At 72.2% G+C, this 56883-nt stretch carries 47 protein-coding genes (2 of these 47 only partly in view); 23 read left to right on the top strand and 24 right to left on the bottom strand.

Features of this window, described 5'->3' with window-relative positions; genetic code table 11:
* Window positions 1–766: the 5' portion of an acyl-CoA dehydrogenase family protein gene (locus ACFYUV_RS18045; protein ID WP_358292788.1), read on the bottom strand. It extends 443 nt beyond the left edge of the window; only the first 766 of its 1209 coding nucleotides appear in the window; the start codon lies at window positions 764–766; its stop codon lies beyond the left edge, outside the window.
* A 140-nt stretch (window positions 767–906) separates the two neighbouring features.
* On the opposite strand from ACFYUV_RS18045, the gene ACFYUV_RS18050 reads away from it, so the two are divergent.
* Window positions 907–2118 (top strand): MCE family protein, encoded by a 1212-nt coding sequence (locus ACFYUV_RS18050; RefSeq protein ID WP_387669724.1) that lies wholly within the window; start codon window positions 907–909, stop codon window positions 2116–2118.
* Window positions 2119–2195: 77 nt separating this feature from the next.
* Here ACFYUV_RS18050 and ACFYUV_RS18055 read toward each other — a convergent pair whose 3' ends face one another.
* On the bottom strand, window positions 2196–3401 hold the full coding sequence (locus ACFYUV_RS18055) for an MFS transporter (protein WP_387669725.1): 1206 nt from the start codon (window positions 3399–3401) through the stop codon (window positions 2196–2198).
* An 87-nt stretch (window positions 3402–3488) separates the two neighbouring features.
* On the opposite strand from ACFYUV_RS18055, the gene ACFYUV_RS18060 reads away from it, so the two are divergent.
* Complete coding sequence (locus ACFYUV_RS18060) at window positions 3489–4061, top strand: TetR family transcriptional regulator (RefSeq protein WP_358292797.1); 573 nt, start codon at window positions 3489–3491, stop codon at window positions 4059–4061.
* Between the two features lie 230 nt (window positions 4062–4291).
* Here the strand turns inward: ACFYUV_RS18060 and ACFYUV_RS18065 are convergent, their stop codons facing one another.
* Together ACFYUV_RS18065 and ACFYUV_RS18070 are read right to left on the bottom strand one after the other, a co-directional pair.
* A complete protein-coding gene (locus ACFYUV_RS18065) occupies window positions 4292–5236 on the bottom strand; it encodes a glucosyl-3-phosphoglycerate synthase (protein ID WP_387669727.1) in 945 nt (314 codons plus the stop codon).
* Window positions 5237–5270: 34 nt separating this feature from the next.
* A complete protein-coding gene (locus ACFYUV_RS18070; protein ID WP_387669728.1) occupies window positions 5271–6743 on the bottom strand; it encodes a helix-turn-helix domain-containing protein in 1473 nt (490 codons plus the stop codon).
* A 267-nt stretch (window positions 6744–7010) separates the two neighbouring features.
* On the opposite strand from ACFYUV_RS18070, the gene aceA reads away from it, so the two are divergent.
* The gene (gene aceA, locus ACFYUV_RS18075; RefSeq protein ID WP_352351543.1) at window positions 7011–8297 is read left to right on the top strand and encodes an isocitrate lyase; all 1287 of its coding nucleotides are present in this window, start codon (window positions 7011–7013) and stop codon (window positions 8295–8297) included.
* Window positions 8298–8458: 161 nt separating this feature from the next.
* Here the strand turns inward: aceA and ACFYUV_RS18080 are convergent, their stop codons facing one another.
* From ACFYUV_RS18080 to ACFYUV_RS18095, 4 genes are all read right to left on the bottom strand, one after another.
* Window positions 8459–8812, bottom strand: a complete 354-nt coding sequence (locus tag ACFYUV_RS18080) for a hypothetical protein (RefSeq protein WP_352351545.1) — start codon at window positions 8810–8812, stop codon at window positions 8459–8461.
* A 73-nt stretch (window positions 8813–8885) separates the two neighbouring features.
* A complete protein-coding gene (locus ACFYUV_RS18085; protein ID WP_387669730.1) occupies window positions 8886–10454 on the bottom strand; it encodes a serine/threonine-protein kinase in 1569 nt (522 codons plus the stop codon).
* 220 nt (window positions 10455–10674) lie between these two features.
* Window positions 10675–11511, bottom strand: coding sequence for a siderophore-interacting protein (locus ACFYUV_RS18090; RefSeq protein WP_387669731.1), 837 nt, complete (start codon window positions 11509–11511; stop codon window positions 10675–10677).
* Window positions 11512–11659: 148 nt separating this feature from the next.
* Complete coding sequence (locus ACFYUV_RS18095; protein WP_387669732.1) at window positions 11660–12634, bottom strand: alpha/beta hydrolase; 975 nt, start codon at window positions 12632–12634, stop codon at window positions 11660–11662.
* 103 nt (window positions 12635–12737) lie between these two features.
* Between ACFYUV_RS18095 and ACFYUV_RS18100 the strand changes: the two genes are divergently transcribed.
* From ACFYUV_RS18100 to ACFYUV_RS18115, 4 genes are all read left to right on the top strand, one after another.
* A complete protein-coding gene (locus ACFYUV_RS18100) occupies window positions 12738–12884 on the top strand; it encodes a hypothetical protein (protein ID WP_387669733.1) in 147 nt (48 codons plus the stop codon).
* A 189-nt stretch (window positions 12885–13073) separates the two neighbouring features.
* Complete coding sequence (locus ACFYUV_RS18105) at window positions 13074–13769, top strand: ABC transporter permease (RefSeq protein ID WP_387669734.1); 696 nt, start codon at window positions 13074–13076, stop codon at window positions 13767–13769.
* Window positions 13762–14550 carry an ABC transporter permease gene (locus tag ACFYUV_RS18110; RefSeq protein ID WP_387669736.1) on the top strand — a complete coding sequence of 263 codons (789 nt, stop codon included), beginning with the start codon at window positions 13762–13764 and terminating at the stop codon, window positions 14548–14550. The genes ACFYUV_RS18105 and ACFYUV_RS18110 overlap by 8 nt, the downstream gene beginning before the upstream one ends.
* A 2-nt stretch (window positions 14551–14552) precedes the next feature.
* On the top strand, window positions 14553–15296 hold the full coding sequence (locus ACFYUV_RS18115; protein ID WP_387669738.1) for an ATP-binding cassette domain-containing protein: 744 nt from the start codon (window positions 14553–14555) through the stop codon (window positions 15294–15296).
* On the opposite strand, the gene ACFYUV_RS18120 is transcribed toward ACFYUV_RS18115, so the two are convergent.
* Window positions 15290–15772: a hypothetical protein gene (locus tag ACFYUV_RS18120; protein WP_358292826.1), complete on the bottom strand. Its 483-nt coding sequence runs from the start codon at window positions 15770–15772 to the stop codon at window positions 15290–15292. The genes ACFYUV_RS18115 and ACFYUV_RS18120 overlap by 7 nt on opposite strands.
* A 141-nt stretch (window positions 15773–15913) precedes the next feature.
* Here ACFYUV_RS18120 and ACFYUV_RS18125 point away from each other — a divergent pair, with 141 nt between their 5' ends.
* Both ACFYUV_RS18125 and ACFYUV_RS18130 read left to right on the top strand, forming a co-directional pair.
* A complete protein-coding gene (locus ACFYUV_RS18125) occupies window positions 15914–16450 on the top strand; it encodes an MFS transporter (protein WP_387669739.1) in 537 nt (178 codons plus the stop codon).
* Window positions 16451–16500: 50 nt separating this feature from the next.
* Window positions 16501–17235, top strand: coding sequence for a YcnI family protein (locus ACFYUV_RS18130; RefSeq protein WP_387669740.1), 735 nt, complete (start codon window positions 16501–16503; stop codon window positions 17233–17235).
* 88 nt (window positions 17236–17323) lie between these two features.
* On the opposite strand, the gene ACFYUV_RS18135 is transcribed toward ACFYUV_RS18130, so the two are convergent.
* The 3 genes from ACFYUV_RS18135 to ACFYUV_RS18145 are packed head-to-tail and all read right to left on the bottom strand — an operon-like array spanning window position 17324 to window position 20500.
* Entirely contained in the window at window positions 17324–18376 is a 1053-nt protein-coding gene (locus ACFYUV_RS18135) for an ABC transporter permease (RefSeq protein ID WP_387669742.1), read from the bottom strand.
* Complete coding sequence (locus ACFYUV_RS18140; protein ID WP_358292838.1) at window positions 18363–19340, bottom strand: ABC transporter ATP-binding protein; 978 nt, start codon at window positions 19338–19340, stop codon at window positions 18363–18365. The genes ACFYUV_RS18135 and ACFYUV_RS18140 overlap by 14 nt, the downstream gene beginning before the upstream one ends.
* Window positions 19337–20500 carry an outer membrane lipoprotein carrier protein LolA gene (locus ACFYUV_RS18145; protein WP_387669744.1) on the bottom strand — a complete coding sequence of 388 codons (1164 nt, stop codon included), beginning with the start codon at window positions 20498–20500 and terminating at the stop codon, window positions 19337–19339. The genes ACFYUV_RS18140 and ACFYUV_RS18145 overlap by 4 nt, the downstream gene beginning before the upstream one ends.
* A gap of 127 nt (window positions 20501–20627) precedes the next feature.
* On the opposite strand from ACFYUV_RS18145, the gene ACFYUV_RS18150 reads away from it, so the two are divergent.
* Window positions 20628–21302 (top strand): response regulator transcription factor, encoded by a 675-nt coding sequence (locus tag ACFYUV_RS18150; RefSeq protein ID WP_352328085.1) that lies wholly within the window; start codon window positions 20628–20630, stop codon window positions 21300–21302.
* Window positions 21295–22641: a sensor histidine kinase gene (locus ACFYUV_RS18155; RefSeq protein ID WP_387669746.1), complete on the top strand. Its 1347-nt coding sequence runs from the start codon at window positions 21295–21297 to the stop codon at window positions 22639–22641. Before ACFYUV_RS18150 ends, ACFYUV_RS18155 begins: the two co-directional genes overlap by 8 nt.
* A 153-nt stretch (window positions 22642–22794) precedes the next feature.
* Here the strand turns inward: ACFYUV_RS18155 and ACFYUV_RS18160 are convergent, their stop codons facing one another.
* Window positions 22795–23664: a LysR family transcriptional regulator gene (locus tag ACFYUV_RS18160; RefSeq protein ID WP_387669748.1), complete on the bottom strand. Its 870-nt coding sequence runs from the start codon at window positions 23662–23664 to the stop codon at window positions 22795–22797.
* A 477-nt stretch (window positions 23665–24141) separates the two neighbouring features.
* Window positions 24142–24318, bottom strand: coding sequence for a hypothetical protein (locus tag ACFYUV_RS18165; protein WP_387669750.1), 177 nt, complete (start codon window positions 24316–24318; stop codon window positions 24142–24144).
* Here ACFYUV_RS18165 and ACFYUV_RS18170 point away from each other — a divergent pair.
* Both ACFYUV_RS18170 and ACFYUV_RS18175 read left to right on the top strand, forming a co-directional pair.
* On the top strand, window positions 24317–25363 hold the full coding sequence (locus tag ACFYUV_RS18170; RefSeq protein WP_387669751.1) for a neutral zinc metallopeptidase: 1047 nt from the start codon (window positions 24317–24319) through the stop codon (window positions 25361–25363). The two genes, ACFYUV_RS18165 and ACFYUV_RS18170, sit on opposite strands and share 2 nt — an antisense overlap.
* Before the next feature lie 133 nt (window positions 25364–25496).
* On the top strand, window positions 25497–27050 hold the full coding sequence (locus ACFYUV_RS18175; protein WP_387669753.1) for an LCP family protein: 1554 nt from the start codon (window positions 25497–25499) through the stop codon (window positions 27048–27050).
* Window positions 27051–27115: 65 nt separating this feature from the next.
* Here ACFYUV_RS18175 and ACFYUV_RS18180 read toward each other — a convergent pair whose 3' ends face one another.
* Both ACFYUV_RS18180 and ACFYUV_RS18185 read right to left on the bottom strand, forming a co-directional pair.
* Entirely contained in the window at window positions 27116–28453 is a 1338-nt protein-coding gene (locus ACFYUV_RS18180; protein WP_387669755.1) for a hypothetical protein, read from the bottom strand.
* A gap of 204 nt (window positions 28454–28657) precedes the next feature.
* Entirely contained in the window at window positions 28658–30484 is a 1827-nt protein-coding gene (locus tag ACFYUV_RS18185) for a spermidine synthase (protein ID WP_387669757.1), read from the bottom strand.
* 395 nt (window positions 30485–30879) lie between these two features.
* Here ACFYUV_RS18185 and ACFYUV_RS18190 point away from each other — a divergent pair, with 395 nt between their 5' ends.
* On the top strand, window positions 30880–32238 hold the full coding sequence (locus tag ACFYUV_RS18190; RefSeq protein WP_387669759.1) for a S8 family serine peptidase: 1359 nt from the start codon (window positions 30880–30882) through the stop codon (window positions 32236–32238).
* A gap of 58 nt (window positions 32239–32296) precedes the next feature.
* On the opposite strand, the gene ACFYUV_RS18195 is transcribed toward ACFYUV_RS18190, so the two are convergent.
* Together ACFYUV_RS18195 and ACFYUV_RS18200 are read right to left on the bottom strand one after the other, a co-directional pair.
* Complete coding sequence (locus ACFYUV_RS18195) at window positions 32297–33022, bottom strand: ABC transporter permease (protein ID WP_358292861.1); 726 nt, start codon at window positions 33020–33022, stop codon at window positions 32297–32299.
* Entirely contained in the window at window positions 33022–33759 is a 738-nt protein-coding gene (locus ACFYUV_RS18200; protein WP_387669761.1) for an ABC transporter ATP-binding protein, read from the bottom strand. The genes ACFYUV_RS18195 and ACFYUV_RS18200 overlap by 1 nt, the downstream gene beginning before the upstream one ends.
* A gap of 66 nt (window positions 33760–33825) precedes the next feature.
* Here ACFYUV_RS18200 and ACFYUV_RS18205 point away from each other — a divergent pair, with 66 nt between their 5' ends.
* Window positions 33826–34530: a TetR/AcrR family transcriptional regulator gene (locus ACFYUV_RS18205; RefSeq protein ID WP_387669763.1), complete on the top strand. Its 705-nt coding sequence runs from the start codon at window positions 33826–33828 to the stop codon at window positions 34528–34530.
* Here the strand turns inward: ACFYUV_RS18205 and ACFYUV_RS18210 are convergent.
* On the bottom strand, window positions 34459–34767 hold the full coding sequence (locus ACFYUV_RS18210) for a DUF4190 domain-containing protein (RefSeq protein WP_387669764.1): 309 nt from the start codon (window positions 34765–34767) through the stop codon (window positions 34459–34461). The genes ACFYUV_RS18205 and ACFYUV_RS18210 overlap by 72 nt on opposite strands.
* 118 nt (window positions 34768–34885) lie before the next feature.
* Here ACFYUV_RS18210 and ACFYUV_RS18215 point away from each other — a divergent pair, with 118 nt between their 5' ends.
* Entirely contained in the window at window positions 34886–35677 is a 792-nt protein-coding gene (locus ACFYUV_RS18215) for an ion transporter (RefSeq protein WP_387669765.1), read from the top strand.
* Here ACFYUV_RS18215 and ACFYUV_RS18220 read toward each other — a convergent pair.
* Genes ACFYUV_RS18220 through rpsD form a run of 3 tightly spaced genes read right to left on the bottom strand, consistent with a single transcriptional unit; the run spans window position 35651 to window position 37361 of the window.
* Window positions 35651–36517: a low temperature requirement protein A gene (locus tag ACFYUV_RS18220; RefSeq protein ID WP_387669766.1), complete on the bottom strand. Its 867-nt coding sequence runs from the start codon at window positions 36515–36517 to the stop codon at window positions 35651–35653. The two genes, ACFYUV_RS18215 and ACFYUV_RS18220, sit on opposite strands and share 27 nt — an antisense overlap.
* Window positions 36514–36744, bottom strand: a complete 231-nt coding sequence (locus ACFYUV_RS18225) for a low temperature requirement protein A (RefSeq protein ID WP_387669767.1) — start codon at window positions 36742–36744, stop codon at window positions 36514–36516. The genes ACFYUV_RS18220 and ACFYUV_RS18225 overlap by 4 nt, the downstream gene beginning before the upstream one ends.
* A gap of 2 nt (window positions 36745–36746) precedes the next feature.
* Window positions 36747–37361 (bottom strand): 30S ribosomal protein S4, encoded by a 615-nt coding sequence (gene rpsD, locus ACFYUV_RS18230; protein WP_387670371.1) that lies wholly within the window; start codon window positions 37359–37361, stop codon window positions 36747–36749.
* A gap of 67 nt (window positions 37362–37428) precedes the next feature.
* Here rpsD and ACFYUV_RS18235 point away from each other — a divergent pair, with 67 nt between their 5' ends.
* Together ACFYUV_RS18235 and ACFYUV_RS18240 are read left to right on the top strand one after the other, a co-directional pair.
* Window positions 37429–38130 (top strand): DUF2470 domain-containing protein, encoded by a 702-nt coding sequence (locus tag ACFYUV_RS18235; protein ID WP_387670373.1) that lies wholly within the window; start codon window positions 37429–37431, stop codon window positions 38128–38130.
* Window positions 38131–38209: 79 nt separating this feature from the next.
* A complete protein-coding gene (locus ACFYUV_RS18240) occupies window positions 38210–38806 on the top strand; it encodes a hypothetical protein (RefSeq protein ID WP_387669768.1) in 597 nt (198 codons plus the stop codon).
* A 65-nt stretch (window positions 38807–38871) separates the two neighbouring features.
* Here ACFYUV_RS18240 and ACFYUV_RS18245 read toward each other — a convergent pair whose 3' ends face one another.
* The gene (locus ACFYUV_RS18245) at window positions 38872–40530 is read right to left on the bottom strand and encodes a PHA/PHB synthase family protein (protein WP_387669769.1); all 1659 of its coding nucleotides are present in this window, start codon (window positions 40528–40530) and stop codon (window positions 38872–38874) included.
* Window positions 40531–40925: 395 nt separating this feature from the next.
* On the opposite strand from ACFYUV_RS18245, the gene ACFYUV_RS18250 reads away from it, so the two are divergent.
* Window positions 40926–42545, top strand: coding sequence for a PfaD family polyunsaturated fatty acid/polyketide biosynthesis protein (locus ACFYUV_RS18250; protein WP_387669771.1), 1620 nt, complete (start codon window positions 40926–40928; stop codon window positions 42543–42545).
* Between the two features lie 17 nt (window positions 42546–42562).
* On the opposite strand, the gene ACFYUV_RS18255 is transcribed toward ACFYUV_RS18250, so the two are convergent.
* Window positions 42563–42931 (bottom strand): response regulator transcription factor, encoded by a 369-nt coding sequence (locus tag ACFYUV_RS18255; protein WP_387669773.1) that lies wholly within the window; start codon window positions 42929–42931, stop codon window positions 42563–42565.
* Window positions 42932–43500: 569 nt separating this feature from the next.
* Here ACFYUV_RS18255 and ACFYUV_RS18260 point away from each other — a divergent pair.
* The 4 genes in view from ACFYUV_RS18260 to ACFYUV_RS18275 are tightly spaced (at most 54 nt apart) and all read left to right on the top strand, a layout consistent with a single transcriptional unit that may run on beyond the window.
* A complete protein-coding gene (locus tag ACFYUV_RS18260; RefSeq protein WP_387669775.1) occupies window positions 43501–49437 on the top strand; it encodes an SDR family NAD(P)-dependent oxidoreductase in 5937 nt (1978 codons plus the stop codon).
* A gap of 54 nt (window positions 49438–49491) precedes the next feature.
* Window positions 49492–55905, top strand: a complete 6414-nt coding sequence (locus tag ACFYUV_RS18265; protein WP_387669777.1) for a beta-ketoacyl synthase N-terminal-like domain-containing protein — start codon at window positions 49492–49494, stop codon at window positions 55903–55905.
* Complete coding sequence (locus ACFYUV_RS18270; protein WP_387669779.1) at window positions 55902–56807, top strand: alpha/beta fold hydrolase; 906 nt, start codon at window positions 55902–55904, stop codon at window positions 56805–56807. Before ACFYUV_RS18265 ends, ACFYUV_RS18270 begins: the two co-directional genes overlap by 4 nt.
* Window positions 56794–56883 carry the 5' portion of a GMC family oxidoreductase N-terminal domain-containing protein gene (locus ACFYUV_RS18275; protein ID WP_387669780.1) on the top strand. It continues 1431 nt past the right edge of the window, so the window shows 90 of its 1521 coding nt (coding positions 1–90); the start codon lies at window positions 56794–56796; the stop codon falls past the right edge of the window. Before ACFYUV_RS18270 ends, ACFYUV_RS18275 begins: the two co-directional genes overlap by 14 nt.

The raw sequence follows: 56883 nt of genomic DNA on the forward strand, positions 1-56883 counted from the left end.
TGCGCATCGCGGCCTGCTCGCCGGCGCGTTCGCCGTTGCGGACCCTGGCCAGGCGGGCGTCCAGCTTCTCCTTGCCGCCCAGCAGGCACGAGCCCGGCACGCGCACGTCCTCAAGGATCACCTCGGCGGTGTGCGAGGCGCGGATGCCGTGCTTGCGGAACTTCTGCCCCATCGACAGGCCCGGCGTGCCGGGCGGGACGACGAAGCTGGCCTGCCCGCGGGTGCCCAGGGACGGGTCCACCGAGGCGACGACCACGTGCACATCGGCGATGCCGCCGTTCGTGGCCCAGGTCTTGACGCCGTTCAGCACCCAGTCGCCGTTGTCGTGCACGGCGCGGGTGCGGATGGCGCCGATGTCGGAGCCGGCGTCGGGCTCGGAGGCGCAGAAGGCGCCCAGCTTGACGTCGTTCTCCGTGCCGAACATCTGCGGCAGCCACTCCCCCAGCTGCTCCGGGGTGCCGTTCGCGGACAGCGCGGCGGCGGCCAGGCCGGTGCCGACGATGGACAGGCCGATGCCGGCGTCCCCCCAGAAGATCTCCTCGAACGCCACCGGCAGGGCCAGGCCGCTCTGCTCGAACCATTGGGTGGCGAAGAAGTCCAGTGAGTACAGGCCGATCTTGGCGGCTTCCTGGATCACGGGCCAGGGAGTCTGCTCGCGTTCGTCCCATTCGGCGCCCGCGGGGCGGATCACGTCGCGGGCGAACGCGTGGACCCAGTCACGCACCTCGATCACGTCGTCACTGAGCTCCGGACAGAACCCGGTCATCGTGTCCACTCCCTGGCCGTTCCGTTGTTACCGCGGGTAACACCCTACCGGCGAGTAGGGCTCGACCGGAAGGTGCGACGGTCCGGCGACTCACGGTAATGTTCTGGTCACCGTACGCCCATGTCGATCGAGGAAGGCCGATGGACCGCCGGCTCGCCGCACTTCTCGTCGTCCTCGTGCTGGGGGCGGCGTATCTGCTGCTCAGGCCGGTCGCGGGCGTCCGTGCCGTCGCCTACTTCGACGCCGCCGTGGGGCTGTATCCGGGGTCCGACGTGCGGGTCCTCGGGGTGCGGGTCGGGCGGGTCACCGCGGTCAGCCCGGCGGGCGCGCAGGTCCGGGTGGAGCTGGCGCTCGACGCCGGGCGCAAGGTCCCGGCCGCCGCGCAGGCGGTCATCGTGGCACGGTCGCTGATCGCCGACCGGTTCGTGCAGCTCACACCGCCGTACCGGGGCGGGCCCGTACTCCAGGACGACGGCACGCTGGGCCGGACCCGCTCGCCGGTCGAGATCGACGAGGCGTTACGCGGCTACGACCAGCTCGCCGCAGCCCTCGCCCCACCGGTCTCGCCCGAACCCGATTCACCTCAGCCCGATTCCCCTCGGTCCAACTCCCCGCGGCCCGGTTCGCCTCGGCCGGGGGCGGATGGTGTGGCGGCGGAGGAGCGTGGGGCGCTGGCGCGGTTGTTGCGGGTCTCGGCGGGCACGTTCGGCGGGCAGGGCGAGACGGTGGGGGCCACCGTGCGGGGCCTGTCCGACGCGGCCTCCGTGCTGGCCGGCGACGGCGACGACCTGGCTCAGACCGTCCGCGACCTGGCCACGATCACCGGGGCGATGGCCCGCGACGACGCGCGGATCCGGGCGTTCATGAAGGACCTGGCGGGCGTGTCGGCGCAGCTCGACGGCGAGCGCGAAGAGCTGCGCGCGGTGCTGGGCCAGCTGTCCTCCACGCTCACGCAGGTCGCCGACTTCGTCGAGGACAACAGGGGCGAGATCGCCGCCAACACCCGCGATCTCGCCCACCTCACCACCCTGCTGGTGCGTCAGCGCGCGTCCATCGGCACGTTCCTCGACACCGCGCCGCTCGCCCTGAACAACGCGAACAACGCCTACGACCCCGTGAGCGCGACGTTCCGGGCCCGGTTCAACCTCAACGGCCAGACCGACGACGTCGCGATGTGGTTGTGCTCGCTGGCCCATTCCATGGACGGCGGCTGCGAGTCGGTGCTCGGCGCGCTCAACCCCCTGGCACGGGCGCTCAACGACACGGTGGCGATCGACACGTCGTGGCTGCTGCCCGATGTGCGGATCGACCGCCCCGACCTGTCGCTCGGCGGGCTCGTCACGATCCGCTGACCGCCTCACGCAGCCCGGCCCCCATCAGGCGCCGGGTCGGCGTCCGGTGGGGGCCTGGAGGGACAGGTTGGGGCGGGTCAGTGGGCAGCGGTACGGGTGGAGCGGTGGGCGGAGGCGAGGACGGCCAGGGCGGCCACGCCCATGCCGATCGCCAGGCCGTACACCAGCGGCGTGAACCCGCCGAAGGCGGCCGCGAGCTGCGGGCCGACGCTGCCGCCGACGGCGAGGGCGAAGGAGAACAGCGCGAGCGCCGTGCCGCGGGCCGGTCCGGCCTGGGCGGAGATGGCCTCGTTCATGCTGGGCAGGCCGCCGGTGATGGCGGCGACGTAGACGGCCAGCAGGAGCACCAGGCCGAGGGCGCCGGCCCCGCTGAACGCGACGGCCGCCAGGGCGAGCGCGCCCACGGCCAGGAACGCGGCGGCCCTGGCCGTGGTGGGGATCCGGGCCAGCCACGGCATGAGCACCGGCATCAGCACGATCGAGGGCAGCCCGGAGGCGCGCAACGTGAGCAGGTCGGCGGCGGACGTGCCGCCGTAGATCTGCAACCCGGTGTAGACGGCGACGAACCCGGCCATCAACATGACCGTCGCCAGGTAACGCAGCGCGAGCACCCGGTCGAACAGCAGGCCGGGCACCGCGCGATAGGCCGACAGCAGCGACCCGGCCGCCTCACGCGGCAGGTCGGGCAGCATGACGGCGCGCAGGCCGAGCCCGGCGAGGGCGAAACCGGCGGCCGACAGCAGGAACAGCCCCCGCCAGCCGATCGTCTCGACCAGCACCTGCGCGGCGACCTGCAACAACACGGCCGAGGCCAGGAAAGCGCCGGTCACCGCGGCGATGGCGATCACACGGCGCCGCGGCTCTAGCCGTTCGGCCAGATAGGCCATGCCGGCGGGCGGGAACATCGCCACGGCCACCCCCTGCAGGGCACGCAACACCAGGGCCACCTCGACGTTCGGGCTCAACGCCACCAACGCGCTGGTCAACGCGGCAAGCGGCAGACCGGCCATCAGCAGGCGGCGGCGGCCGTACCGGTCGGAAAGGGGGCCGAACACCAGGAACCCGATGCCGTAGCCGGCGCCGAACGCGGTGACCAGCCAGGTCAGGCCGCCGGGTGAGGCGTGCCAGCCGGTCGCCATGTCGTGCAGCAGGGGGATCACGATGTACAACTGGCCGCTGCACAGGACCGCGGTGAGGGTGAACGCCAACAGGGTGCGGCCGAAGCGGGCGTAATCGGTACGGACTGCCGGAGCGGCCGCCGTACGGGGAAGCGTGAGTGCCATGGGAGAGGACGGTAGCCAACCAACCAGTTGGACGTCAACTGAATAGTTGGTTTTCAACCAACTAGTTGTTGGTGGCAGAATGGTGGCATGTCACCCAAGGTCTCGACCGCCGCCACCCGGGCCGCCCTGCTCGAAGCCGCCCGCGAGGAGTTCGCCGCGTACGGCGTGGCGGGGGCGCGCGTGGATCGCATCGCGGAGCGTGCCGGCGTCAACAAAGAGCGCATCTACGGGCATTTCGGCAACAAGGAGAAGTTGTTCGACGCCGTCATCAACGAGGCGCTCGACGACCTGACGTCGCAGATCGCCCTGCCCGGCGCCGACCCCGTCGACTACGTGGCCCGGCTGACCGACTACTACCGGCGCCATCCCGACCTGGTCCGGCTGCTCATGTGGGAGGCGCTCAACTACCGCGGCCAGGAGCTGCTGCCCGGCCAGGAGGCCAGGGTCGAGCGGTGTGCGCGCAAGGCGGCCTCGCTGGCCGAGGGGCGCGGCGAGGAGCCGTCGAAGGCGACGGCGCGCACGCTGTTCATGCTGACCGGGCTCGCGCTGTTCCCGTCGATGATGCCGCAGCTCGGGCGGATCATGCTGGGCGACGACGCCGACGACCACGACGCCATCCGCGACCAGATCAGCGCCTTCGTGACAGCGGCCCTCAAGTAGCGCCTCACGGGGTGCCCGCCCGCTGACGCCGCAGGCCGGTCAAGGAGCAGGTACGGCAAACCAGCCATCCCGGGCCCACCCTAAGGACAAGCCAAGAGCGACGGAACCGCCCTCTAAGGGGGCCGGGCGCGGTGGCGGGTCATCCCCCGAAGGCAGGCCAGGGGTGGCTGAGCCGGCCGCGTCGGCGGGCCGATGGCGTTACCGGAGGCACGCCGTGTGCGGCGTGAGCCTCACGGAGGCGATGGGGTGGGGCGGGGCAGGGTGAGCATCGGGGGCCGTTCGCCGATGGCGACCTGGCGGGTCAGGACGTCGTGGCCGCCCTCGCACCGCCGGAACTGCGCCAGCTCCACCCCCGGCGCCTGACGGGCCTCGATCTTCCCCTGCCGCCGCAGCCGCGACCACGCGGCCAGCATGATCTGGGCCGCCATCCCCCCGAGCGCCTCCGTCGACTGCGGGGCGTGCTCGCGCGAGCCCAGGTCCACCTGGGCCAGGCCGTCCAGCCCGGCCAGGTCCAGCAGGTCGATGAGCAGGCCGAGCTCCACCCCGTACCCGGTCAGGAACGGCACGCGTTCCAGGGCCGAGCGGCGGCCGGCGTACTCCCCGGCGAGGGGTTGCACGAACCCGGCCAGCTCTGGCCAGTGCAGGTTGAGCAGCGGGCGGGCGACCAGCTCGGTGACGCGGCCGCCGCCGTTGGGCGCGCCGTTCAGCGGACGGTCGTAACAGCCCTTGGCGTAGGCGACGGTGGGATCGGTGAGCAGCGGCCCGAGCACCCCGGCGACCAGCGAGGCGCGGAAGTGCCTGATGTCGGCGTCGGCGAAGGCCACCACGTCGCCGGAGGTGACCGCCAGCGACTTCCACAGGGCCTCGCCCTTGCCTTCCAGCGGTGCGAGCTCGGGCAGGATGTCGCGCTGGGCGTGCACGGCGGCCCCGGCCCGCGCCGCCACGCGCGCGGTGTCGTCGGCCGAGCACGAGTCGATGACGACGAGCTCGTCCACCAGGCCGTCCAGCTCACGCCGGATCACCTGGACGATCTCCCCCACGGTCTCCTGTTCGTCGCGGGCCGGCAGGACCACGCTCACCGTGGTGCCCCCCTTGGCCGCCACGAGGTCGCGCAGCGGCCAGTCCGCGGCGCACGACGTTCGGCGATGCCACCATTTCCGCACATCACGCAGCATGTGCGACACCTCCCCCGTTCCCCCGCTTGTCAGCTTATGCGAGGGTCGCGTGACGCTCCAGGAAGGTATAGACGTCCGCCTCGTCCACACCCGGGAACGACCCGGGCGGCAGGGCGGCCAGAATGTGCGAGTTGGCCCGCGCGGACGGCCAGGCGTAGCCCTCCCAGCGTTCGGCCAGCTCAGCGGGCGGACGGCGGCAGCAGTCGCCGTTGGGGCAGCTCGACTTGGTGCGGTTGGTGGTCTCCCGGCCCCGGAACCACCGCGACTCCCGGTACGGCACCCCCAGTGTGATCGCGAAGTCCCGTTCCCGCGAGGGATCGACGTGCGCGACGCAGAAATAGGTGCCGGTGGGCGAGTCGGAATACTGGTAGAACACCGAGAACCGGTCGGGCGAGGCGAACACCTGCCGCCCCGACCACTGCAGGCACATCCGTTGCCCCTCGATGGCCCCCTGCTCGTCGGCGGGGAAGACGATGCCGTCGTTCTCGTACGCCTTGTAGATGGTGCCACCGGCGTCGTTGCGCACGAAGTGGCAGACGAGGCCCAGGTGGTGGGTGGCCAGGTTGGTGAAGCGGTGGGCGGCCATCTCGTAGGAGACGGCGAACACGTCCCGCAGGTCCTCCACCGACAGCGCCCGCGCCGCCTTGGCCTCCTGGAGGTAGACGGCGGCGGCCCGTTCGGGCACGAGCACGGCGGCGGCGAAGTAGTTGGCCTCGGTGCGCTGGCGCAGGAAGTCGGCGAAGTCGCGCGGTTTGCCGTGGCCGAGCGCGAGGTGCCCGAGCGTCTGGAGCAGGATCGTGCGCGGGGTGTGCATGCCGAGCTGCTCGTGTTTGACGTAGATGCGCCGGTTACGCAGGTCGGTGATGGAACGCACCGAACGCGGCAGGTCCTGGGCGGTGTGGACGGTATAGCCGAAGTGCGTGACCAGGCCCTGGATCGTGCTCTGGGACAGGGCGCCGGTGCGGTAGCCGACGGCGTCGAGGGCCTCGGCCGCGGCCTTCTCGATGTCGGGGAAGTAGTTGCCCACCTCGCGCTGCCTGCGCCGCAGCTCGGCGTTGGCGGCCCTGGCCTCCTCGGGGGTGGCCGTGCCGCGGGCCTGCCGGGCGCGCAGCTCGCCGTACAGGCCGAGCAGGTGTTCCAGGACGTCGTTGGGCACGCGCGCGGAGACCTTGAGCCGGGGCAGGCCGAGACCGGCGTAGATGGGGTCGCGCTGCGCCTCCTCCAGCGCGATCTCCAGCTGGGCGCGCCGGTTGGGCGGCTGGCGGCGCAGCAGCTCCTCGACGGGGACGCCCAGCGCGGTCGCCAGGGACTTGAGCAGCGAGAGCTTGGGCTCACGCTTGCCGTTCTCGAGCAGCGACAGCTGGCTGGGCGCCCTGCTGACGCGCGAGCCCAGGTCCGACAGGGTGAGGCCGCGCTGTTTGCGCAGGTGGCGCAGACGCTGGCCGAACGCGATCAGATCGAGCTCCTGCGTCAAAGACAGCGGTTCTTCGCCTAGCAGGGACGCCATACAGGCATCTTAGACAGAAATTCGGCCCATTTTCTAGCCTTTGGGCACCCAGGGCGCGTCGCAGCGGGACGCCAGAGCCGCGTGCGGTTCGGGATGAGGATTGGTCTAGGCCAACAGGAAAACTTACGATTTCTTCTCATCTGAATACCCACGAGTAATGCACATCCTGGAAACTTTGCGGCTTCTTCTCAGCTCTGGAGCCTATTGACCCGCGGCCTCCGGGCAGATCATCGACGTGAGCCCCAGGGGACGACAAAGGAGCGAACGATGAACGATCGCCTCAAGGGAGCTGCGGAGCAGCTGCAGGACAAGTGGGAGAACGACCCTCGCTGGGCGGGCGTCGAGCGCACGTACAGCGCGCAGGACGTGATCCGGTTGCGGGGAAGCGTCCAGGAGGAGCACACGCTGGCCCGGCTCGGCGCCGAGCGTCTGTGGGACCTGCTGCACACCGAGGACTACGTCAACGCCCTCGGCGCGCTGACCGGCAACCAGGCCGTCCAGCAGGTGAAGGCCGGGCTGAAGGCGATCTACCTGTCCGGCTGGCAGGTGGCCGCGGACGCCAACCTCGGCGGCCAGACCTACCCGGACCAGAGCCTCTACCCGGCCAACTCCGTGCCCGCCGTCGTGCGCCGCATCAACAACGCGCTGCTGCGCGCCGACCAGATCACCTGGTCGGAGGGCGTGCCGGACGCGCCGCACTGGCTGGCGCCGATCGTGGCCGACGCCGAGGCCGGGTTCGGCGGCGTGCTGAACGCGTTCGAGCTGATGAAGGGCATGATCGCGGCCGGCGCCGCGGGCGTGCACTGGGAGGACCAGCTCGCCTCCGAGAAGAAGTGCGGCCACCTGGGCGGCAAGGTGCTGATCCCGACCGGCCAGCACATCAAGACGCTCAACGCCGCGCGGCTGGCCGCCGACGTGTGCGGCGTCCCCTCACTGATCGTCGCGCGGACCGACGCACAGGCCGCGACGCTCCTGACCAGTGACGTGGACCCGCGCGACCAGGCCTTCACCACCGGCGAGCGCACCGCCGAGGGCTTCTACCGGGTGCGCAACGGCGTGGACTCCTGCATCGCCCGCGGCCTGGCCTACGCCCCCTACTCCGACCTGCTGTGGATGGAGACCGGCACGCCGGACCTGGACGTGGCCCGCGAGTTCGCCGAGGCGATCAAGGCCCGCTACCCGGACCAGATGCTCGCCTACAACTGCTCGCCGTCGTTCAACTGGAAGGCGCATCTGGACGACTCCACGATCGCCAAGTTCCAGCGCGAGCTCGGGCACATGGGATACAAGTTCCAGTTCATCACGCTGGCCGGGTTCCACTCGCTGAACTACTCGATGTTCGACCTCGCCCAGGGCTACGCCACCGACGGCATGACGGCGTACGTCGAGCTCCAGGAGGCCGAGTTCGCCGCCGAGTCGCGCGGATACACCGCGACCAGGCACCAGCGCGAGGTCGGCACCGGCTACTTCGACCTGGTCAGCACGGCCGTCGCGCCCGACTCCTCGACGACCGCGCTCAAGGGCTCCACCGAGGAGGAGCAGTTCCACCACTGATTTCCTGAGCTCGCCGGCCACCTCCAGGGCATGGGACGGTTCCCCCGGCGAAGGGCCGCGCCGGCTCCCCCAGCCCGGCGCGGCCCATTTTTTTTCCTGCCTTTTCGATCCCAGCCCGGCGCGGCCCCCTCCTTTTCCCGTCCTCGATGCCCGTCATGTGATCAGCCGCCCTCCCGGGCCCACGACGGCAGGTCCTGCCGCTCGGTGATGTCGCGGACGAGCTGGGCGTGCGCGTCCTCGGCCTGCTGCCTGGTGGACCAGTGCAGGCTGAGCACCTCCTCGCCGCCCGTCCCCGGATCGGCGCCGGGCGGTGACAGGCGCACGGTCGACTCGAACAGCAGCGGCACCGTCCCGCCGTCGGCCTGGTCGAGCACCAGATGCAGGGTGCGGATGCGGAACGTTCCCGCGGCGGTGCCGACGCGGTCGTCGCCGATCGTGCGCCGGGCGCGGTCGGCCAGCAGCTCCTGCGCCCGCGCCGGGCTGATGGGGTTGCCCTCGATGTCGTAGTAGCTCATGTACGGCCTCGCTCTCGGGTGCGGGAGGGGGACCACGCTTCCCCCGCTCACCTCGATCATGAGGCATGCGCGGTCAGGACGCTCCGGTGGCCGTCGGGGTGGCCGGGCCCGAGACGGTGGGGCCGGGCGACTCGCCGGGGCCGTCCTGGGGGATCGTGCTGATCGAGCCCGACGGCCGCGGGCAGTCGCGGCGGCCCCCGCCCCCGTGGCGGCGACCTGCCGGACCGGCGCACGGACCGGCCTCCTCCCCGCCCGGATCACCCAGATCGCCCGGCCCGGACGTGCCGGACGGGCGGGCGGGACGGGACGGGCGGGACCGGCGGAAGTCGTCGGACCACCGGTCGGGTTCGGAGGTGAGGCTCGCGACGTGCCCGCCCGGCGTGCGGAAACGCGTGCCGGAAACCGCCGGCGTGGCGGCGCTCGCCGTGGGCGCCGTGGGCGCCGCGCTCGCCGGGGGCGCCGCGTGGACGGACGGCCGGACGCCGTCGGGGGTCGCCGCAGGCCGCTCGCTCGGGCGGGCGCTGTCCTGGGGCTGCACGACCGCGGTCTCGGGCAGCAGCGAGCCGCCGCCGAGGCTCAGGGCGTCCCCGCCGGAGGCCGCGATCACGGTGATCGCCGCGATCGAGACCGTGGCCAGCGCGGCGAAGCTGGCGTGCGACAGGTGCGCCCCGGCCTTCGCCCTGCTCCTGCGCCTGCTCCCGCGCTCGGACCCGGCCGGTTCCGCCGCCGGTGTGACCGGCTCGCCCGCCCCGCCGCCCGCCGGACAGGGCACCTCGGCCCAGCTCCCGTCCAGCACGTCGGAGACCGCCCGGCGCAGGTCCCACGGATCGCCCACGCCCCCGGACGCCAGCAGCGCCCGCAGCAGGCCGGCCGATCCGGGACGGGACGCCGGGTCCTTGGCCAGCGCCGCCTCCACGGCCGGGCGCAGCAGGACGGGCACGCCGTCCAGACGCGGCGGGTCGAACAGGATGCGCCGGGTCAGCACGTCCGCCTCGCCGCCGCCGAACGGGTGGTGCCCGCTCGCGGCGTAGGCCACCAGGCAGCCCCATGCGAACACGTCCGAGGCGGGCAGGGCGGGGCCGCCGGTCAGCCGCTCGGGCGCCACCCAGCCGGGACTGCCCATGACCTGGCCGGCCTGGGTGTGGGCGGCGAGGGTGTCCACGTCGCAGGCGATGCCGAAGTCGATGACCCGCGGCCCTGCGGGCGACAGCAGCACGTTGCCGGGCTTGAGGTCGCGGTGCACCAGACCGGCCTCGTGCACGGCGACGAGCGCGGCGGCCACGCCGAGTGCCACGCCGTAGGCGAGGTCGGGCGTGAGCGCTCCCCCGGCCTTGACCACCTGGGACAGCGCGGGCCCCGGGATGTACTCGGTGACCAGGTACGGACGGCCGTCCTCGACGCCGTCCTCGATGACGGCGGCGGTGCAGAAAGGCACCAATCTCCGCGAGAAAGCCACTTCCTCGGCGAAACGCGCCCGCAACGTGGCATCGTGGAGATGTACCGCGTGCGGCGTCTTGAGCGCGACCAGGCCGCCTTGCGGGTGTTCGGCCAGGTACACCACTCCCATCCCGCCCGTCCCCAGGCGGCCCAGGAGAAGGTACCGGCCGATGACGACCGGGTCGCCCACCGTAAGCGGTCGCACGCCAGGAGGCATGTCGCTCGCACCACGCGCCATCCGGGTCTCGCCTCTCCTGTGGGGGACACGGCAAGGCACACTGTGGCGGCATCCGGGGGCCCTTTCCGCATGTCTTGCGCAAGGGGTATCGAAGGTAAGGCGTTCGTGCCCGGAGGGTTAGTAAGTGCTGGGATGGAACGTTCTGAAGTGGCTTTCTGTGGTTGGCGGGCTTTCGTCCGGAAGAGGGTCAGGAGGCCAGGGCGCGGGCCTCGTCGGCCTCGACCTCGCGGTTCCAGTCGTTCTTGACCGCCCGCCAGCCCTCGTCGTCGACGCCGATGCGCCAGTAGCCGGAGATGGACAGCCGCTCCATCGGCACGCCCCGCTCCAGCCGCAGGTGGCGGCGGAGCTCCTTGACGAAACCGGCCTCGCCGTGGACGAACGCGTGCACGTCCCCCTCGGGGAACTCCAGCGCGCGCACCGCCTCCACCAGCGCCTGGCCGACGGGCCGCGCGCCCCGGTACAGCCAGGTGATCCGCGCGTCGGCGGCCGTGCCGAGCTTCAGCTCGTCCCCGGGGCCGTCCACCTCCAGCAGGACGTGGGCCAGGGCGCCGTCGGGCAGCGCCTCCAGGGAGGCGGCGATGGCCGGCAGCGCGCTCTCGTCGCCCACCAGCAGGTGCCAGGCGGCCCCGGGGTCGGGCGCGTAGCCGCCGCCGGGGCCCAGCATCAGCACGACGTCGCCGGGCCGGGCCGCGGCGGCCCACGGCCCGGCCAGGCCCTTGTGGCCGTGGTGGACGAAGTCGAGGGTCAGCTCAAGGGCGTCGGGATCCCAGGCGCGCACGGTGTAGGTGCGCAGACGCGGCCAGAGCTCGCGCGGCATGGTCTCGCGCACGTGCTTGACGCTGAAGGGCTCGGGGTAGTCCACGCCCTCGTGCGGGAAGACGAGTTTCACGTAATGGTCGGTGAGGCCGCGGCAGGCGAAGTCACGCAGGCCGTCGCCGCCGACCACGATGCGGATCATGTGCGGGGAGAGCCGCTCGGTCCGCAGGACGACGCCCCGATGGTGGTCCGTGGGCTTGTCAGCCATCACTTCAGCCCCCATATGTTAGTTAGGTATACCTAACCTTACAGCGGGATTGACGCGCCTGGCCACCGCAACGCCTCGACGCCGCCCTCCGCGCGCAACCCCAAACTGGGAAATATCAGCTCAAGCTACCCTGACGCAGCAGGCCCAGTCAGGCCGCCGCCGAATCCCCTCGCCGCGCCGCACGGGCCGCGACCGCCTCCAGGAACGCCGACATGTGCCGGAAGGCCAGCCGCGCCTCCGGCAGCACGTCGGCCAGGATGGGGAACGCGTGCGGCATGCGCCGCCACTCCTCGTACCGCACCGGCACCCCCGCCTCCCGGGCCCGCTCGGCCACCCGGCGGGCCTCGTCCCGCAGCACCTCCGTGGAGCCGGTGACGATCATCAGCGGCGGCAGGCCGGTGAAGTCGCCGTGCACCGGCGAGACGAGCGGGTCCCACGGATCGAGCCCGCAGGTCCAGTGGCGGGCCAGCCAGCGCACCCGGCCCGCCGGCAACATGGGGTCGTGCCAGCGGTTGGCGCGGCGCGGGATGTCCGTCAGGTCCGCCCACGGCGACAGGCAGATCGCCGCGGCGGGCGTCGGCAGGCCGCGGTCGCGCAGCGCCAGCAGGGTGGCCAGCGTCAGGTGCCCGCCCGCCGAGTCCCCGGCGATGACGATGTCCTCGGGGGCGTGCCCGTTGCGCATCAGGCACTCGTAGGCGTCCAGCGCGTCGGCCAGGGAGTCGGCCAGCGGGTGCACCGGCCCCTGCCGGTAGTCCAGCGCGAGCACCGGCCGCCGGGCCACGGCCGACAGCCGCCAGGTGATGGGCCGGTGGGTACGCGGCGAGCACGAGAAGTAGCCGCCGCCGTGGAAGTAGAGCAGCGCCTTGCGCTCGTCCACCCGGCCGGCGCGGACCCACTCACCGCCGCAGTCCGGCCCCTCGGCGGGCGCGACGACGGCGTGCTCGGGAAGGCGCACCGGCATCAGCTGCGCCAGCTCGCCCAGGCGGGCCGCGCCGATCAGGGCCAGCGGATGACGCATCAGCACCGAGGAGGCGGGCTTCAGGGTGCCCCACATGACCGAGGTCAGGGCCCTGGCCTGCCAGCTCAAGGGGTAGTCGGGTGCCACGTCCTTGTTGATGCGCATGACGGTCCTCCACCCCTTTTCTTCCCGGAACGCCAGAGCTCTACCGGCCAGTAAGGATCTCGTCCCCGACGCGAATATTCCGGCCTTGTGCGACTCTGGGGATATGGCGGGATATTCGGGGACCCCGTTCCCCCGCAAGCTCGGCATCAAGCCGGGACGCCAGGTCCTGGCCCTCGCCGCCCCCGCCGGCCTCGACCTCGGCGAACCCGCCGCCACCCTGCGCTTCGTTTATCGCGTTGCGGACCGCTGACCCACCGGCGGATAATTCCAGGCTTCCGCCAAGGCGGACCCGTGCCCGACCCCCGACACGGCGCGTGACCGTGTCCTCACTCTCGGGAGGTGAGCCACCATTCCCCTCTACGCCCGCCTCGTCCGGTACGGCTTCCGCAAACACGCCGTCTACGTCTGGGCCGCGCTCGCCGGCGCGTTCACCAACAGCGTGTTCGGCGTCCCGCGCGCCTACGTCCTCATCGCCCTGTGGCAGGCCCGCCCCGGCCTGGCCGGCTACGACGTCACCGACGCCGTCACCTACTGCTTCGTCACCCAGGCCCTCATCGGCCCGATGATGCTGTTCGGCGGCGGCCTGGCCATCCCCGAGCGCATCCGCAGCGGCGACATCGCGCTCGACCTGGTCCGCCCCGCCTCGCTCCAGCTCTGGTCGCTGGCCGAGGACCTGGGCCGGGCCGCGTACCTGCTGCTGGTGCGCAGCCTCCCGCCGCTGCTGCTCGGCGCGGCCCTGTTCGGCATCACCACCCCCGCCTCCCCGGCCGCATGGGCGGCGGCCCTGACCGGCTGCCTCGTCGGCGTGCTCATCAGCTTCGGCTGGCGCTACCTCGTCGCGCTGTCGGTCTGCTGGCTCGCCGACGACCGCGGCGTGGCCGTCGTGTCCCTGGTCCTGACGACGTTCTTCAGCGGCATGATGCTCCCCCTCCACCTGTTCCCCGGCCACCTGGGCGAGGTGGTCAGAGCCCTGCCGTGGGCCTCCATGGTCCAGGCGCCCGCCGACCTCTACCTCGGCAAGGCCCCCGTCGGGCAGACGCTCGCCCTCCAGGCGTTCTGGGCGGCGACGCTGTTCGCCCTCGGCCTGCTGGCCACCCGCGCGGTCCGCCACAAGGTGGTGATCCAGGGTGGTTAGGACGTACTTCCTGCTGGCCTGGACCTGGACCCGCGCCGCGGCCGCCTACCGCCTCTCCTTCGCCCTGATGGTCGTGTTCGGCCTGGTCACGGGGGCGATCGACGTCGCGGCCATCCTCGTCGTCTTCGCCAACACCACCACCCTGGCCGGCTTCACCCGCGAGGAGGTGCTGTTCCTGTACGGCGCCTCCGCCGTCTCCTTCACCGTCTGCGACACCTTCGTCAGCAACCTCGACCGCATCAGCCAGCACATCAAGGCCGGCACGCTCGACACGATCCTCATCCGCCCGGCCGCCGCCTGGATCCAGATCGCCGCCGACCGCTTCGCGCCCACCAGGATCGGCCGCGTCGTCCAGGCCGTGGCCGTGCTGGCCTACGCCGTCGCCGCGCTCGGCCTCGACTGGCGGCGGGCCTGGATGATCCCCGTCATGATCGTCACCGGCGTCGTCATCTTCACCGCGCTCTGGACGCTCGCCGGCGCGCTGCAGTTCGCGCTGACCGACGCCCCGGAGGTGGTCAACACCTTCACCTACGGCACCCACCAGCTCAGCCAGTACCCCCTCAGCATCTACGCCCGCGACCTGGTCCGCGGCGTCACCTACGCGCTGCCCCTGGCCTTCGTCAACTGGCAGCCCGGCCTCTACGTCCTGGGCCGGGACGACCCGTTCGGCACGCCCGGGTTCATGCGCTTCCTCGGACCGGCCGCCGCGCTGGTCCTCGCCCTGGCCGCCGCGGCGGCCTGGCGGCAGGGCATCAGGCACTACCGATCGACGGGGAGTTGACGATGATCGAGCTGCGCGGAGCGGGACGCTCGTTCAAGGTCAGGCGCGCTGTCGTGCACGCCGTACGCGATCTGTCGTTCAGCGTGCCGGCCGGCGAGTTCGTCGGCTACCTCGGGCCCAACGGCGCGGGCAAGTCCACCACGATCAAGATGTTGTGCGGCATCCTCACCCCCACCACCGGCTCGGTGCGGGTGGCCGGGCTCGACCCCTCGCGCCGGCGCACCACGCTCGCCCGGCGCATCGGCGTGGTGTTCGGCCAGCGGACGACCCTGTGGTGGGACCTGCCGCTCAAGGACAGCTTCGAACTGGTCCGACACCTTTACAAAGTAGATCGTGGAACCTTCCGGGTCCGGCTGGCCGAGCTGACCGAGACCCTCGACCTCGGCTCCTTCCTGCGCACCCCGGTGCGTCAGCTCAGCCTGGGGCAGCGCATGCGCGGCGACCTGGCCGCGGCGCTGCTGCACGCGCCCGACGTGCTGGTGCTGGACGAGCCGACCATCGGCCTCGACGTGGTCAGCAAGGCCAGCATCCGCGGCTTCCTGAAGCGGCAGAACGCCGAACGCGGCACGACCGTGCTGCTGACCACGCACGACCTCGGCGACATCGAGCGCCTGTGCCGCCGGATCATGCTGATCGACCACGGCCGGCTGGCCTTCGACGGGACGCTCGCCGAGCTCATGGCCACGGCGCCGGAGCAGGCCACCATCGAGGACGTGGTGACCAGGCTCTACACCGGCACTCAGTAGTAGCCGCCCTCCTGCGTGGTCTCGTAGTCGTCGTCGTCGAGGTCGTCGTGCGGGCGCGACCAGCGGGAGGGCATCAGCACGGGGATGAACAGCACCACGCCCAGCAGGGCCAGCACGCCCGTGGTGAGCAGGGTCCTGTCGCCCGCGCCGGCGTCCAGGACGATCTGGTGGACCGACGCCTGGTCGGGGATGAGGGACAGCGCCCTGCCGGTGTCGAGGGCGTAGACGACGGTCCAGGCCAGCAGCACCATCGAGGGCACGAACGTGGCCAGCGGCGAGATCCGGCCGGCCACGACGAGGCCGACGACCAGCCCGACCGCGGCCATGGCGCCGAGGGCGATCCACATCTTCTGGTTGTCGGGCGGCGGCGGGGTGATCGCCGCGCTGGCGAGGGCCTGCTGCACGGCCCATCCGCCACCCCCGAGGACGGCCGCCGTGACCACGACGCCGATGAGCAAACCTGCTAAGTGCCGCAACGTTCTCACCTCAAATGTCAACGCGAATGTCAACGCGCTCGGCACGACCCTAGCGACAAATGCCATTTCCGGACCAGGCATCAGCCCGCTCGGAAGTTAGGGGTCTCATGCGACGGGGCCTCGTGAGACCATGTGGCACACATGCGTGCGCGTCTTCCCCTCCGGCTCGCGCGGACGGCCGCCTTCGCCGCCGTCTGCGTGACCCTCGCTGCCCTCGCCCACGTGGCGGGCGGCGGCGGGCGTCCGGGGCCGTGGGCGGCGGCGCTGGGCCTGGTGGCGGTGTCCGGCCTGGGGCTGGCGCTGTCCGGCAGGGAACGCTCGGCGCCGCTGATCAACGTCGTGCTGGGTGTGGCGCAGTTCGGCCTGCACGAGCTGTTCGCGGGCGGCAGCCCGTCCTCCTACGTCTTCGAGCACGGCCACGGCCAGGGCCTGGCCGTCAACGCGGGCATGCTGCTCGCGCACCTCACGGCGACCTTGATGACCGGCTGGTGGCTGTCGCGCGGCGAGATCGTGCTGTGGTCGCTGCTGCGCCGGCTGGGGTTGCGGCTCGTGCCGCCGCTGCTCGCGGTCGTGCCCGCGGTGCGGCCGGGCGTCCCGGTCGTGCACACCAGGGTGGTCCCCCCGCAGCCGGGGTTCCGGCACCGGGTGGCCAGGCGTGGTCCTCCACTTCCCGCCTGACCTGCTGACACCCGTAGACCCCCTGTCATTTTCCGAAGTGGAGTTCCGCCATGTCCTTCGTCCGTCGCGCGGCGACCGTGCTCGCCGCCGCCACCGCCCTCACCGCCGGCCTGGCGCTGCCCGCGCTGGCCCACGTCTCCATCAACCCGGGCACCGCCGAGCAGGGCGGGTTCACCAAGGTCGCCTTCCGAGTGCCCAACGAGCGGGACGACGCCGCCACGACCAAGGTCCAGGTCAGCTTCCCCACCGACCATCCGCTGGCGTTCGTGTCGGTCAAGCCCGTGCCGGGCTGGGACGTCAAGGTCACCGAGGGCAAGCTGCCCAAGCCGGTCAAGACGGAGTACGGCGACCTGGAGGAGGCCGTCACCACGGTCGTGTGGTCCGGCGGCAGGATCAACCCGGGTGAGTTCCAGGAGTTCGAGGTGTCCATGGGCCAGCTCCCCAAGGACGTCGACTCGCTGACGTTCCCGACGAAGCAGACCTACTCCGGCGGCGAGGTGGTCGACTGGGCCGACGCGCCCAAGTCCGACGGCACCGAGGCCGAGCACCCCGTTCCCACGCTGAAGCTCGTCCCGGCCTCCGGCGACGACGACCACCACTCCGCCGCGAGCGCGTCGGCCTCGGCCGCGCCGGCCGCCGCCACGGGCCCGTCGGTGGCGCCGGTGGCGGCCTCCGCGGCCTCCTCCTCCGACGGCACGGCCCGCCTGCTGGGCGGCGCCGGGCTGGTCGTCGGCGTCATCGGCGTCGTCGTCGGCGCCCTGGGCCTGCGCCGCCGGGCGGCCTGACCCTCGCGACCCTGACCTCGCGACTCTGCCCCTCGCGACGCGGCGTCCCCGGCCGGGCAACCCGCCCGGCCGGGGACGCGCCGCCCGGTCAGGACGTGATGTCCTTGCCGGAGAAGCGCGCCCACGCGATCGAGCAGAACAGCACGATGTAGGCGCCGAAGGCCAGCAGCCCGTCCCGCAGCGCCGACAGGTCCATCGGGCTGCGCAGCACCGCGTCGAAGTTGGTGAACCTGGTCGGCAGCAGGTACGGCGTCACCGCGCTCAGCTCGGGGAAGGCCCGCAGCACCTGGCAGACGACCACCAGCACGAGCGTGGCGGCCACCGCCCCGATGGACACCTCGGTGAACGTCGACAGCGCCAGCGCGACGGCCGCCAGCGCCGCCATGCCGGCCCCGACGTAGCCGACGGCGATGAGGATGCGCAGCAGCCCCTCGCCCATGGAGATCGTCGTGCCCGACAGCAGCGTCACCGGCCCGGCCGGGAACAGGATCAGCCCGGTGACCAGAGCCGACAGCGCCACCACCGCCGTGACGGCGTAGGCGAAGACGACCGCGTTGAGGTATTTGACGGCCAGCAGGCGGGTGCGTCCCGCGGGCGCGGCCAGCAGGTAGCGCAGGGTGCCGCCGCCCGCCTCCCCGGCCACCGAGTCGCCGGCGACCACGCTGACGGCGACCGGCATCAGCAGCAGCACGAGGAACGAGAACGCGACGAACGTGAGCATGAGGCTGTTGCCCGCCACGCTCTGGATGAACCCGCCCATCCCGTCGCGGTCGTCGCCGCCGAACGCGCGCAGGGCGAGGCCGAGGACGGCCGGCACGGAGGCGAGCACGGCCAGCATCACCAGGTTGCGCGGCCGGCGGAAGGTCAGGCCCAGCTCCGAGCCGAGCAGCCGCCAGAACGCCCACCGCGCCCGCCGCGGGCCGTCGGCGGCGTCCGTCCCGGAGTCCCGCGCGGGGACGGCCACGGCTTCTCGGGCCGGGTCCCATGTGTGCCGCTCCACCGTGCGCAGCGTCTCGGTCACGGGCACCAGGCCGGGCATGCGCCCATCGGACCGGCCGTCCCGCGCCTGCGGCGCCCCGGTGTCCCGCGTCTGCGGCGCGTGTGTCTCAGCGTCCGGCGCCGAGGTGTCAGCCGTCGACATCGAAGCCCTCCCCCGTCAGTCCGACGAACACGTCCTCCAGGCTCGGCCGCAGCACGGCCAGCCCCCGTACGGCGACCCCTTCGCCGACCAGCGCGGCGTTGATCCGCTCCGGCGCGTGGCCGCCCAGCTCGGCCGTCACGTCGGCGTCGCCGCGCCGCACGTCGGCCAGCCCCAGCCCGCCGAGCACCCGAGCGGCGTCGGCCACGTCGGGCGTCTCGACCCGGACGCGCGTGGCCAGGCCGCCGTTCAGCGAGGCGATCGTGCCCTGGGCGGCCAGCTTGCCGGTCCGCATGATGGCGGCGTGCGTGCACATCTGCTCGACCTCGGCCAGCAGGTGCGAGGAGACGAAGACGGTGGTGCCGCCGGCGGCGATGTCCTTGACCAGCGCGCGCACCTCGCGGGTGCCCTGCGGGTCGAGGCCGTTGGTCGGCTCGTCCAGGACGAGCAGCTCGCGCGGGCCGAGCAGCGCGGCCGCGATGGCCAGCCGCTGGCGCATGCCGAGCGAATAGTTGCGGTAGCGCTTGCCGGCCGCGGCCGACAGGCCCACCCGGTCGAGCGCGGCGGCGACGCGCGCCCGCGCGGTGCGGCGCACCGCCGTGGGGTCGGCGGCGTCGAAGCGCATCAGGTTGGCCTCGCCCGACAGGTACGGGTAGAACGCCGGCCCCTCCACCACCGCCCCCACCCGGGGCAGCGCCCGCGGCAGCGGCAGCCCGAGCAGGGAGTGCTCCCCCTCGGTGGGCGCGATGAGGCCCAGCAGCATGCGGATGGTCGTGGTCTTGCCCGAGCCGTTGGGCCCGAGGAAGCCGAAGACCGAGCCGCGCGGCACCGCCAGGTCGAGCGCGTCCACGGCCACCTGGCCGCCGCGGAAGCGCTTGGTCAGGCCGCGCGTGACGATGGCGTGCTCCCCGGAGGGCGGGGCCGCCCCGAAGGGCGCCCCCGCTTCCTGCGTGACGGCGGTGGTCACCTGACGCCCGCCGCCTGGGTGATCTCCTCCGGGGTGACCGCGCCGGCCAGCAGGCGGCCGTCGTCGGTCAGCAGGACGGTGACGAGCTTCGTCCTGATCAGCCGGCCCGAGCCCCACGTGCCGCTCACCGGCGTGGCCGACTTCAGGACGGTGTCGGCCAGCGCCCCCACGTCGGCCTTCGAGCCGTCGCCGGGCGTCGGGCCGTCGCCCGCCGCCGGACGGCCGGCCGCCGTGAGGTCCTCCGGCTTGAACGGCAGGACGGCCACGGTCGTCCACCCGTCGCCGACGACCTTGAGCTCGCCCGCGACCTTCTCGGCCTGCTCGGCGTGCTGCTCGGCGCGCTTGGCGTCGCCCAGCTCGCTGAGGTCCTTCTCCTCCACCTTGGCGCCCGCGGGCGGGGTGAAGGTGAAGTTCTCCGCGGCCGGCGGCGTGAACGTCACCTGGGTGAAGCCGACCTGGAAGGCCGGTTCGGCCGAGCCCTTGGCGTAGACCTGGACCTGGAGCGGGACGTAGGTCTCGCCGTCGAGCGCGAGCCGCACCTCCTGCACCAGCGAGCCCTCGTCCTTGGGGGCGAGGACGAGCTGGTAGACCGGACGGCCCGCCACCTCCGCGGTGTTGATCACGCGGACCGCGGTGTGCTGGCCGGCCTTGGCCAGCAGTTGCTCGGCCACCTGCGGCGGCGTCAGCTGGGTCGGCGGCGTGCTGGGCAGCTTGTGCTCCTGGCTCGTGCCCGGCTTGATGGTCAACCTGGTCGCGGTGTTGGTGGCGCTCTCCCAGTACCAGCCCTGTTCGCCGTTGACGATCAGGTTGGTCTCGTTCAGCTGGGTCGGCATGGCCACCCGGAACCGGTCGGCGCCGCCGTACCAGACCTTGATCTCGTGCGAGCCGGACAGCAGGCTCAGCGGCGACTCACCGCCGGTCTGGGGCAGCGACGGCAGGCCGAGCGAGGCCGTCTGCTGCACCGTGCCGGACATGGGCGGCAGGCCGCCTCCCTTGCTCGTCGCCGCCACGGCGTCGGCCAGCAGCTGCTGGGCCGAACGCTCGGGCAGGACGGGCTCGCCGCTCACCGCCGCGATGACCGGGCCGGCTCCGATCGCGCCACCGATCAGCGCCGCCGCGGCGATCGGGACTCCCCACCTCACGAACGTGCCTCTGCGCATCTCACTCCTTAACGGTATGTCGATGACCAGAGCCTGCGGCATGCATCCTGTGGCCGGCCTGAGACTGTCTGAGACGCCTCTCAGCCTTCTCAGCGGCGTCTCAGCTCAGGGACGGGAGAATCAGCACATGAGAGTACTGGTCGTCGAGGACGAGCGGCGGATGGCCGCGGCCCTCCAGCGCGGGCTGCAGGCCGAGGGGTTCGCCGTGGACCTCGCCCACGACGGCGAGGAGGGCCTGCACGCGGCCCGGCAGGGCGACTACGACGTCGTGGTGCTGGACATCATGCTGCCGAGGCTGTCGGGCTACAACGTGTGCAAGCAGTTGCGCGCGGAGGAGAACTGGGTGCCGATCCTCATGCTGTCGGCCAAGGACGGCGAGTACGACATGGCCGACGGCCTCGACCTCGGCGCCGACGACTACCTGACCAAGCCCTTCTCGTACGTGGTGCTGGTGGCCAGGCTTCGGGCCCTGCTGCGGCGCGACTCGGGGCGGCGGCCGTCGGTGCTGGCGGCCGGCGACCTGACCCTCGACCCGGCCCGCCGGAAGGTGCAGCGGGGCGAGACGCCGGTGGAGCTGACGCCGAGGGAGTTCGCGCTGCTGGAGTTCCTGATGCGCCGCCGGGACGAGGTGGTGTCGAAGTCGGAGATCCTGGAACACGTGTGGGACACCTTCGACACCGACCCGAACGTGGTCGAGGTCTACGTCGGCTACCTGCGGCGCAAGGTCGACGCCCCCTTCGGCAGGAACGCGCTGCAGACCGTGCGCGGCGCGGGCTACCGGCTGGCGGGCGACGGTGGCTGACACCCCGATGGCCTGGTGGCGGCGTCAGGGGCTGCGGTTCAGGCTGACGGTCGCGGCGGCCGCCGTGCTGGGGCTGGCGCTGGCTCTGTCGGCCTCGGTGCTGCTGTCGGTGCTCGACCGGGCGCTGATCGACACGGTCGACACCTCGACCAGGCAGCAGGCCCAGACCGTGCGCGTGGCGGCCGACGCCGGGACGCTGACCAGCCCGATCACCACGCACGACGGCACGATCGTCCAGGTGCTCGACCGGAGCGGGCGGATCACGCACGTCACGTACGGCACCGACCGGCTGGTGCCGCTGCTGGACGCGGTGGCCAGGGCCAGGGTGCTGCGCGAGGGGCGGGCGACGTTCCTGGACGGGCGGCCGTACGCGATCCCGGGGCCGCTGCGGGTGGTGGTGCTCAGCGCCGACCACGGGCAGACGGTGCTGGCCGCCAGGCCGATCGGCGAGATCCAGACGAGCCTGGGCGTGGCCGGACGCGTCCTGCTGGTCGGCACGCCCGCGCTGGTCGTGCTGCTGGCGGTGGCGAGCTGGCTGATGATCGGCAGGACGCTGCGCCCGATCTCGTCGCTGCGCCGGGTCGCCGCCGAGATCACGCACACGGCCCGGTCCCGGCGGCTGCCGGTGCCGCAGTCGCGCGACGAGGTGTACGCCCTGGCCACCACGCTCAACGGTATGCTGGCCCGGCTGGAGGAGGCCGAGCAGCGCCAGCGCGCGCTGGTCTCCGACGCCGCCCACGAGCTGCGCAGCCCGCTGGCCAGCATCCGGCTCCAGCTGGAGGTGGCGCTCGGCCATCCGGAGGGCCAGGAGTGGCGGGAGACCGCCGAGGGCGTGCTGGAGGACGCCCTGCGGCTGTCCCGGCTGGCCGAGGACCTGCTCGCGCTGGCCCGCCTGGACGAGCGCGGCGGCGTGCCGGCCCGCGACGAGCCGGTCAACCTCGACGAGGTGGTGCGCCAGGTCGCCGAGCGGTACGGCGAGGCCCGGCTGACCGCGTGCGACCCCGTGGTGGTGCGCGGGGACGCCCTCGACCTGAGCCGGGTGCTGACGAACCTGATGGACAACGCCGTCCGGCACACCTCCTCGAAGGTCGAGGTGGCGCTGGCCGCCGACGGCGTGCTGACGGTGACCGACGACGGGCCCGGCATCCCCGAGCAGGACCGGGAGCGGGTGTTCAACCGGTTCACCCGGCTGGACTCCGGGCGCAGCAGGGACGAGGGCGGGGCCGGCCTGGGGCTGGCGATCGTCCGGGAGACCGTGCGCGCCCACGGCGGGACGGTGGTGCTGCAGGACGCGGCGCCGGGCCTGCGCGCCGTGGTCCGCCTTCCGGTGTCCCGCTAGGCGGGCGCCGGGGCCGAGCAACCGACAGGAGCGATCGGCAGGAGCGATCGGCGGGAGCGATCGGCGGGGACGCTCGCCCGCGCGACGCGCTCGGGGCGCCGGCGGGCTGGGGGTCAACGGCGGGGACTGCGGGGGATCATGGAACGTTCCTGGTCAGGCGGCTGTGCCCTTCTCCGCGGTGGACAGGAAGTCCTGGGCGATGAGGGGCAGGCGGCGGCGTGCGTGCACCACGGCGATGACGCGCCGCACGGCCGGTTCGAGTGAGCGCACCACCAGGCCCGCCCTGGCGGCCTGGTCGGCCATGCCGCGGTACCACAGCAGTGAGGCCTGGCCGGCGCGGACCGCGTTCAGCCAGCCGTTGCGCTCGTCGGTCTCGAGGACGACCACGGGGGTGACGGCGTACTTGCCGAACATGGCGTCGAGCTCTCTGCGCCGCGAGCTGCCGCGGGCGGGCAGCGCCAGGCGCATGCCGTGCAGCTTGCCCATGGGGACCGGGTTGGGCAGGTCGAGCCCGGGCGGGGAGATCAGCACGATCTCCTGGCGTTCGAGCGGGTGGGTGATGAGGTCGGTGGGCACGGGCAGATCGGTGAGCCCGAGGTCGGCCCGCTGATCCCGGATGGCGCTGACGACGCCGTCGCGGCCGTCGCAGCGCACGATGTGCACGCGCACCCCTGGGTGCTCGGCCGCGTAGGCAGGGAGCAGCCGCCCCGCGAGTCCGGGTTCGAGACTCGGGGTGGAGGCGATGCGCAGTTCGGCCTCCGTCACGCCGGCGTGGTTGGCCAGGCTCTCGATCTCGTGCACGGCGTCGAGCGCCTCCCTCGCCAGCTTGACCACGCGGCGGCCCTGGGCGGTGACCACCACACCGCGGCCGGAGCGGGCGAAGAGCGTCATGCCGAGCTCTCGCTCAAGATCGCGGATCGCGCGGGACAGCGCAGGCTGCGCGATGTAGAGCGACCTGGCCGCGTCGGTCATGGTGCGGTGCTCCGCAGTCGCGACCACATAGCGGAGCTGCTGGAGATTCATGCCAACGAAGCTAGGACACCGCCCTGCTCCGGGACCGGTAGATAGCGGAGATCACCTCGATTGATTTCGGAGCGTGACCGAGTACCGCTACATCCGTGACGGGTGATAAATCAGTATGCTTTTGCCCCAAATTTGGCAAAGATCCTTTGGGGTCTGCCGCAAAGCCGTGCATTGCAGACAAGCGGGTTAACGGGGAGACACGGTGACAGCAAACGGGCAATATCCACCTCCGCCACAAGGGCCCGGGCAGCCCCTGCGGCCCCCTTCGCGGCCCTGGCCGCCGCCGGGCTACCGGCAGCCGCAGCCGCAGGGCGGTCAGCCCTACCCGCAGGCGCCGCCGCCCCCGCCCCAGGGCCCTCCTCAGGGCCCTCCTCAGGGTGCGCCGCACGGCCCGCCGCCCGGCCATCATCCCTATCCGCCGCAGCACCCCCAGCCGCAGGGCTATCCGCCGCAGCCGCCGTCCCCGCAGGGCCCCCCTCAGGGGCCCCCGCAGCCGCCGCAGGGCCATCCGCCGCAGGGCCATCCGCCGCGCGGGCCGCAGTATCCGCCGCCGCAGTACGGGCAGCAGTACCAGCCGCCGCCCCCGCCGCCGCCGCCCATGCCGCCCATGCCCACGAGGCAGTGGCCGCAGCAGCCGAGGAAGAAGTCCGGCATGGGGGTCGCCGGCGTCCTCGGGGCCGTGTTCGGGTCGCTGGCGGCGCTGTTCGTGCTGATCGTCATCGGGGCGGCGCTGCTGAAGTCGTCCTCGCACCCGGACACGACCACGCCGGTCGCGCTCCCGTCGTACGAGCCGTCGCACACCGACGAGCCCTTCCCCAGCCACGAGCCGACGCACGACACCTCGTCGCAGGAGCCCACCCAGGAACAGACCCAGGAACCGACACAGGAGCCGACCCAGCAGCCGTCGCAGCAGCCCACCGAGCAGCCGACCCAGGAGACGGTGACGCCGCCCAAGCAGGTCACGCTCAACACCAGCCTGAAGAACAACATCCTCTACCGGGCGGGCAGCCTGCCCCGGGTGAACTGCCGGGCCGGGAACACCAACATCTTCAGCCACAGCCAGCTCAAGGCGCTGATCCTGAAGACCGGCCGGTGCATGGACAAGGCGTGGGGGCCGATCCTGCAGCGGCAGGGCATCGCGTTCAGCCCGCCGAACTACGCCGTCGCGGCCGGGCGCGGACGGGGCGCGTGCGGCGACTATCCGTCGGCCGGGAGCATGGTGCCGTACTACTGCCCGCGCAACAACACGATCTACGCCTCGACCTCGGCGATGTCCAGGGGCAACGGCAACGCCCGCGGCTACGGCCAGATCATCTCCTGGCACGGCGGCATCATCAGCATGATGGCCCACGAGTACGGCCACCACGTCCAGAACATCACCGGCGTGATGGACTCCTGGTGGCAGGGCACCGTCAACTCCTCCAGCCAGAGCGGCAAGCTGGCGCTGAGCAGGAAACTGGAGCTCCAGGCCACCTGTCTCGGCGGCATGTGGATGCGTTCGGTCGCCTCGTCCTATCCGGTCCCGTCCTCGCTGCGCTCGCGGCTGTTCTGGTTCTACGCGCAGGTGGGCGACTATCCCGGTTACCCGCGCGACCACGGCACGCCCGCCAACAACAACCGCTGGTTCCGGCAGGGGTGGGAGCGGGACAAGACGTACCAGTGCAACACGTGGCTGGCGCCGTCCTCGACGACCTCCTGAGCGACACGTGGCGTTCATCTCATGTTGAAGAGTTGTCTCTGATGTCCAGGTATGGGGGCTAGAATCACGGCAATCTTGTGCCCGACATGGGGCAAACGTCATTTTTGCCTGGTAGGCGTGTGAAGGAGCCGGTGTGAGCAAGCGCGATCGGGTGGACGCCGTGCCCGGAGGCGCCAAACGGCGGACTCCACGCCCGCGCAAGGACTCCTCCCCCGCGCCGCGCTTCGCCAAACCCCTGACGACCGCCTCCGTCATCGGCTGGACGGCTCTGTCCGCTCTCGTGCCCGGCGCCGCGCATCTGCGGGCCGGGCGCCGTCGTACCGGGCTGATCATGATCGGCGCGTACGCGGTGCTGCTGCTCGCGGCCCTGGCCTTCGGCCTGACCCGGGATCTGAGCAACCTGACGGGCCTGGCCGAGGACGGCGCCATGGTCACGGTGATCGTCATCGCGGCCGCGTGCGCGCTGGCCTGGTTCGCCGTGATCGCCGTCTCGTACGTGGCGCTGGGCCCCAACAGGCTGAACCAGCAGGGCCAGGTGGTGACCGGGATCGTCGTGGGCGTGCTGTGCGTGGCCGTCATGTCGCCGTTCGCGCTGACGGCCAACTACGTGCTGGCCGGGCGGAACGCCGTCAACGCGATCTTCCCCTCGCACCCGGACCCGGAGAACCCCGTCCAGATCAAGAACCCCGAGGACCCCTGGGACGGCAAGACCCGGGTGAACTTCCTGCTGGTCGGCGGGGACGCCGCGGGCAACCGCGTGGGCGTGCGCACCGACAGCATGACGGTGGCCAGCGTGGACACCAGGACCGGCAACACCGTGCTGTTCAGCCTGCCGCGCAACCTGCAGCACGTGCGCTTCCCGCCGTCCTCGCCGCTGCACAAGCACTTCCCCAACGGCTACATGGCCGAGCTGCCCAACGGCGGCCTGCTCAACGAGGTCTGGCAGTACGCCAACGACAACCCGCAGCTCATGGGCGGCAAGAACCGCGGCCCGCGGGCCCTCATGGACGCCATCGGCTACACCCTGAACCTCAGGATCGACTACTACGCCCTGATCAACATGTACGGCTTCGCCGCCCTGGTGGACGCCATCGGCGGCCTGAAGATCCGGGTCGAGGAGGACGTCAAGTGGGGCGGCCACTTCGGCACCGCGGGCACGATCAAGGCGGGCTACCGCAAGCTGACGGGCGAGCAGGCCCTGTGGTACGGCCGCTCCCGCGTCAACAGCGACGACTTCTCCCGCATGGGACGCCAGCGCTGCGTGATCGGCGCCTTCGCCCAGCAGGCCACGCCCGGCGTGATCCTGACGAACTTCACCAAGATCGCCGGGGCGGCCAAGCGGCTGGCCCAGACGAACATCCCGCGTCCGCTCGTCGCGCCGCTGGCGGACCTGGCCCTCAAGGTCAAGGACGCCAAGATCACCAGCCTGCAGTTCGTGCCGCCGGACTTCTACTCGGGCAGGCCCGACTGGGTCAAGATCCGCGCGGCCGCGAAGAAGGCGATCGCCGACTCCGACCGCTCCGCCCGCCAGGCCCAGACCGCCAACGTGACCGCGTCCCCCGGCTCCCCGACGGCCACGCCGTCGCGGACCCGTACGCAGGCCCAGGGGGGCACGCCGACCGAGACCCCGACCCGCAACAGCCAGCGGGGCGGCGCGAAGTCCCTGACGGAGCTGTGCGGCCTGTGACCGCCACCCCCGCCGGAGCCCGGCTCCGGCGGGAGCTCTGATCGGCGAAGGCCCGCGGCCTCAGGTCACTTCGTCAGGTGCCCGAGGATCCAGTCGGCGAGCGTGCCGGTGACCGTGCCGTGCTCGGAGTTGTCGGAGTCGCACTGGTAGTCGTCCAGCTCGCTGTGCTCCGGCGACAGGGCGGTGATGTCGGTGTAGAGGTCCACGGTCCAGTCCACGGGGTCGTACTGGAGCGCGACGGCGCTCACGGTGGGGACGAAGCAGGCCGACCGGAACCGGCCGGCGATCGGCGCGCCGAACGCGTCGGCGACCATGCCGTAGGAGGGCAGCGTACCGCCGGGCGCCCCGTCGAAGGCCGCGACGCCGCTGGTGCGGCTGGTGCCGGCCCACAGCGGGACGGCTCGCATGCCGCCCACCCGCTGGCGGGCGCCCCGGTCCGGCTGGGTGCGCACGGTGGCGCCGGCCAGCCCGTCCAGGGCGGTCCACTCGAAGGCCAGGGCGTCGGGCGGGACGTTGCGGCCGGTGCCGTCGGCGGCGCCGTTGGAGACGCCGAGCTTGCGCGGCCTGAGCGGGAACCAGCCGGCGGCGCGCAGGTCCTCGATGAACGCCAGGCGCAGCGGGCTGGCCGTGGCGACCGGCCCGGAGTAGCGCCCGTCCGGGACCCAGCCCCACAGGAGCTGCTGCGCGGCCGGGCTCCTGATCAGCGCGGCCTGGCCGGGCGCGGCCGGCGCCAGGGCCTCGGCGAAGTAGGCGAGCTGTTGCAGGACGAGCGGGATCCAGGCGCCGTTGTGCGGGGAGTCGTAGGACAGGTAGGTCATCGTCTGGTGGTCCTCGCGGCGGCGTTCCATCTCCGCCAGCGCGTACCGGGTGACCAGGCCGCCCGCGCCGAGGCCGCCGACGATCAGCGGCGTGGTGCCCAGCCGCTCGCGGATCGCGCGGCCCACGCACGTCGCCGCGACCCCGGCGTTGGCCTGGATGTGGGTGTGGCGGGCGGCGAAGCCGAGCAGCACGACGTCGATGCCCTGGGCGAGCAGCCGGCTGAGCAGCCGGTCGCCGTGCGGCGGGTACGGCGCGTCGAGCCGTCCCCACAGCCCGGCCAGGTCGCTGGGCCCGTGGCCGAACCCGTCGGCGAAGATCATGGGACGGACGAGCGCGTCGTGGCCCGCGGCGAGATGGACGGCGGCCGTCCCCGTGGCGAGCCGGCCCTGGTAGGGCCAGGCGGAGGTGAGCTCCCACCGCGCGTCGGGCGCGCGGCGCTCCCCGGAGCCGGCGGGGTCGTGCGCGAAGAACACCCCCGCGGGGAGCGCTGCGGCGACCTGTTGCGCGCGTCCGGCGGGCGCGGGCCCGGACTCCTGTGCCTGAATGCGCTCGACGTCGATCCTGGCCGCCCCTGGTGTCGCCATGACTGTCACCTTTTCTCGTGGGTTACCGGATGTGACCCCCGATTCGTGTGCCCGCCTTTCTGAATATCGTTCGATCTTTTTCCGGATTCGATGACGTCTCCAGCTCACCTCGCCCACGGCGACAAATCAACCCGCGCCGCCGACAATTCACCCTGACCACCGGTCAAGGCATTACACAGGACCGCCGCGAGCCATTTCCCTTTGTCACACGAGCGCGGTCTTTCGCGGCATCAGCGCCAGGGCGCCCAGGTAGAGCAGGGCGGCCACGATGAGCAGGCCCTTGTAGCCGATCACCAGCGCCAGGTATTCCAGGCAGCCGCCGACCATCGCGCCGAGCAGGTTCGCGCCGAAGGACGTGGTCGCGTCGGCGGTGTCGGAGAAACGTTTGGCGAAGACCACGTTCGCGGCGAAGATCGGCAGGAACGCCACCGTCACGGCCGCCACGGCGCGCAGCGGCACCGGCAGCGACAACAGCCACGCGTTGGGCACCAGCCAGGCCAGCAGCAGGCCGGCCAGCAGCACGGCGTACATGACGGGCAGCGGCGGGGTGCGGAAGCGGCGGGTCACCTCGACGGCGGCGAGCACGGCGACCAGCACCCCGGCGAAGACGATCGCGTTGACCACCCAGGTGGTGCCGAACAGCAGCGCGAAGCCCGTCACGCTCTTGGTCTCCAGCAGCATGAACGCCACCCCGAGCAGGAACAGGTCGGCGTAGGGCTTCATGCGCCCGTAGGGGCCCGCCACCACGCGGACGGCCAGCAGGCTGACGATGAGGATCAGGCCGAGGGTGATGATGTAGATCGGCGGGATCGTCCGGTCCTTCAGGTAGAGGAAGGGGCGGTCGTCGTCGGCGGGGGCCGGGGTGCCGGCGGCGGCGCCGGGCCACTGGCTCGCGCAGCGCTGGTCGGCGGCGGTCAGGCCGGCGGTGATGACGGCCTGCTGGCCCGCGGTGCTGACCACGTCGACGCACGGCTTGTGGCCGAAGGCGGTCTGCATGGTCGAGGCCAGGCGGTCGACCAGCCAGCTCTCGCGGTAGTAGTTGTACATCGAGAACGTGCCGCCCGGCCGCAGGTGGGCGCGGGCGGCCCGCATGGCCTCGGCGGTGAACAGGTAGCTCTCCAGGCGCAGCGAGCTGGCCCCGGACACGAGGGTGAGCGAGTCGGGCAGGGCGAACAGGATCAGGTCGTAGCGGTCGCCGCTGCGTTCCAGGAAGGCGCGGCCGTCGGTGATGTGGGTGGTGACGCGCGGGTCGGCGTAGGGCTTGTCGGGGTGCAGGCTGCCGCCCAGCTCGCGCAGCTTGGGGTCGATCTCGACGGCGTCGACGTGCTGGGCGCCCTTGGACAGCGCGATGGCCACGTCGGTGCCGCTGCCCGCGCCGACGATCAGCACGTCCTTGGGCGGCCTGGTGGTGCGCTCGTAGGGCAGCCCGTACTGGCGTTCCCACTGCAGACGGGCGTAGGCGGGCACGGCCTGCTGGTGCGGGATGCCGTTGACGGAGATGTCGGTGACCGGCACGCCGAGCATCTGCATCGCCTTGTAGGTCACCTTGTAGTACGGCGACCACAGCGCCCCGGCCGTCAGCGTCTCCGACAGCAGCAGGCCGGCGACCAGGAGCGAGGGCAGGACCACCAGGCCCAGGTAGAGCGAGCGGGGCCGGGGCGCCAGGAGCAGGCCGTAGCACAGGGCCGCGACGACGCCCCAGAACACCGGCGGCGCCGACAGGAACGACAGCGCCGTGAACGCGGCGATGCCGCTGAGGCTGCCGATCAGGTCGTAGCGGTAGGCCTCCAGGCGCGGCAGCTCGGGGAAGCAGCGCCCGACCAGTTCGGCGGGCCCCATGAGCACCGCCGCCGCGGCGATGAAGATCACCGGCAGGATCAGCCAGGCGGGCGGCCCGACGGTTCCGAGGCTCGTCCAGTACAGGACGCCCTCGGTGTTGCGGTCGACCGTCACCGGGAAGGCCAGCACGAGGGCCACCAGGACGAGCAGGACGACCGGCGAGTAATAGGGCTGGCGGCGCGAGCGCCCCACGCGCAGAAATCCGAGCCCGATTCCAAGAAAAGAACCGAGCAGGACAAAATTGGTGAAATAGCTCAGATGAACGATGTTCGAGCCTGTCCATCTGATGAGCGCCAGCTCGAGGAAGAGCATGAAGGCACTGGCGAGGACGAGCCTCGGCCGGACCGGCAGCCAGTGTTGTCTTTCCCCGTCGGAAACCGGCGTCTGCGCCTGGAGCGTCATGATGCATCACCGTAGTGAACAGACCGAAGACAAGGAAGCCTGACGCCCCGGAAACAATTATGGTCCGCTTCGCCACTTATGCGGTGTTTTCGCAGGTCACAACCACCGTAAGGGGCTGGACGCGCCTTGACGGATGCAGGAATGTTGGGTCGTTCGTTTGCCCCCATTACGTTCGGTGGTGACTCATGCGGGTCCTGATCCAGCTCCGTCCCTCCCCCGATCTGGTCGCGGCCGTCGCCGATCCCGGCCAGACCGCCACCACGGCCGACGTCGCCGACGGCCTGCCCGGCGTCGAACTCGACACGGGCTTCACACCGGTCGCCGTGCCGAGGCCGGTCCCCGCGGCCGGCGGCGATCCCCTCTCCCTCCACCAGCCCCTCGACTTCTCGCTGGCCGCCGAGGACGCCTCCGTGCTGGTCCGCGGCACGATCTCCGACGACGAGCTGACCTCGCGGGTCACGCTGCTGCCCACGCTGCGCCCCGACGTCGTCGGGGTGTTCGCCGACCCGGTGATCGAGTCCAGCCTGACCTGCGGCGGCGATCCGCCCGTGGGCGACTGGCACGACGTCGAACGCCTGCTCAATGTGGCCGGGCTGCACGCCGAGGGGCTCGACGGCGCCGGGGTGGCGCTGGCCGTCCTGGACACCGGCGTCAACGCCGCGCACGTGGCCCGCCAGCTCGGCCGCGGCGTCACGCTGGACGCCGAGCGGAGCTGGAACCCCTCCGGCGTCACCGGCCGGGCCGGCCAGTTCGAGGTCGACCACGGCACGATGTGCGCCTTCGACGCGCTCATCGCCGCGCCGCAGGCGTCCCTGATCGACGTGCCGCTGCTGCGGTCGGCCCGGCCGGGCGGCTCGGCGCTCGACGGCCTGCTGTCGGACGCGGTGGCCGCCTTCACCCATCTGCGCACGGTGCTGGAGGCCCAGCCCGCGGCGTCCAGGTCGCTGGTGGTGAGCAACTCGTGGGGGTCGTTCTCCCCCGAGTGGGACTTCCCCGTCGGGCATCCGGGCAACTACTCCGACAACGCCGCCCACCCGTTCAACCTGGTCGTGGCCAGTCTCGACCGGGCGGGCGCGGACGTGCTGTTCGCGGCGGGCAACTGCGGCAGGCAGTGCCCCGACGGCCGGTGCGCCTTCCCCAACCGGCCCATCGGGGGCGCCAACTCCCATCCCAAGGCGTTGTCGATCGGCGGGGTCGACGTCAACGGCGAGCGGGTGGGCTACTCCTCGCAGGGGCCGGGACGGCTGACCGCGCGCAAGCCCGACGTGTGCGCGTACACGCACTTCTCGGGGTCGCGGGCGTTCGGCGACGGCGAGCCGGACACGGGCACCTCGGCGGCGACGCCGGTGGCCGCCGGGCTGGTGGCCGCGGTGCGCACCCGGTGGCCGGCCGCCAAGCTGTCGCCGGCGCAGCTGCGGGCGCTGCTGCGGCGCACCGCCGAGGACCGCAGCGAGGTGGGTTTCGACTACGACTACGGCTACGGAACGGTCGATCCGGCGGGCATTCTGGCCGCGCTGCACCGGCGGGCCAAGGCCGCGGCCTGAGCACGGTCCTGCCCACTCCCCTGGGCACGGGCGGGCGGGCCGTCCCGGAGCGGCCCGCTCACGCGGTCTCCCGGTTGAACACGCGGGCCCCGACGGTCAGGCCGACCACGGCGAGCCCGGCCGTGACGGCCACGCCGAGCCCGACCGTGCCGGTGGCGTAGTGGCCGGCGAACAGGTCGCGCAGCGCCTCCAGGACGTACCTGAAGGGGCTGAGGCGCGACAGCGCGTCCAGCCAGCCGGGCGCCATCGACATCGGCAGGAACGCGCCCGACAGCAGCACCAGCGGGATGACCGCCGTCGACATCACCGGCGCGAACAGCTGCTCGCCGATGGTCAGCGCGACGGCGTACGACAGGGCGGCCAGGCTCGCCCCCAGCACCACGACCAGCACGAACCCGGCCGCGAGCCCGGCCACCGGCACCCGCATCCCGAAGGCGAACCCGGCGGCCAGCACCATCGTCGTCTGGACGGCCATCGTCACGACGTTGTCGAGCACCCGTCCGAGCAGCAGGGCCAGGCGGCTGGCCGGGGTGACGCGCAGCCGTTCCAGCACGCCGAAGCGCTTGTCGAAGACCACCCCGAACCCGGCCAGCCCCATGCTCATCAGGCCGAGTTGGACGATCAGCCCCGGCACCAGCACCTCCCAGGTGCCGAACGTGGCGAAGATCGGCCCGAACAGCACCAGGAACAGCAGCGGCTGGACGGCGCCGAAGACGATGCCGAGCTTCTGGCGCAGCGTGGCGCGCAGGGAGTGGCGGAACAGCACCCAGGTGTCGCGCAGCATCAGACCCCCGCCTCCTCGCGCAGCGACCGGCCGGTGATGTCGAGGAACGCCTCGTCGAGGGTGCGTCCCGCCTTGAGCTCGGCCGGGGTGCCCGCGGCGGCGATCCGGCCGTCGTCGATGATCAGGAGCCGGTCGCAGAGCGCGTCGGCCTCGTCCAGGTAGTGGGTGGTCAGGAAGATCGTCACGCCGTGCTCCTCGCGCAGGGAGCGGACGTGCTCCCACAGGTTGGCGCGGCTCTGGGGGTCCAGGCCGGTGGTCGGCTCGTCCAGGAAGAGCAGACGGGGGTCGTGCAGCAGGGCGAAGGCGATGTCGAAGCGGCGTCGCTGCCCGCCCGACAGCGCGGCGCCCACGCGCTCCTCCAGGCCGGACAGGCCGAGCCGGGCCAGCACGTCGCGGTACCGGGTCCTGGCCGCGGCCCTGGTCAGGCCGTACAGCATGCCCTGGAGCTCCAGTTGCTCGGCGAGCGGGGCCATGACGTTGACGCCGCCGCCCTGCGAGACGTAGCCGATGCGGCGGCGCACCTCGCGCGGGTCGCCCAGCAGGTCGCGGCCCGCCACGGTGGCGGTGCCCGAGGTGGGGCGGAGCAGGGTCGTCAGCATGCGCATGGTCGTGGTCTTGCCGGCGCCGTTGGGCCCGAGGAAGCCGACGATCTCGCCGGCCGCCACCGAGATGTCGACGCCTTTGACGGCCTCCACGCCGCCTTCGAAGGTCTTGGTCAGACCTGTGGTTCTCAACATGTGATCGCCTCCAAAATTAGAGTAGCCGCAATTTTGGAGTCACTGCAAGTTGGGTATCATGACGGCATGGAAGAGGGGCTGCGGGAGCGCAAGAAGCGGGAGACCAGGCAGCGCATCGCGGACGTGGCGATGGGCCTGTTCATGACGCGCGGGTTCGACCCCGTGACGGTGGCCGAGATCGCCCGCACCGCGGACGTGTCCGTCAACACGGTGTTCAACTACTTCCCGACCAAGGAAGACCTGTTCGCCGACCGGCAGGAGCTGGTGACCGACCTGCCGCAGCAGGTGGTGCGCGGGCGGCGGCCCGGCGAGAGCGTGGCGCGGGCCTTCCGGCGCGACTTCCTGGAGGCCCTCGACTCACGCCACTGGCGCTACGGCCTCAACGAGGGCGGCGACGTGTTCGCCCGCATCGTCAACGGCAGCCCGTCGCTGGTGGCCAAGGTGCGCGAGCTGCACGTCGCGCGGGAGCGGGCGCTGGCCCGGGCCCTGGCCGACGAGCTCGACGCCGACCCCGACGACCTGACCCCGCAGATGGTGGCCACCCAGATCCTCGGCACGACCAGGATCCTCACCACTCACGCGGTGACCCGGATGCTGGCCGGCGAGAGCTGGGAGACGATCGCGCCCGACCTGCGGGCCCAGGCCACGGCGGCCTTCGACCTGCTGGAGTCGGGCATCGGCGACTACTGCGTGCGGCCCTCAGTTGGAGAAGACGGCCGACAGGATGCCGGCCCCGAGCCCGAGGACCATGAACACGGCCCCGAGGATTAGCAGGATGCTGGCGATCATGCCGCAGATGCGGCCGGCCTGCACCGCGCCGCGGTTGTCGTAGGCGTAGCCGCTGGCGTCGATCTCCTTGAGCGCCTTGTTGCCCATCGACCAGGCGAACGGGCCGAGGATGCCGCAGACCACCAGGCTGAGGATGCCGAGCACCAGGATCGTGGTGCCGTTGGGGTGGCTCTGGGGCGGCGGCCCGTAATAGGACGGACCGTAGTTCGGATACGACATGCCCCTTGTGCCCCCTTGCCCCGGTGACTGTCAGGTGCGATTTATACCACAGGCACCTCCTTGATCATGTTGCTGCATCATGGAACGGCACATGACCGATCTTTAGGAGCTTGCCCCCGTGCGTGAACGCGTCCGCGCCTTCCTCGCCGACCGGCGTTTCCAGCGCTTCGTCGTCGGCGTCATCCTGGTCAACGCGGCCACTCTCGGCCTGGAGACCGTTCCCGCCGTCGTCGGGGAGTTCGGCCACCTGCTGGTCGTGATCGACCACGCCGCCCTCTACATCTTCGTGGCCGAGCTGCTGGCCAAGCTCTACGTCGAGCGTTCGGCGTTCGTGCGCGACCCGTGGAACCTGTTCGACACCCTGATCGTGGGCATCGCCCTGGTCCCGGCGACCGGCGGGCTGTCGGTCCTGCGTTCGCTGCGCATCCTGCGGGCCCTGCGGCTGCTGTCGGTGGTGCCGAGCCTGCGCCGGGTGGTCTCGGCGCTGCTGCGCGCCCTGCCCGGGATGAGCTCGATCGTGCTGCTGCTCTCCCTGGTCCTGTACGTCGCCGCCGTCATGGCCACCAAGCTGTACGGCGGCGACTCCCCCGAGCGCTTCGGCAGCCTGCCGACCTCGCTGTTCACCCTCTACCAGACGATGACCGGGGACGACTGGGGCAACATCGCCCGCGAGGTGATGGGCGCCCACCCCACGGCCTGGATCTTCTTCACCATCTTCATCCTGGTCTGCACGTTCGTCGTGCTGAACCTGTTCATGGCGGTCGTGGTCAGCGCCATGGACGAGGAGTCGGCCGAGGAGCGCGCCGCGCTGGAGCAGGACAACACCCTGCACACCCAGCGCATCCTGGAGGAGCTGGCCGCGCTGCGCCGCGAGGTCGCCGAGCTACGCCGGCAGGACGTCGCCGGCTGAGCGCACCTGGCCGGAATGCTCGGAGCCGGTCCGGCCCGGCCGGTAGACCAGCCGCCACAGGGCCACGGCCAGCAGCAGCGTGACCGAGACGCACCCGGGGACGAGCCCCGAGAGCGCGGCGACCCCCAGCGGCGCGAGGGCGGTGGGCGCCGCCCACCCCCAGATCCGGCGCCATCCGGCGCGCAGGGCCACGCCGAGCACGGCCGAGGCGGCGAAGTACAGCGCCAGCCCGCCGCCCAGCACCCAGCCGGCGCCGTGGTGCAGGGACTGCGCCGGCTGGGCGGCGACGACGCCGAGCCCGGCCGCCGTGGCCGTCACCCCGGCGGTCATGGCGAAGTGCGCGGGCAGCGCGACGTACGGCGGCAGGCCGCGCTCGGCGGCCCCCGGCACGGTGGTCAGGCCGTACTGGAAGGTCAGCCACCACAGGGCGACGATCAGCCCGAAGCCGGCCGCGGCGGCGACGGCGAGCTCCGGCCCCCACGAGTGGCCCGAGGCCGAGACGACGACCTGCATGACCGCCTCGCCCAGCACGATGATCACGAACAGGCCGAGCCGCTCCCCCAGGTGGGCCGGGTCGAGCACGGCGGCGGCGGGCCTGGGCAGCGGGCGGGCCGGGCGGCCGGCCCTGACCCGGCGCTCCTCGCGCTCCGCCAGCCGGTGCGCCTGACCGCGCATCTCGGCCAGGAAACGCTCGGGCCGGCGGCTGTTGACGACGGAGAAGACCACGTCGAGCAGGATGCCGAGGGCCCACAGGCCGTAGCGCGTCGAGCCGTCCGCCCAGATGGAGGCGACCCAGGGGAACAGCCCGGCGCCGAGCTGGGCCGCCGGCCAGGCCGTCATGATCGTGCCGGCGTGCTGCCCACCCGCGTCTTGCCGGCCCGGACGTTGGAGTAGAGCGTCAAGGACGTCCAGACGCTCCACACCGCGTAGTAGAGCACCACGAACAGGACGACGTTCGTCCAGGTCGGATGCTGGAGCCGATGGGCGAGCTGGGCGACCGCCACGACGACGACCAGGTCGAAGAACAGCTCAAGCCAGCTCGCGTGGCGCTCTCCCGCTTCAGTCACGGCTAACGAGAATAGAACTCCACCACGAGCTGCTCGTCCACGGGGACCGCGATCTGCTCGCGCTCGGGCCGGTGCAGGAGGGTGACGCGCAGCTCGGCGTGGTCGACCGACAGGTAGGGGGCGACGCGCTCGTCGGCGTGCACGCCCTCGGCGGCGGCCACGAAGGGCTGCATCCGGCGCGAGCGCTCCCGCACGGTGATGACCTGGCCGGGTTTGACCAGGTAGCTGGGGATGTCCACCTTGCGGCCGTCCACGGCGATGTGGCCGTGGTTGACGTACTGGCGGGCGGCGTAGATCGACGGGGCCAGGCCGGCCCGCAGCACCAGGGAGGCCAGGCGGGTCTCCAGGATGGCGACCAGCTCGGCGCCCGAGGCGCCCGGCTTGCGCACCGCCAGGTCCCAGTAGCGGCGCAGCTGCCGCTCCGACACGTCGTAGTACCAGCGCAGCTTCTGCTTCTCCATCAGCCACAGCCCGTAGTCGCCGGTGGTGCGGCGGTTGGTCTTGCGGCCGTGCTCGCCCGGCGGGTAGGGGCGCTGCTCGAAGTAGCGGACGGCTTTCCTGGTCAGCGGGACGCCCGCGCGACGCGACAGTCGCACCTTCGGGCCGGTGTAGCGCACGTTCACCTCGATATGGTTAGGTAATCCTTACTTAGGTAAGGCTAACCTACCAGTGGATGTGATCTCAATGTTGCCCCTCGCCGAGCGGATCCGTACTCTCGCCTCGATCTCGACGCCGGCCAAGCTCACGGTGAACGGCGCCTGCTCCCCCGTCCGGGGCGGCGTGGACGAGAGCGGCCGCCCGGTGCTGCTGGTCCGGCCCGGCGAACCGCTGCACGGGTTGCGCGAGGACGCCGTGGTCGCGGTGAACCTGACGGCCATGCGGCAGCTCGGCACGGTGACACACCCGCGGGCGATGATCGAGGTGCACGGATGGGCGGAGGCCGTGCCGGAGTCGCAGGCCCGCTCCGCGGCGGTGGCGGTGGCCGCGCACAGCGCCGACGAGGGCCTGTTCGACGCCCTGGAGCGGTACGGCCGTCCCGACGCCCCGCGCCTGCTGCGCCTGGACGTGGCCCAGGTCGTCTACCTGACCGGCCAGGAGTCCGGCGTGCTGGACGCCGACGACTACCTCGGCGCGACCCCCGACCCGCTCACCGAGACGGCCGAACGGGTGATCGCGCACGTCAACGACTCCCACCGGCCGCAGCTCACCGCGGGCGTGGCCAGACAGCTCGGCGAGGAGCCCGGCGAGGTGTGGTTGTGGGAGCTCGACCGGTACGGCGCCACCGTGCGCGTGGACGAGTCGCTGGTGCGCTTCCCGTGGCCGGTCCCCGCCCGGTCCGGGCCGTGCCTGGAGACGGCGCTGCGCGGGCTGCTGTGCGGCTGTTGATCACGATTGACGCTGGATTTTCCCGCCGGACGTCCGCCACGGGCCGACCCATGCCCGCACGTCACTACCATCGGGGTACGTGAGCGGAACCCATCGATCGACGACGCGGACCGCCTCCTCCCCGGCGGAGGGGGGCGCGCGGCGTGGGCGGGCGCTGATGGCCGCCGGGGTGCTGCTCGGCACGCTCATGCTGGCCGGGGCGGGGGCGCTGATGGGCGACGCGTTCAGCTCGCCCGGCCTCGACCCGGTGCACTGGCCGCACGACGCGAGCCGGACCTCCGGGGAGCCGGGGCCCGTCGCGGTGGGCTCCGAACGGGCCACGGCCACCCCCCTCACCGCCACCGCCACCGCCACGACCCGGCCCACCAGGGTCCGCACGGGGCCCGCCGTGACCGGTTCCACGCCCGAGGGCGTCCGGCCCGAGGGCGGGCGGGGGACGCGCAAGCCGCGCTCGACCACGTCCGGCGCCGTCCCCGGCGCCACCCCCGACGCCGTCGTCACCTCCCCCGGCCGGACCCCGGCCCCCTCGCCGTCGTCGTCGCCCTCGCAGGGCTCTCGTCCCAGCCCGGCGCCGACGCCGTCCTGGAGCGCCGGTCCGGTGACGACTCCGCCGTCGCACCCGCACGGCACTCCGCCGGGCCGCCACCCGTCCAGGACCCACAAGCCCGGGAGATGACTCGGCCCTGGCGGTGCAGGCATGGTAACCAGTTCTTCGATTCCGGGCTCCGGTCCGGCCGGGCCTCAGCCGTGTACGTAAAGACCCGGCGCGTCCTCCAGCGGCGGAAACCGGCCGCTGCCCGTCGGCGGCGGGTCGCGGAGGGGACCTCCGCGCTCTGCCAGCCACCGCCCCCAGGGTTCCCACCAGGTGCCTTCGTGCCGGTCGGCGCTCAGCAGCCAGTCCTGCGGATCGGGCGTCGCGCCCCGCTCCCTCGTCCAGTAGGCAGGAGAGGCCAGCAGCCCGCCGACATGCCCGCCTGAGGCGAGGAGGAAGCGGACGTCGCCGGGCAGCAGCGCGAGAGTACGGTAGGCCGAGGTCCACGAGATCATGTGATCGTCGCGGGAGGCGACGACGAAGGTGTCCTGCCAGACCCTGTCGAGGCGGAGCCGACGGCCCGCCAGCTCGCATCGGCCCCGGGCCAGCGCGTTGTCCAGACACAGATCCCGCATCAGGTACCGCTGCGCGCGGCGCGGCACGTTCATGGTGTCCGAACTCCACCGCAGGACCAGGTACGCCGGGGGCGAATTCCCCGTCAGCCAGTTGTTCACGCCCGCCTGCCAGAGCAGGTCGTCGGCCTGGAGAACCCGGAAGAACGCCTCCAGGCCGCGCCCGCTGAGGTACCCACGGCGGCGGGTGAGGACGTCGACGACCCACGGTGTGCCGCCGCCGACCAGTCTGCCGAGCGTCCCGGCCCGGGACAGGTTCGCCAGGTCCGCGTAGTCGGCGAGGGCGTTGAGCACCGTGAGGCTGTGCACCGGGGAATGCGCGTCATGGCTGGTCCAGGCCGCGAGCATCAGAGCCAGCGTGCCGCCCAGGCAGCCGCCGGTGATGTTGACCTGGGGACTGCCCGTGACGTCGGCGATGACCTCCAGTGCCGACAGCAGTCCGTCGCGCAGGTAGTGGTCGAATCCGACGTCCCGGCGCCCTGCGTCGGCGTTGCGGTAGCTGATGGCGAACACCGTGTGACCTTGGTCGACCAGCCATCGGATCATGCTCAGTTCGGGCAAGAGATCGACGATGTAGTACTTGTTCACCCAGGGTGGGCTCATCAGCATAGGAACGGAGAACACGGCAGGCGTCCGGGGCTCGTATTGAATGAGCTCCATCGTGTCGTTGCGGAAGACGACCTTGCCGGGGGTCGTCGCCAGGTCCCGCCCCACGACGAACGCGTTCGCATCGGCCAGAGACGGCAGCCCGCCATTGCCCAGGACGTCTGCGACGAGGTTGGCCGCGCCGCGCAGGAGGCTCCGTCCCCGAGTTCGCCAGGCCTCACGCAGTGCCTCCGGGTTTCCCGGCAGGAAGTTGGTCGGGGCGACCGCACCGGCGGCGAGGTCGGCCAGGAATCGGAGAAGGCGGCTGTCGCCCTGCTGCAGCGGCAGAGCGTCGATCGACTCCGTCGCGAGCCGGTGGCCCAGGAGGTGGTACTGCTGCCACAGATGGAAGTACCTGTTCTCGGTCCAGGCCGCGTCGGCGAATCGCCGATCGTCCTCCGCGGCCGGCGCGACGGTCGCGGCCGGGTGCCCGGGGCCATGGCGCACGGTGGTCAGCGTCGCGCGTAGGAAATCGTGCACGAACCTGAGGTGCGCACCGGCCAGGTCGCCCGCGGCGGCTCCCAGCCGGGGGTACGCCGTCCGGCCGTCGCCGACCGCCCCTGGCGGATCCGGATGTTCACGCGTCGGCACAACTTTCCTTTCGGACCGCGATCGCTCGGCCGGAGGGCGAGTCGTTCACCATTCGTCCGGCGGCGCCTGCGGCGCCCGGGCAGAACAGTATTGCCTGCGCCGGCTTCCGGATAGAGAGCAAAAGGACACCGGACCGGTAATTCCAGGGACGCCGGGCGGCGCGCTCTTCTTCGGCCGTGCTCACCTGTGCGTCGCGGGGGGAATTCGCCTCAGCGGCTCGCCGGCGAAGGGGCCGGGATTCCCGGTCCTGACCATCCGGGCGAAAAGACCGGAGGCTTTGGTCCCGCACATCGTTGACACATCGTCATGGCGGATGAGCGTTATTCTTCTGCCATATCCGTCCGCGGCCCGGGGTCCGTTCGGGGAGCGCGGTGACTCGAAGAGTGGGATTTCGAGTGACACACTTCTTCGCGAATCGACGCGGGGCGCCCTCCGCCCGGCCGGCCGCGCCGTCTGCCGCGACGCCCGCCGAGATCGTCGCGCTGCTCGCAGAGGTACGGCGCCCGCTCCGCGTGCTCGCCCCCGCCTCCGGCGGCCCCCGGATCCTCCAGGCGGCCGACGACGCCGATCCCCCGGACCCGCCCGCGGGCATGCGGGTGACGGGGGTGCTCCCGGCCATCTACCCCGAGTGGCTGGGAGATCGCGGCTTCAGCGCGGCGCACAAGGTCCGGTTCCCGTACATCGCCGGGGAGATGGCCAACGGGATCGCCACCACGGAGATGGTGACCAGCCTCGCCCGGGCGGGCCTGGCCGGCTTCTTCGGCGCCGCCGGGCTGGAACTGCCACGGGTGGAGAGCGCCGTCCGGGAGTTGGCGCGAACGCTCGGCGGCCATCACAACTGGGGCGTCAACCTCATCCACACGCCCAACGAGCCGGATCACGAGGAGGCCGTGGCGCGGCTGCTGATCCGGCACGAGGTGCCGGCCGTCTCCCTGTCGGCGTACCTCGACCTGACCCCACCGGCCGTGCTGTGCGCGATCCGGGGGATCCGGCGCGACGCGGCCGGCCTGATACAGCGCCCTCGGCGTGTCCTCGCGAAGGCCTCGCGACCGGAGACGGCCGAGCGGTTCATGTCACCGGCGCCCGCCGCCCTCCTGCGGGACCTGGTGGAGCGAGGCCACCTCACGCGGGAGGAGGCGGAACTCGCCGACCGCATCGCGGTGGCCGAGGACATCACGGTGGAGGCCGACAGTGGCGGGCACACCGACAACCGGCCGCTCACCGTCCTGGTGCCGATGATCCGCGCGCTCGCCGACGAACTGTCAGCGAAGCACGGCTATGCCCGTCCGATCCGGGTGGGAGCCGCGGGAGGTCTGGGCACCCCGGCAGCCGTCGCGGCGGCCTTCGCGATGGGCGCGGCGTACGTCCTGACAGGCTCGATCAATCAGGCCGCCGTGGAGTCCGGCCTGTCGGACGACGCCAAGGCGCTGCTGAGCAAGGCGGACATGACCGACGTGACCATGGCGCCGGCCGCCGACATGTTCGAGATGGGCGTCCGGCTCCAGGTGCTGCGACGCGGCACCCTCTTCGCGGCGCGGGCCGCCCGCCTGTACGAGGTCTACCAGGCGTTCGACTCGCTGGAGGAGGTTCCAGAGGATCAGCGGACACGACTGGAACGGGAGATCTTCCGCGCCCCCTTGGCGGAGATCTGGGCACAGACCCGGCGGTTCTGGAACGAGCGCGACCCGGCCGAGACGGCCCGGGCAGAGCACGACCCCAAACACCGCATGGCTCTGCTTTTCCGCTGGTATCTGGGCAAATCCAGCCGTTGGGCGATTTCCGGTGATCACTCCAGAAGAAGCGACTACCAAATCTGGTGCGGGCCGGCGATGGGCGCCTTCAACCGCTGGACCGCGGGGTCCTTCCTGGCCGAGCCCGGCCACCGCACCGTCGTCCAGATCGCCTACAACCTGCTGGAGGGGGCCGCCGTGATCGCCCGCGCCCAGCAGGCGAGGACGGCCGGCCTGCCGGTGCCGCCCGCCGCCCTCTCGTTCCGGCCCCGGCGGCTCCAGTGAGCCGCAACGGACGATGCTCACCCAGGCGGCAGGGGACGAGCCGCGGTGGAGGCCGCGTACCACCCTTGCCGGGTCGCCTCCATGGCCGCCTCGGTGCGACTGCGCACCCGGAGTTTGCCGAAGATCGCATGGACGTAGTTCTTCACGGTCTTCTCTGAGATGTCGAGCCCGCGGGCGATCTGCCGGTTGGTCTGCCCCCTGCAGATGAGCTCCAGGACGTGGAACTCCCGGCCAGTCAGCGGATGGCACGTCACGTTCACGGAGGGAAGGGCGAGATCATCGGCCCGCGCCGGGCGAGCGCTGTCGAGGAGCTCCTCTTTCAGCACTTCGAGGCGCTGAATCGCTTCCATGCTCGATGAGGCGGACCGCTGGGCGAGTTGCAGCACGGCGTCGATTCTGCGGGCCAATTGTCGTTGGACGTCGCGCTCCTCCTCGAAAGAGGGTTGCCTGCGATGTCCGGAGTGCTCGTGTCCTGGGTTCACGAATCTCCTTGGTCCGTTCGCTCTCGGTTCGGATCCACCCCGCACGATCTCTTCCGAAGGCGCGCCGGGAGCTCCGTCGTGCTTCTCCCCGGCGATCCCGGAACAGGCCGCCATGTGCGCCGAACGGGTCGGACCGTTACTCGATCTCAGTTTCACAGCCTTCCTCGCGGCGGACAACTAAGAGCCAGAAACGGTCAAAACTCGCATCGCATACTAATCTTCTTTATCTATCGTCCTTTGCGGGCGGTTCTTGAAATGTCAGGTCATCCAAGGAGCTCTGTGTGCGCAGGAGACACTAAACCGGGACTTAGGACCCAGGAAAAGAGGACGTCACCGGCGGAATGCTCAAAGTCCTAAGCCTTTGGTCTCCTTCAATCCCGTTTGTGCCCGTGCTTGCCTGAGAGGTCCAAGAGCGGAGCCGGTGATCCCGCCCGCTCCCGTCAGAGGCGGCCGGCTCACGACCGAGGAGTGCCATGCCTTCCCCTGATCGACCACGACAGGAGCCGATCGCGATCGTGGGTGTGAGCGCGCTGATGCCCGGCCCGTCCGGGGCCGAGGGCTTCTGGCGGACGGTCGTCGAGGGGCGGGACCACGTCCGGGACGTGCCGCCGGCCCACTGGCTCATCAGTGACTACTTTCACGAGGACCCGACCGTTCCGGACCGGACGTACGCGCGGCGGGGCGCCTTTCTCGACCCCATGGCCTTCGATCCCCTGGCGTTCGGACTCCCCCCGGCCACGCTTCCCGCCACCGACACCTCCCAGTTGTTCGCCCTGCTCGCCGCCGAACGCCTCCTTGAGGACGTGGAGCAGGGCGCGGGGGCGGGATACGACCGCGAGCGGGTAAGCGTCGTCCTCGGGGCGACCCCCATGGAACTGCTGAGCACCATGTCCAACCGGCTCCAGCGCCCGGTGTGGGCGAGGGCGTTGCGGGAGAGCGGTCTGCCCGAGGACCAGGCCGAGCGGATCTGCGACCGCATCGCCGCTCACTACGTGCCCTGGCAGGAGGCGACCTTTCCCGGGCTGCTCAGCAACGTGGTGGCGGGCCGCGTGGCGAACCGCTTCGACCTCCATGGCGCCAACTTCGTCACCGACGCCGCCTGCGCCGCCTCCTTGGCGGCCGTCTCGGCGGCGATCTCGGAGCTGAGCCTGCGCCGGGCGGACCTGGTGATCGCCGGTGGGGTGGACACGCTCAACGACATCGTCATGTACATGTGCTTCAGCAAGACGCCCGCGCTGTCCCCGAGCGGGGACTGCCGCCCCTTCGCCGCCGACTCCGACGGAACGATCCTCGGCGAGGGCGTCGTGCTGGTCGCGCTCAAGCGGCTCGCCGACGCCGAACGGGACCAGGACGCGGTGTACGCCGTGCTGCGCGGGCTGGGCGCCTCCTCCGACGGCAGTGGGACGGCGATCTACGCGCCCTCACCCGAAGGGCAGGTCCGGGCGCTGAGCCGCGCGTACGAGACCGCCGGTTACGGCCCGGAGACCGTGGAGCTCATGGAGGCACACGGCACCGGCACACTGGCCGGTGACGCCGCGGAGGTCGCGGCCCTGCGCACGGTGTTCGCCCCGGCGCGGCCGCACGAGGAGCGCTGGTGTGCCCTGGGCTCGGTCAAATCCCAGTTCGGCCACACCAAGAGCACGGCGGGCGCGGCGGGTCTGCTGAAGGCGGCGCTCGCCCTGCATCATCGAGTGCTGCCGCCGACCATCAAGGTCACCCGCCCCAGCCCCCGGCTCGGCCTCGACTCCAGTCCCTTCTACCTCAACACCGCCACCCGTCCGTGGATCCGTGGCTCCGGGCATCCCCGCCGGGCGTCGGTGTCCAGCTTCGGCTTCGGCGGCAGCAACTTTCACGCGACGCTGGAGGAGTACGTACCTCGCGGGGGTGGCCGACGAGCGCCTTCGCTCCGCGTGGCACCGACCGAGCTGGTGCCCCTGACGGCCGCCACGCCGCGGCTGCTCGCCGCCCGCTGCCGGACGCTGGCCTCCGACGGACCTCTCCTGGCGTCGCTGGCCCTGGACGCGCAGCAGGAGATCGCCGAGACGACGGGCACAGGCCCGTGCGTCGCCCTGGTCGCCACGGACGGCGAAGACCTGGCGCGGAAGCTGTGCAGCGCGGCCTGCGCGCTGGAGACGGCTCCGGAGAAGGCGTTCACCACTCCCGACGGGGTTTGCTACAGTCCGGGGCCGTTGATCGGCGGCCGGACCGCCTTCCTGTTCCCTGGGCAGGGCAGCCAATACGTCGGCATGGGCGCCGACCTCGCCGTGCACGTGCCCGAGGCACGCGAGATCTGGGACCGGTTCGCGGCGTCCGACTTCGACGACGGTCCGCTGCATCGGATCGTCTTCCCTCCCCCGGCCTTCACCGACGAGGAGCGCGACCGACAGGGGGCTCTCCTGACACGCACCGAGTGGGCCCAACCGGCCCTCGCCGTGCACGAGATGGCCATGCTCGCCGTCGTGCGACTGCTCGGGCTGCGCGCGGACTGCGCCGCGGGACACAGCCTCGGCGAGCTCACGGCGCTGCACGCCGCGGGCTGCCTGGACGGGGAGGCCCTGGTGCGGCTGACACGGCGGCGAGGAGAGCTGATGGGGGGCCTCCCCGGCGACTCCGGCGGAATGCTGGCCGTGCAGGCGTCCTGGACGGAGGTGGAGAAGGCGATCGAGGAGCTCGGTCCGGCGGACCTGTGGCCGGTCAATCACAATGCGCCCGACCAGGTCGTGGTGGCGGGAAGCCGCGCGTCCATCACCGCGCTGCAGCACAGGCTGGAGCTCGACGGCACGCCCGCACGTCCCGTCGCGGTCTCCGCCGCCTTCCACAGCCCGCTGGTCGCCGCCGTGACGGGGCCCCTGGGAGAGTTCGTGGCCGGCCTAGACGTGACCGCCCCGCTGATCGACGTGTACGGCAACGCGGACGCGACCCCGTATGCCCGCGAGCCGGCCGCCGTCCGGGAGCGGATCATCCGTCAACCGGCGGCGCCGGTGCGCTTCGCCGAGCAGATCGAAGCCATGTACGAGCGGGGCGTTCGCACGTTCGTGGAGGTGGGGCCCGGCTCTGTGCTGACCCGTCTGGTCCGGGCGAACCTCGGCGGACGTCCCCATCTGGCCGCGGCGTTGGACCGGCCCGGCAGGCATGGCCTCACCGCGCTCCAGGAGGGGCTGGCGGTGCTCGTCGCCCATGGCGTCCCGGTGGACCTGGCGCCGCTGTGCCCCGCACGCCCGCGGCAGGACGCCCGTAGGCGGTCACCGGCGACGGTCGTGATCTCCGGCGCCAACTACGGGAAGCCCTACCCGCCCGTCGCGGTACCCGACGAGCCCGTGACGGCTCCGACTGCGAAGGATCGTGCAACGTTGGGAACAGAGGAACGTGAGACGAGGGTCACGCGGGCCGGAGACCCCCGGCCGGACGACACCGGCTGGACGGCCGCCGTCGCGGAGATCCAACGACAGACCGCCGAGGTGCACGCGGCCTACCAGCAGGCGATGGCCGACACCCAGATGGCCTTCCTGGCCACGGCCGAAGCCGCGATCGCCCAGCTCGAAACCAGAAACGGGCAGGACGCCACTCCTGACGCCCGCGGGCACGATGTGCGCCGCGCCGCCGAAGCGTCCCCGCGCCCCGCCCCCGGCGGCACGCCCCCGCCGCCCGGCTTCCCGCGTGACTCCGTCACACCACCGGCATCCGGCATGGCGCCCGCACCCTCCGTGGAAGCCCCGGTGGAATCGCCCGTGCTGTCCGGCACCTTCGAGCGCGTCACGGGCCCGTCCCCTCGCGAAGCCGAGCCTGCGCCCACGCTCCCGCCGCGGACCGCACCCGCATACGTGCCCGTGTCCGGGGCGGGGAGTGCCCCGGAGCCGGGCCCGGACCTCACGGCGCTGATGCTGGAAGTCGTCGCGGAGAAGACGGGATATCCCCTCGACATCCTCTCCCCGGAGATGCAGCTTCAGACCGACCTGGGCATCGACTCCATCAAACGGGTCGAGATCCTCGCCGCCGTCCGGTCGCGAGTCGAGCTCCCCCATGTCGACGCGGCCGAGCTGAGCCGGCTCCGTACTCTCGGGGAGATCGCCGATCGTTTCCGGAGAGCGTCCGGACCCGCGCCCCCCTCGGCCGCGGGCAGCGTCCAGACCGGCGACCCCTTGGAACGGGCCGAGCCGCCGCCCGGGCGAGGCGAACCGCTGGTCAGGATGACGGTGGCCGAGTCCGCCGCGAACCACTCCGGGCTCACGGCGGCGGGGCTGCGCCGCGAACCCCTCGTGATCACAGACGACGGGCGCGGGGTCGCCCCCCGCCTGGCCCACCTGCTCACGTCGCACGGCTTCCCCGCCGCCGCCGTGGCACGGGTGCCGCCCGAGGCCCGTGGGGTCGTCTTCCTCGGCGGCCTGCGCGAGGTGGCCTCCCGGGAGGAGGCCATCGAGGTCAACGGCAAGGCCTTCGCCGCCGCTCGCTCGGTGGCCGGGCGCTTCTCGGCGGAGGGAGGGCTCTTCGTCACGGTGCAGGACACAGGCGGCGACTTCGGCCTGCGCGGCAGCCAGGGCGAACGAGCCTGGCTGGGCGGGGTCGCCGCGCTGGCCCGTACCGCCGCGCGGGAGTGGCCGAAGGCGACCGTGAAGAGCATCGACATCGAGTGGGCCGGTCAGGGGCCGCAGGCCGTCGCCGCGTCGATCGAGCGGGAGCTGCTGGCCGGCGGCGCTCTCTCCGACGTCGGCCTGCGCGCGGACGGGCGACGGGTCACCCTTGTCACCCACGGCGGGGACGAGCTCTCGGGCGACGCGTTCGACGACGTGCTCACGCCCGGCTCGGTGGTCCTCGTGACCGGCGGCGGACGGGGCATCACCGGTGCCGCCGTACGGGAGCTGGCGCGTCTCGCTCGCCCGCGATTGCTCCTCCTGGGACGCACCCCGCTGGTCGACGAACCCGGATTCCTTCGCGAGGCGCGGGACGAGGCGGCGATCAGGCAGCTCCTCGTGGCCGAGGCCCGCCGCTCCGGCAGCCCGCCGCCCACCCCGTCGGAGGTGGACGCGTCGGCTCGCCGGGTGCTCGCCCGCCGTGAGATCAGGGCCACGCTGGCGGAGCTGGCCCGGCTGGGTTCGGCGGCGCGATACGTGGCGGCGGACGTGCTCGACGGGCCCGCCCTGACCAGGGCGCTCACCGAGGCGCAGCGGGACTGGGGCCCGGTCACCGGCCTGATGCACGGAGCGGGGGTGCTGGCCGACGAGCTGATCGCGGACAAGTCGCCGGCCGCCTTCGACCGGGTCTTCGACACCAAGGTGCGCGGGCTGGACACCCTGCTGACCGTCCTCGGCCGTCGGCTCAGGTTCATGTGCCTGTTCTCCTCCCTCGCGGCGCAGCACGGCAATCCAGGGCAATGTGACTACGCCATGGCCAACGAGGTCCTCTTCCAGGTGGCTGCGGCGCAGCACGCCACGGGCCTGCGGTCCATGGCGCTGGGCTGGGGGCCGTGGGCGGCCGGCATGGTGACGCGCGAGCTGGCCGGCCGCTTCCGTCGCCGCGGGGTCGGCCTCATCCTGCCCGCCGCGGGCGCGCGCGCCTTCGCCGCGGAACTGGCAGGCGGACGCTGGGGAGAGCGGGTCCTCATCGCCGCGGGCGACGTCTCCCGCTTCTCGGACACGGACGGCGAGAGCCGCGCCGAGTTGCGGGTGAGCCTGCGGACACACCCCGAGCTGCGCGACCATCGGATCGGGGGCACGTCCGTCGTCCCCATGGCGCAGGCGATCGAATGGCTGGCCGCCGCGGCCCTGGAGGCGGCGCCCGGCCGGACGGGCTCGTGCCTGAGGGACATCCGGGTGGTACGCAGGATAGCCATCGAACCTCACGAAACCCGCCTGTTGACCATCAAAACGGCGCGGAAGGGGGGCGAGCACGATCTCAGGCTGGAGATCTCCGGCGCGGACGGTCTCCCCCACTACCTGGCCCGTTCCGTCGACGAAGATCCACGCCCGCGGCCGGCCGTCGATCAGGCCGACGACTCGCGTCATGCGCTGACGAAGGCGCCTTACGGCGGAGACGTTCTCTTCCACGGTCCGCTGTTCCGGGGCTTGCTGGGAGTCGGCCGCATTGGCACGGACGGCGCCACCGGCGTCGTCGCCGGCGTGGGCGAGCTGGGCTGGCGCGGCGAGCATCCGCAGGTGGACCCGGTCGCGGTCGACGCCACGATCCAGCTCGCGCTGGTGTGGGCCCGGCACACGCTGGGTTCGGCGACCCTGCCCATGGGCGCCTCCAGCTTCTTCCTGTACCGGCCCGGCCCCGTGCGGGCCGGCGCACGCTGTCACCTGAGCGCACGGCAGGCCGACCCGGACGTCGCCGTCTGCGACCTGATCCTGCTGGAGGAAAGCGGGCTCCCGGTGGCGGAGCTCCGCGGCCTGTCCCTCGTCCGCCGACCGGGATGAACGGCCCCTCATCCACGCGACCAAGCACCAGTGTCCCCCTACAGGAAGCCGGCCATGTTCACTCCCATCGCCATCGTCGGACGGGGTTGTGTGCTGCCCGATGCCCTCACTCCGCAGGATCTGTGGCAGAACATCGTCACGCGGCGGGTCAGTCTGGGCCCGGCGCCCGCGGGGAGATGGCGGCTGGACGCGCGGACCGTCCTGTCGCCGAACCGGCAGAGCCGGGGGGAGGACGAGGGCGGTGAGCACGTCTGGCCGGACGTCGGGGGCTATGTGCGCGACTTCCCCGCGGTCCTGGACCCGCGCGGGCTCCAGGTCGAGCCGCGCCGCCTCACGACCCTGGACCCTCTCTTCCACTGGACGACGTACTGCGGGCGGGAGGCGTTGCGCGAGGCGGGGCTCACCGGCCCGCACCCCGGAGCCGGCCTAGTCCTCGGCAACCTGGGGTATCCCGCCTCGGGCATGGCACGGTTCGCCGAGCATGTATGGACCCGCGCCCTGCCGCCGGACCTGCGCGCGCGCCTCGACGGCGAGGACGTCCCCGACCCGCGGAACCGGTTCTCCTGGGGGCTCGCCGCCCATCTCACCGCCGAGGCGCTGGGACTGGGCGCGGGCTCGGTGGGGCTGGACGCCGCGTGCGCGTCGTCCTTGTATGCCGTCAAACTGGCTGCCGACCGGCTGCACGACGGTTCGGCGGACCTGATGCTGGCAGCCGCCGTGAACCGCCCCGACGACCTGTTCATCCACTTCGGTTTCGGCGCCCTGCGCGCCTTGAGCCCGAGCGGGCGCAGCCGCCCCTTCCATCGCCGTGCCGATGGCCTGGTCCCGGCCGAAGGCGCGGCGGCCGTGGCCCTCATGAGGCTGGACGACGCGATCCGCGCCGACACGCCGATCCTGGCCGTGATCCGGGGCATCGGCCTGTCGAACGATGGCCGGGGGGAAGGTCTGCTCACCCCGGCCGAAGAGGGACAGGTGCGGGCGATGCGGCAGGCGTACGAGTCAGCCGAGGTGGCGCCCGAGTCGGTGAGCCTGGTGGAGTGTCACGCCACGGGCACCCCTGTCGGCGACACGGTGGAGATCAGAAGCATGACCCGGGTCTTCACGGACTCCCGTGACCTGCCGGTGGGGTCGGTCAAATCCAACATCGGCCATCCGATCACGGCCGCCGGCCTGGCGGGCCTGCTGAAGGTGCTGGGCTCCATGGAGGCCGGCGTCCGACCTGCCACGCTGGGGGCCGACGAGCTCGCCGAGGATTTGAAGAACACGCCGCTGCGCCCGCTCCGGGAGGCCGAGCCATGGGAGGGACCGCGCCGGGCCGCCGTCAGCACGTTCGGATTCGGCGGCAACAATGCCCACCTCGTCGTCGACGCGTGGCCGCCGCGCGACCCGTCCGGCCTCCGCACGCGGGTGAGGCAGGGCAGCCGGGCCTCGGAGCGGGCGGAATCGGCGGACCCGGTCGCCATCGTCGCGATCGGCGCCCGCGTCGGCACCGGTGAGGACACCCAGGCCTTGGTGGACGCCCTGCTCTCCGGCCGCGCACAGGATCATCGCCGGGAGAGCGTACGGGTGCGCCTGGCGGGTCTGCCCTTCCCTCCCCACGATTTGAAGCACGCCCATGCCCAGCAGCTGCTGATGCTGGAGGCCGCCGACGACGTGCTGGCGGGCCGCCGGCTGTCGCGCGAGCGAACGATGGTCCTGATCGGAATGGGCTGCGATCCGGAGGTCGCCCGGTACGGCGCCCGCTGGCGGGCCGCCACCTGGGCGGCCGGCGCCGGGCTCGGCGAGGACCAGGCTCGGACGGAGGCGCTGCGGAACGCCTTCGCGCCGCCGCTCACCGCCGCCGACGTCGTCGGGGCCATGCCCAATCTCGTGGCCAACCGCGTCAACGCCCGGTTCGACCTCGCGGGGCCCGGCTTCACCGTGTTTGCGGAGGAGGCCTCCGGGATAGCCGCCCTGCGCCTCGCGCGCCGTGCGCTCCTGTCCGGCGAGGCCGACGCCGTCCTGGTCGGGGCTGTCGACCTGTCCTGCGAACCGGTGCACCAGGCGGCCGTGCGCCATTTGGACCGGGACCGCCCGCCTGGAGACGCCGCCGTCGCCCTGTTGCTGCGCCGCGAGAGCGCCGCGCGCCGCGACGGCGACGAGGTGATCGCCGTGCTCGACGACCCGCCGGAGGGTGGGGAGCCCGGGCTGCGCGTGGGCGCAGCCGCGGGCCCCGGCCGTGGACCGCACTACGACCCCGTGGATCTGTTCGGCAGTGCGCACGCGGCCGAGGGCCTCGTGGCGGTGGCCGTGGCGGCGCTCAGCCTCCGGCACCGGGCGGCGCCCAGACCGCATGGACCGGCGGGCCCTCTTCTCGGCGAGCCCACCGCGGAGGCGACTGTCACGCCCCTCGGCGCTCCTCCGCTGTCGGTGCGGCTGCGGGCGCGCGCGCCTGCCTCGTGGTTCGCCGAAAGCCCTCCCAGGCCGCACTTCTACGGCGGCCGGGACCGGCGTGAGGTCATCGCGCGGGTGGAGGCGGGCCAGCAGTCACTGGCAGGACCGTGTCGCCTGGCCTTGCTGTCCGGCTCTGACGACCCGCTCGACGACAGGCGCGCAGCCGCCGCCCGCTGGCTCCGGGATGAGCGCCCACGCCCGCCGCGTACCTTCTTCAGGGAGCGGCCGCTGACCGGCGACGTGGCGTTCGTGTACACCAACGGCTCGGCCTCCTATGCCGGCCAGGGCCGGAGCCTGATGCTCGGGATGCCCTGCCTGCTGGACGAGCTCCACGAGCGTTACGGGCCCGTCGGCGAGTTGACGGGATGGACCAGCACCGGCCGTGCTCCCCGCGCCGTCGAGCAGATCTGGGCCGCCACAATCCTCGCCGACGCGCACACGCACCTGACCCGTGGCGTCCTGGGCATCCATCCGTCCGCCGCGATCGGCTACTCCTCCGGGGAGAGCGCGGCCCTCCTGGCGCTGGGCGCCTGGCGGGACGTTCCGGCCGTCGTGGACGCCGTGCGCCGCTCTGCGCTGTTCACCGACGAGGTCTGCGGCGAGATGCGCGCAGTGCGCCGGGCATGGCGCGAGCAGGGTGTCGAGGACGACCGCTGGACCACCTTCGTGGTGGCCGCTCCGGCGGAGCTGGTCGCGGGCCTGGTGGCGGAGGAGCCTGCCGTCTACCTGATGGTGCGCGCCGGCCCGGGCACCTGTGTCGTCGGCGGCGCGGCCCAGGGGTGCGACCGGGTGCTCGGCAGGCTCGATCCGTCGATCCCGGTCGTCCCGGTGGGCTACGGCATCGCCGCGCATGCCCCGGTTCTCGACGGCGTCAGGAAGGCGTGGAGGCGGCTCCATCACTGGCCGGTCCACGCGCCGCCGGGCGTTCGCTTCTACTCCGGAGCGACCGGCCGGGCCTACCCGCTCACTTCCGACTCGGCGGCGGAGGCGCTCACAGCCCAGGCGCTCGGCACGGTCGACTTCGCCGGGACCATCCGGCAGGCTTGGGAGGACGGTGTCCGCGTGTTCGTCGAACACGGTCCGAACGATCTCTGCTCCCGCTGGATCGCCTCGACCCTGCGAGATCGGGAGCATCTGGCGGTCGCCATGGACATCGCCGGCCAGGACGACTTCGCCGTCCTGGCCGAGACGGTCGCCGAACTCGCCGTCGCCGGGGTGCCTGTGGACACGACGGCGCTGGAGGCGCACATGAGGGACCGTCCCGTGGTGCTCGGGGACGACCGGCACGTGGTCACCCTGCCGGCCCATCCGCCGCCCGTCGTGTTCCCCGCCCTTCCCCGCTCCCCCGGACCGGCGGCTCCGGATGCGGCCGACCTCGCCGGGCCCGCCGCCCCTCGTCGGGGATCGCCGTCGAGACTGCGGCACCTCGCCGCCGGCCAGCGCGACTTCGTGCGGCATCAGAGCGAGACGTACCTGCGCTTCCTCGGCGTCCAAGGCCGGGCACGGCGGCTGCTGACGTCCGGGACCCAGCCCCCGGACGGCGTGCCCGCAAGGTTCGCCGGGACGGCGGGCGACTCCTTCCCCGGCCCCTCCTTCACTCGCGGCCAGTTGGAGACTCTCGCCACCGGGGACGTCGCCGCCCTGTTCGGACCTTCCTTCGCCGCGCTCGCGGAGCGGCAGCGGCGGACGCGCCTGCCTACGCCTCCGCTTCTGCTGATCGATCGGGTTCTCGGCATCGACGCCGAACCCAGCACGCTGAAAGGCGGGACGATCTGGACGGAGACCGACGTCGCCGACGACGCCTGGTACGTCGACGACGAAGGGCGGATGCCCGCCGGGCTGCTAGTCGAGGCCGGGCAGGCCGACCTCCTGCTGCTCAGCTGGCTCGGGGCGGACCTGCACGCGGGCCCTGAACGGGTGTACCGGCTGCTCGGCTGCGACCTGACCTTCCACGGCGACCTGCCTGAGGCCGGCCGGAGGCTGCGCTACGAGATCGGCGTCGACGGGCACGGTGAACACGACGATGTCCGGCTCTTCTTCTTCCACAGCCGATGCAGATCGGACGGGCGCCCCCTCCTCACCGTGAGCAACGGCCAGGCGGGTTACTTCACCGACGAGGAACTGGCCGGCACCCGCGGCGTCGTCTGGGAACCGGAGGACGGCTCGCCCGGCGGCGCCGCTCCTCCGGCGGCCCCCGTCGTGCCGGTCGGCCGCCGTGGGTTCGACGAGACCGAGGTGCGGGCCTTCGCCGAGGGGCGGCCTGCGGAGTGCTTCGGCGACCGATGGCGGGCCACCCGCGCGCACGTCCACCCGCCGCGCCCGGCAGGGGGACGTCTGGCGCTGCTGCGCAGCGTGCCGGTCTTCGACCCTCAGGGCGGCCCGTGGAAGCGCGGATACTTGCGCGCCACGCTGCCGATCAGCGGCAGCGAATGGTTCTTTCAGGGGCATTTCACGAATGATCCATGTATGCCCGGCACGTTGATGTTCGAGGGATGCCTGGAGGCGATGGCGTTCTACCTGGCCGCCCTGGGTTTCACGATCGAGCGCGACGGGTGGAGGTTCGCGCCGGTCCCGGAGGAGACCTACCGGCTGCGCTGCCGCGGGCAGGTGACGCCGCGCAGCCGTTCGCTGGTGTACGAGGTGTTCGTGGCGCAGGTCCTCGCCGGGCCGGAGCCGACCCTGTACGCCGACGTCCTGTGCACCGTGGACGGCGTGAAGGCCTTTCATGCCCACCGGCTCGGGCTGCGCCTGGTGCCCGATTGGCCGCTGGCGTATCGCAGCCGCCTGACGGAACCGGCCGGCCCGGGTACGGCGGACGCCTCGCGGGAGCAGCCGGGCAGCCCGGCCGCGCGGCGCGATCCCCGGGCCGCGTCCGGCCCCGGCGGGTTCGCCTACGACCACCGCTCGATCCTGGCGCTGGCCTGGGGCAGACCCGGTGACGCCTTCGGCCCCTCGCACGAGCCGTTCGACCACCCCGGGCGCATGCCCCGGCTGCCCGGGCCGCCCTACCTGTTCGTGACCCGCGTGACCGACGTCGACATTCCTCCGGACGGCCCGGGGGAAGGCAGTTCGGCGGTCACGGAGTACGACGTGCCCGACGACGCCTGGTACTGGGAACAGAACGGATGGCCCACGATGCCGGTCGCGGTTCTCATGGAGGTCGTCCTGCAGTCCTGCGGCTGGCTCGCGTTCTTCGCGGGCGACGCCAGCGCCAACCCGCGCGGCCTGCTCTTCCGCAATTTGGGCGGCACTGGCACCGTGACCGGCGAGGTGACCCCCGCGTGCGAGAGGCTGCGCACGCAGGTCCGGCTCACCGGCCTCTCGCGAGACGGGGACATCACCGTCATGTCATTCCGGACAGACTGCAACGCGGGGGACGTGCCGGTCTACACGGGCACGACGATGTTCGGGTTCTTCCCCGTCGAGTCCTTCGCCGCCCAGGTCGGCCTGCCGAGAACCGGTGAGGAGCGCGCCGCCCTGTCGGAGCCCGGCGACTACCTGCTCGACCTGCGTGACAGACCCGCGCGCTTCTTCCAGGGAACCGCACGGCTCCCGGGCCGGATGCTCTTGATGCTCGACCGCGTCACCGGGCTGTGGCCGTACGGCGGCAGCGCCGGCCTCGGCCGGTTACGCGCCGAGAAGGAGGTCGACCCCGCCGACTGGTACTTCCGCGCCCACTTCTATCAGGATCCGGTGCAACCGGGATCGCTCGGCGTCGAGGCCATGTGCCAGTTGCTCCAGTTCTACATGCTGGAGCGCGGCATGCACGCCGGCCTGCTGGAGCCGCGGTTCGAGCCGGTGTGCGTGGGCCGTCCCATGGGCTGGAAGTACCGGGGCCAGGTGACCCCCATGGCGCGGCACGTCGTCGTGGAGCTGGAGATCACCCAGGCCGCGTCGGAGCCCGGCGCACGCCGCGCTGTCGCCGACGGCTGGTTGTGGGTGGACGGGCTGTGCATCTACCACGTGCAGGACCTGGGGATGAGGATCGTCTCCGGCCACGCCGGAACGATCCGGGGCGACAGGGAGGAATCATGAGCTCCGGCTGCTTCGACGAGCGAAGAGTGCTGGTCCAGGGCCTTTCCACGGTGTACTTCGAGGCAGGCGAGGGGTCTGCGGTCCTGCTGTTGCACGGCAGCGCCACCAGCCCCCGGGACTGGGAGAGGATCGCGCGGGAACTGGGATCCACCCACCGGGTGCTGGCGCTGGCGCTGCCTGGCTACGGGGACACCAGCCCGCTGGGTGATGTGCGGCCCGCCGCGGTCGCTTCCTTCGTCGCGTCGTTCCTCGACCGGCTCGGCGTCGAGGAGGTCATCATGGTCGGCCATTCCTACGGCGGCCTGGTGGCGCTCGAATTCGCGCTCAGTCGGCCGCAGCGCGTCACGCGCCTGGTGCTGGCGGACTCCGCCGGGCTCGGCAGGGCGGTCAACCCGGCGTTGGTCGTGCTCGCCTCGGCCCCGCGTCCGGTCGTCAGCGCGCTGGTCACGGCGATGCTGCTGCCCGGAGGAGCGCTGCTGCGGACGCTGCTGACGGGGCTGCAACTGCGTCATCCCTGGCGGGTGCCGTTGCACGCCTGGTTCGACCAGGCTCGCCTGACCCACTCGCGGACCTTCCTGACGACCAGCGTCGAGGTCGTCAAAGTGGGCGTCGGGCTCACCGGGCTGCGGCCGCAGTACAACGTCGCCGACCGTCTGTCAGAGATCCACGTGCCCGTGCTCGTCATCTGGGGGCTCACCGACCTGATCTTCCCCTTCTGGCAGGCGGTGCGCGCGGTGCGCGAGCTGCCGTCGGCGAAGCTCGCCATCATTCCCGACGCCGGGCACGTCACCCACCTGGACAGTCACGAAGAGTTCTGCGACGCGCTCGGCCCGTTCGTACGCGACGATCCCGACCCGGTGCGGCGCGGCGCCACCGAGTGGAGGAACCATGGCCAGGACTGATCGGGTCGAGCGCCACCGCGTAGTGATCATCGGGTCGGGAGTGGGCGGCAGCGTGGCCGCCTTCCGGCTCGCCGAA

The organism is Nonomuraea sp. NPDC003560 (assembly GCF_042878785.1).
Lineage (GTDB): Bacteria > Actinomycetota > Actinomycetes > Streptosporangiales > Streptosporangiaceae > Nonomuraea.

Excerpts from the sequence above, each read along its gene's own strand:
- ACFYUV_RS18050 (WP_387669724.1), top strand. The coding sequence starts at position 907 with ATGGACCGCCGGCTCGCCGCACTTCTCGTCGTCCTCGTGCTGGGGGCG.
- ACFYUV_RS18055 (WP_387669725.1), bottom strand. The coding sequence starts at position 3,401 with ATGGCACTCACGCTTCCCCGTACGGCGGCCGCTCCGGCAGTCCGTACC.
- ACFYUV_RS18060 (WP_358292797.1), top strand. The coding sequence starts at position 3,489 with ATGTCACCCAAGGTCTCGACCGCCGCCACCCGGGCCGCCCTGCTCGAA.
- ACFYUV_RS18065 (WP_387669727.1), bottom strand. The coding sequence starts at position 5,236 with ATGCTGCGTGATGTGCGGAAATGGTGGCATCGCCGAACGTCGTGCGCC.
- ACFYUV_RS18070 (WP_387669728.1), bottom strand. The coding sequence starts at position 6,743 with ATGGCGTCCCTGCTAGGCGAAGAACCGCTGTCTTTGACGCAGGAGCTC.
- aceA (WP_352351543.1), top strand. The coding sequence starts at position 7,011 with ATGAACGATCGCCTCAAGGGAGCTGCGGAGCAGCTGCAGGACAAGTGG.
- ACFYUV_RS18080 (WP_352351545.1), bottom strand. The coding sequence starts at position 8,812 with ATGAGCTACTACGACATCGAGGGCAACCCCATCAGCCCGGCGCGGGCG.
- ACFYUV_RS18090 (WP_387669731.1), bottom strand. The coding sequence starts at position 11,511 with ATGGCTGACAAGCCCACGGACCACCATCGGGGCGTCGTCCTGCGGACC.
- ACFYUV_RS18095 (WP_387669732.1), bottom strand. The coding sequence starts at position 12,634 with ATGCGCATCAACAAGGACGTGGCACCCGACTACCCCTTGAGCTGGCAG.
- ACFYUV_RS18100 (WP_387669733.1), top strand. The coding sequence starts at position 12,738 with ATGGCGGGATATTCGGGGACCCCGTTCCCCCGCAAGCTCGGCATCAAG.
- ACFYUV_RS18115 (WP_387669738.1), top strand. The coding sequence starts at position 14,553 with ATGATCGAGCTGCGCGGAGCGGGACGCTCGTTCAAGGTCAGGCGCGCT.
- ACFYUV_RS18125 (WP_387669739.1), top strand. The coding sequence starts at position 15,914 with ATGCGTGCGCGTCTTCCCCTCCGGCTCGCGCGGACGGCCGCCTTCGCC.
- ACFYUV_RS18130 (WP_387669740.1), top strand. The coding sequence starts at position 16,501 with ATGTCCTTCGTCCGTCGCGCGGCGACCGTGCTCGCCGCCGCCACCGCC.
- ACFYUV_RS18135 (WP_387669742.1), bottom strand. The coding sequence starts at position 18,376 with ATGTCGACGGCTGACACCTCGGCGCCGGACGCTGAGACACACGCGCCG.
- ACFYUV_RS18145 (WP_387669744.1), bottom strand. The coding sequence starts at position 20,500 with ATGCGCAGAGGCACGTTCGTGAGGTGGGGAGTCCCGATCGCCGCGGCG.
- ACFYUV_RS18150 (WP_352328085.1), top strand. The coding sequence starts at position 20,628 with ATGAGAGTACTGGTCGTCGAGGACGAGCGGCGGATGGCCGCGGCCCTC.
- ACFYUV_RS18160 (WP_387669748.1), bottom strand. The coding sequence starts at position 23,664 with ATGAATCTCCAGCAGCTCCGCTATGTGGTCGCGACTGCGGAGCACCGC.
- ACFYUV_RS18170 (WP_387669751.1), top strand. The coding sequence starts at position 24,317 with ATGGGGGTCGCCGGCGTCCTCGGGGCCGTGTTCGGGTCGCTGGCGGCG.
- ACFYUV_RS18165 (WP_387669750.1), bottom strand. The coding sequence starts at position 24,318 with ATGCCGGACTTCTTCCTCGGCTGCTGCGGCCACTGCCTCGTGGGCATG.
- ACFYUV_RS18180 (WP_387669755.1), bottom strand. The coding sequence starts at position 28,453 with ATGGCGACACCAGGGGCGGCCAGGATCGACGTCGAGCGCATTCAGGCA.
- ACFYUV_RS18190 (WP_387669759.1), top strand. The coding sequence starts at position 30,880 with ATGCGGGTCCTGATCCAGCTCCGTCCCTCCCCCGATCTGGTCGCGGCC.
- ACFYUV_RS18195 (WP_358292861.1), bottom strand. The coding sequence starts at position 33,022 with ATGCTGCGCGACACCTGGGTGCTGTTCCGCCACTCCCTGCGCGCCACG.
- ACFYUV_RS18200 (WP_387669761.1), bottom strand. The coding sequence starts at position 33,759 with ATGTTGAGAACCACAGGTCTGACCAAGACCTTCGAAGGCGGCGTGGAG.
- ACFYUV_RS18205 (WP_387669763.1), top strand. The coding sequence starts at position 33,826 with ATGGAAGAGGGGCTGCGGGAGCGCAAGAAGCGGGAGACCAGGCAGCGC.
- ACFYUV_RS18210 (WP_387669764.1), bottom strand. The coding sequence starts at position 34,767 with ATGTCGTATCCGAACTACGGTCCGTCCTATTACGGGCCGCCGCCCCAG.
- ACFYUV_RS18220 (WP_387669766.1), bottom strand. The coding sequence starts at position 36,517 with ATGACGGCCTGGCCGGCGGCCCAGCTCGGCGCCGGGCTGTTCCCCTGG.
- ACFYUV_RS18235 (WP_387670373.1), top strand. The coding sequence starts at position 37,429 with ATGTTGCCCCTCGCCGAGCGGATCCGTACTCTCGCCTCGATCTCGACG.
- ACFYUV_RS18260 (WP_387669775.1), top strand. The coding sequence starts at position 43,501 with ATGCCTTCCCCTGATCGACCACGACAGGAGCCGATCGCGATCGTGGGT.
- ACFYUV_RS18265 (WP_387669777.1), top strand. The coding sequence starts at position 49,492 with ATGTTCACTCCCATCGCCATCGTCGGACGGGGTTGTGTGCTGCCCGAT.
- ACFYUV_RS18270 (WP_387669779.1), top strand. The coding sequence starts at position 55,902 with ATGAGCTCCGGCTGCTTCGACGAGCGAAGAGTGCTGGTCCAGGGCCTT.